Here is a 57,671-nt window from a genome sequence, read left to right as displayed (position 1 = left end):
GTTGAAAGCCACCTCAGTCTTGGCCGGATCAAGAATCTTGAAGACCTGCGTCTTATAGGTCTCTGCATTATCGAGAACCTGCTCGCGGGTCAGGGCCGGACGCGTGGCACTCTTGCCACTGGGATCGCCGATCATCCCGGTGAAGTCACCTATAAGAAAGATCACCTGATGCCCCAGTTCCTGGAACTGGCGCAGCTTATTAATAAGCACGGTATGGCCCAGGTGCAGATCCGGCGCAGTCGGATCGAAGCCAGCTTTAATACGAAGGGGCTGACCACGCTTGAGCTTTTCGATCAGCTCGGCTTCGACCAACAGTTCTTCCGCACCACGTTTGATCAGCGCTAGCTGCTCTTCAACCGACTTCATAACAGACCCGTAAGGCTCAGATTCAAAAGGGAACCAACCATACAAGATCAGGGAGTAAATACAAGTTTTGCCCTGCGTACGGACACCATTCCACTAGCCCGGCGTTCGCAGGCTTGCGTCACAGACGATTTGGTTATATTTTATACAGTTATTTCATCTTCATCATGTCAGTCATCTTTTCCAATTCATTTTTTCAAAGTCAAAAATTACCTATGATCACTGAACCGTCTAAAGCGCCACCGCTTTACCCGAAGACCCACCTGCTCGCCGCAAGTGGTATCGCCGCCCTTCTAAGCCTGGCACTCCTGGTATTCCCTTCCAGTGACGTAGAAGCCAAACGAACAACCTTGAGTCTCGACTTAGAGAGTCCGATTGAGCAACTGACACAAGATCAGGACGCTTCTGACGCACAACAAGCCACAAATGGCGCTGTTGAGTCGCCATTTGCGCAGATTGAAAACAGCACTGACGACACCAAGGGAACAGCCCAGGCGACTCCGGCTACCGCCCCAGAGGCAGCGAAGGGCCCGGAACACCGCGAAGTGATCGTTGCTAGAGGCGACACGCTGTCAACGCTGTTCGAAAAGGTCGGCCTCCCGGCGTCAACGGTTAATGAAGTGCTGGCCAGCGACAAGCAAGCCAAGCAGTTCACCCAGCTCAAACACGGCCAGAAGCTTGAATTCGAGCTGACTCACGACGGCCAACTGAACAACCTGCACAGCAGCATCAGCGACCTTGAAAGCATCACCCTGACTAAGGGAGCCAAAGGCTTCGCCTTCAATCGTATTACCACCAAACCCGTGGTGCGCTCCGCCTATATCCACGGAGTGATCAATAGTTCGTTGTCACAGTCCGCTGCTCGCGCCGGCCTGTCCCATAGCATGACAATGGACATGGCCAGCGTGTTTGGCTACGACATCGACTTCGCCCAGGATATTCGCAAGGGCGATGAGTTCGACGTGATCTACGAACAAAAGGTCGCCAACGGCAAGGTCGTCGGCACGGGCAACATCCTTTCGGCGCGGTTCACCAACCGCGGCAAGACCTATACCGCCGTGCGCTATACCAATAAACAAGGCAATAGCAGCTACTACACTGCCGACGGCAACAGTATGCGCAAGGCTTTTATCCGCACCCCGGTCGACTTCGCCCGTATTAGCTCGCGCTTCTCCATGGGCCGCAAGCATCCAGTTCTGAACAAAATCCGTGCCCACAAAGGTGTGGACTACGCGGCACCTCGCGGCACACCGATCAAGGCAGCCGGCGACGGCAAGGTGTTGCTGGCTGGTCGTCGCGGTGGCTACGGCAATGCCGTGATCATCCAGCACGGCAATACCTATCGCACGCTTTACGCCCACATGCAGGGCTTTGCCAAAGGCGTCAAGACTGGCGGTAACGTCAAACAAGGCCAGATAATCGGCTACATCGGCACCACTGGCCTGTCTACCGGCCCGCACTTGCATTATGAGTTTCAGGTCAACGGCACACATGTCGACCCACTGGGCCAGAAGCTGCCGATGGCCGATCCAATCGCCAAAGCAGAGCGCTCGCGCTTCCTGCAACAGAGCCAACCACTGATGGCACGCATGGACCAGGAACGGGCCACCATGCTGGCCTCGGCGAAGCGCTGAGCCATGCCGCTCTATATAGGCGTGATGTCCGGGACCAGCCTTGATGGCCTGGACATTGCGCTGATCGAGCAAGGCCCGGCGATCAGGTTGATCGCCACCCACTACATTCCAATGCCTGAATCCCTGCGCACCGAACTGCTTGGCCTTTGCGCCAGCGGCCCGGACGAAATTGCCCGCTCCGCCATTGCCCAACAGAACTGGGTAACGCTCGCGGCCCAAGGCATTCACGCATTACTGGAACAACAGAAACTCACTCCCCAGCACATTCGCGCGATCGGCAGCCACGGGCAGACCATTCGTCATGAACCCGCTCGCGGGTTTACGGTGCAGATCGGCAACCCTGCGCTGCTGACCGAATTGACCGGTATAACTGTCGTCAGTGACTTTCGCAGTCGCGATGTTGCAGCCGGCGGCCAAGGAGCGCCGTTGGTGCCTGCTTTTCATGAGGCGCTCTTCAGCGAGCACAGCGGCAACCGCGCGGTATTGAATGTGGGTGGCTTCAGCAACCTGAGCCTGATCGAGACAGGCAAGCCTGTTTCCGGATTTGACTGCGGCCCTGGCAATGTCTTGCTTGATGCCTGGATTCATCTGCAGCGAGGTGAGAACTTTGACCGCAACGGCCAATGGGCTGCCAGCGGAAACATTGAGCCTCTGCTGCTCAAGGCTTTACTGAGCGACCCATTCTTCCTGACACAAGGCCCGAAAAGTACCGGCCGCGAAGTGTTCAACCTTGGCTGGCTGGAACACCATCTCCGTCGACTACCCGAGTTCGCCGCTGAGGACGTTCAAGCCACACTGCTTGAACTGACCGCGCAGACCATCGTCGAGTCGCTGCGAGCCGCCCAACCCCGGACCGAAACCCTGCTGGTGTGCGGCGGCGGCGCCCACAACTGCGCACTGATGAGCCGCTTGCGCGCGCGACTACCCGATACACACGTCAGCAGCACCGCCACTTGCGGTGTAGATCCTGACTGGGTCGAAGCCATGGCCTTCGCCTGGCTGGCCCACTGTAGTCTTGAAGGCATCGCCGCCAACCGCCCAAGCGTCACAGGCGCCCGAGGGCTGCGAGTACTCGGCGCGATCTACCCTGCCTGAACCCCAGACAGCAAAACGCCGCTTGGCTCCATCAGAACCAAGCGGCGTTTTGCCCAATCCGCTAGCGATCAGATCGAGAACGAAGACCCACAACCACAAGTCGTGGTCGCATTCGGGTTCTTGATCACGAAACGTGAGCCTTCCAGACCTTCCTGGTAATCCACCTCGGCGCCTGCCAAGTACTGGAAGCTCATAGGGTCGACGACCAGGCTTACGCCCTCGCGCTCGACGATGGTGTCGTCATCGGCCACATCTTCATCGAAAGTGAAACCGTACTGAAACCCTGAACAACCGCCGCCCGTAACAAATACGCGCAGCTTCAAGCGATCATTACCCTCTTCATCGACCAGGCTCTTCACCTTGTGCGCAGCACCGTGGGTGAATTGCAAAGCCGTGGGGGTGAAGGATTCAACGCTCATGCTGATTATCTCCCGGCGTAGCGCCGCCATATGCGTGATGGCGGCCATTATCCGCTTCTCCTAGAAAAACGGTCAACTATTATGGGGGCCGCGGCAAGCTTCAAGCCATTAGCTCCAAGCTTGCGGCTTACAACTTGAAGCTTGCAGCTGCCTTAAGGCAGCATACCCGCGTGGGATAAGCCCAGCTTCTCATCCAGGCCAAACAGAATGTTCATGTTCTGCACCGCCTGCCCCGACGCGCCTTTGACCAGGTTATCAATGACTGACAGGACCACTACCAAATCACCATCCTGCGGGCGATGTACCGCGATACGACAAACGTTGGCTCCACGTACGCTGCGTGTTTCCGGATGGCTGCCCGCGGGCATCACATCGACGAACGGCTCGTTCGCGTAGCGCTTTTCAAACAGTGCTTGCAGGTCTACCGAGCGATCCACAACGGTCGCGTACAACGTGGAGTGAATCCCACGAATCATCGGAGTCAAATGCGGGACGAAAGTCAGAGCGACGTCCTTGCCAGCAGCACGACGCAAGCCTTGGCGAATTTCCGGTAAATGGCGATGCCCTTTGACCGCGTAGGCCTTCATGCTCTCCGACGTTTCAGAGTACAGCGAACCTACCGCAGCGCCACGACCAGCACCGCTGACGCCCGACTTGCAGTCAGCAATCAACCGCGAGACATCTGCCAAACCTGCTTCCAACAACGGCAGGAAGCCCAACTGCGTAGCGGTCGGATAGCAACCCGGCACAGCAATCAGACGCGCCTGCTTGATCTGCTCGCGATTGACTTCCGGCAGCCCATAAACGGCCTCTTCAAGCAGCTCTGGAGCACCGTGAGGCTGCCCGTACCACTTGGCCCACTCATCGGCATCCTGCAGACGGAAGTCCGCAGACAGATCGATAACCTTGGTGCCAGCGGCCAGCAACTCACCCGCCAGGGCATGGGCAACCCCATGGGGCGTGGCGAAAAACACCACATCGCAGGCGCCCAGGGCCTTGATGTCCGGAACACTGAACGCCAGACCGTCGTAGTGGCCTCGCAGGTTCGGGTACATATCGGCAACGGCCAGGCCGGCCTCGGATCGAGAAGTGATAACCACCACCTCAGCTTGCGGATGCTGAGCCAACAGACGCAGCAATTCGACACCGGTGTAACCCGTGCCGCCGACGATACCGACCTTGACCATAAACCTGCCCTCAACGAACCCACTGGAAAGCCGTCGATAATAGGGGCCGTATCGTTCTGCGACAACCGCCAAGGTGACGTACGCACGCTCTAACCTCTACTATCTCCAGTTACCGTGAACCTGGGAATAACTAAAAATGCTTTATCTATGGATCAAAGTCTTTCATATCGTCAGCATCGTCTGCTGGTTTGCCGGGCTGTTTTATCTACCCCGCCTGTTTGTCTACCACGCACAAAGCGAAGACACCGTCAGCAAGGAACGCTTCTGTGTCATGGAGCGCAAGCTGTACAAAGGCATCATGCTGCCGGCGATGATCGCCACGCTGGTATTCGGCATCTGGCTGATCAGCCTCAACCCCAGCGTATTCAGCCAAGGCGGCTGGATGCATGCCAAGCTGACCTTGGTAGTGATCTTGATCGGCTACCACCATATGTGCGGCGCACAGGTGAAACGTTTCGCCCGTGGCGAAAACACCCGCAGCCATGTCTTTTATCGCTGGTTCAATGAAGTGCCAGTTCTGATATTGCTGGCTATTGTAATTTTAGTCGTCGTAAAGCCGTTCTAACTTCTAATCAGCCGCACTTAATCCGGGGTACCTCCAATGTCGCTGCCCGCTTTGCTTGAACAACGTCTGCGCCTGCCCGTGGTGGCTGCGCCGATGTTCCTGATTTCCAACCCGCAACTGGTATTGGCCTGCTGTCGTAACGGTGTAGTCGGGAGCTTCCCGGCGCTCAACCAACGGGAAAGCAGCGGCTTCAAGGCCTGGCTGGAAGAAATCGAAGCAGGCTTGGCGCTGTTGGAAAACCCGGCGCCCTATGCAGTCAATCTGATCGTGCACAACAGCAACCCGCGCCTTGAAGCCGACTTGGCGATTTGCGTCGAGCACAAGGTGCCGATCATCATCACCAGCCTGGGCGCGGTGAAAGAGTTGGTGGACGCCGTGCATAGCTACGGCGGCCTGGTATTCCATGATGTCACCACCCGGCGCCACGCGGAAAAAGCCGCAGAGGCCGGTGTTGATGGCCTTATCGCCGTCGCGGCCGGCGCCGGTGGCCATGCCGGCACCTGGAGCCCCTTCTCGCTGATTGCCGAAATACGCCAATTTTTCGATAAAACCTTGTTGCTGGCCGGTTGCCTGAACCACGGGCACGAGATCCTCGCTGCGCAGTTGCTCGGTGCAGACCTGGCCTATTTCGGCACCCGATTTATCGGCACCACCGAAAGCCATGCCCCGGATGCTTATAAAGAGATGCTGCTCACATCGCGCGCTGCCGACATCGTGCACACTCCTGCCGTCTCGGGCGTGCCGGCGAGCTTTATGCGCCAAAGCCTGGAAAACGCCGGCTTCGACCTCGCCGCGCTACAAGGCAAGGGCGAAGTCAATTTCGGCTCAAAACTCAAGCCATTGAGTGACGAGGCCAAGGCCTGGAAGACCGTATGGTCCGCCGGCCAGGGCGTCGGTGAGATTGATGATCTACCCAGCGTCGATGAACTCATTGCCCGCCTGGATGCCGAATACCGCAAGGCGCTTGAGCACGCAGCACAACTACCAAAACGTTGGCCGCGCTGATCTAGCGGCAGTGTATCGCCTGCTGATTGAGGCAGGCGCTTCACACCCCCGCAACACCCACCTCATTCAAGTGACAAGGATGCCCGCATGAGCGACAACCGTTTCAAGATCGTGTTTGATGGCGCACTGTTGACGGGTGTCGAAGTCACCACAGCCAAGCTGAACCTCGCCGACCTGTTCAAAAGTGATGTCGAAGCCATCGAGAAGCTGTTTACCGGACGCCTTGTTACCCTCAAGCGCGACCTTACTCAAGCTGACGCCCAAACCTACCTTGAAGCACTGACCAAGACTGGCATTGATGCACGCATCGAAGCCGAACAACCGATAGCCTTCAGCCTGGCCGAGACTCACGAGACCGACTCCAGCAGCTCAACCAACTACAGCCGCCCAGCCGCATCACCTTACGCGCCGCCACGAGCCGCCGTAGGTGAAAACCTGCCAGAGTTCGCCACCCTAAAAGTCTTTACCGTCAATGGACGTATTGGCCGGTTGCGCTTCCTGGCCTGGACCCTGGTGCTGACGCTGGCGATGCTCGCCGTGACCGGCGTGGCCTTAACCATAGGTTTGGGTATCGCTGCGGCGTCTTCGACAGCGGCTATCGTCATTGGCACCCTGGTGGGGATCGCTTTTGGTGTCGCGTTTATCTGGGTCAGCGTGCAGATTACCGTGCAGCGCTTGCATGACCTGGGCTGGTCCGGCTGGCTGTGGTTCCTCAACCTGGTTCCCTTCGTGGGCAGTGTTTTCCCTATTCTACTAATGGTGTTGCCGGGCAATACCGGCGCCAACCAATATGGCGCACCGCCACAGCCCAACAGTACTTCGGTCAAAGTGCTCTCTGTTCTATGGCTGGCGCTGATTCCGTTGATCTTCGTCGCACTGTTGATACCCGGCCTGAGCGGCATGCTGGATGAATTTGAAGGCACCGTGGATAGCACCTACGAAAGCAGCTCCATGGCCACGGATGAAGACGCCGATCAAAGCGTCATCGTTGAGCAAGACGATGTGCAGAGTGCTGACGACGCAGCCGAACCTGTAGACTCTCCTGAAGAATGAAGAAACGCCCGACGCCTGTGATGCCTTTGTCTCAGGCTAGGCGGCGTTGCGATGGAGAAACGCATGACCCGTTACGCTCTGATCACCGGTGCCTCCAGCGGCATCGGCCTGGCCTTGGCCGAAGCATTGGCCCGCCGTGGCCGCAGCTTGATTCTGGTGGCCCGCCAGCGTGATCAGTTGGAAAGTATCGCAATCGAGTTGACTCAACGCTTTGGCGTCGAAGTGCTGTTCCGTGCCTGCGACCTTGGCGAGCCCTTGCGCCTGTCCGGGTTTCTGCTGGAGCTTGAAGAAGGCGAGCGACAGATCGATTTGCTGGTCAACTGCGCCGGCATCGGCACGTGTGGCCCGTTCCTGGCCCAGGACTGGATGACCGAACAAGATCTGTTGGAGGTCAATATCCTGGCCCTGACCCGACTCTGCCATGCCTTGGGCAACTCAATGGCCCTGCAGGGTGGCGGACAAATCCTCAACGTCGCCTCAGTCGCCGCGTTCCAACCCGGCCCGTGGATGAGCAGCTACTACGCCAGCAAAGCCTATGTGTTGCACTTTTCCGAAGGCCTGCGGGAAGAACTGAAGACCTGCGCAGTAAAAGTCTCGGTGCTCTGCCCCGGCCCCACGCGAACCGCGTTTTTCCGTACCGCGCAACTGGATACCGTCAAATTGGACAACAGCCAACAGCTAATGAGTCCGGAAGAGGTCGCGCTGTATACCGTACGCGCACTCGAAAAAAACAAAGCCATCATCATCCCCGGTCGTCAGAATCGCTGGCGGGCATTCAGCCCTCGCTTGAGCCCACGCTGGCTGACTCGCAAAATCGCCGGTGCCATCAATAAGGCCTACTGCCCGCGCTGACCGCAATCGACACACGCAAAGGGCTGGGCGCATGCAGATCGCCTGAGTACACTCAGCCTGCACTTTCACTACGGAGAAACAGCTGTGGATACTCTGTTCACCAAGATCATCAACAGAGAAATACCCGCGAATATCATCTACGAGGATGACCAGGTCCTGGCCTTCCACGACATCGCTCCAGCGGCACCGGTGCATTTTCTCGTAATTCCGAAAAAACCGATCCGCACCCTTAACGACCTCACCGAGGAAGATAAGGCACTGGCCGGACATATTTTGTTCACCGCCCAGCGCTTGGCCGTGGAGCTGGGCTGCGAAGACGGTTTCCGCGTGGTGATGAACTGTAACCCGATGGGTGGGCAAACCGTTTACCACATCCATATGCATGTACTGGGTCAGCGTCAGATGAATTGGCCGCCGGGCTGAGTGACCGCTCGTCCGAGTCGCAGCCGCTGGCTGCGACCTTACAGCTTTGACCCAACGCAAACGCTTCCCCCCTCTATTTGCGGTAAACTGGCCGCCGAGATTCTTCCCGGAGGTCAGCATGACTACCCAACGTCACTACTCGCCGATTGACCGTCTGTTGCTGCAAGCCGATACGGCAATGCGCACGTTGTTGCCGTTCAGCGGCCAACCGTACCGCCCCTCGCCCGCCATCGTGCAACCCGAAGCGCAAATGAGCGAGACCGACACTCGCCATGTCGCGGGCCTGATGCGCATCAACCATACCGGCGAAGTCTGTGCCCAGGCGCTGTACCAGGGCCAGGCCCTGACCGCCAAGCTGCCGCAAATACGCGCCGCCATGGAGCATGCTGCCGAGGAAGAAATCGACCACCTAGCCTGGTGCGAGCAACGTATTCGCCAACTGGGTAGCCACCCGAGCGTGTTGAACCCGCTGTTTTATGGTTTGTCGTTTGGCATCGGCGCCGTTGCCGGGCTGATCAGCGACAAGGTTAGCCTCGGTTTTGTGGCGGCCACTGAGCATCAGGTCTGCAAGCACCTCAATGAGCACCTCGAGCAACTGCCACCCGAAGACGAGAAGTCCCGGGCGATTCTTGAGCAGATGCGTATTGACGAAGAACACCATGCCGAAAGTGCGCTGGATGCTGGAGGCTTCCGTTTTCCGGCACCGGTGAAGTTCGGTATGAGCCTGCTGGCCAAGGTAATGACCAAGAGTACTTACCGCATCTGATAATTCGCGTCTAAACAATGCAGAAAGGGCGCTTTTTAAGCGCCCTTCTTTTTGCCAGGTTGAAATAGGTGTAACCCTATTTCAGGACTAAACACCAATCTATCGATCAGCCCAGCTCAATGATCTCGTAATCATGAGTAATGGCCACACCAGCCGCACCCAGCATGATCGAGGCCGAGCAATACTTTTCAGCCGACAGCTCAATGGCACGCTTGACCTGGGCTTCTTTCAGCGCCCGGCCCTTGACCACGAAGTGCATATGGATCTTGGTAAACACCTTGGGGTCTTCGGTGGCGCGCTCCGCCTCAAGAAAAGCCTCACAGCTTTCCACCGCCTGGCGGGACTTCTTCAGGATGCTGACCACATCGAAATTGCTGCAACCGCCGACACCCAACAAGAGCATTTCCATAGGCCGTACGCCCAGGTTGCGACCGCCAGCTTCGGGAGGGCCGTCCATGACCACGACATGGCCACTGCCCGACTCACCGAGGAACATCGCTTCGCCCGCCCATTGGATGCGTGCCTTCATCGCCCAGACTCCACTGCTAAAAAAGGGTCGCCAGCTTAGCACAGGGCCTTGGAGCGGCAGTGTTTCCCATGAAAACGATCAACTGCAGGGTTTGATAGTTAAATTCCCTAATCGAGTCAGAATGTGTCTGTTAAGCTGGCGCCAAATCAATGGCGCATTGCCATCCAATGGATGTTTGCACAGCCATTGATAGCGCTCGATAAAAAATACAAGTCCGACCACACCGTGCAGTCTTTTCGGGATACAACCATGGTTGCTATTACTCCCACACCCAAAATCAAGAACCTCGACAAACTGTTGATGCATTGTCAGCGTCGGCGCTATCCGGCCAAGCACAACATCATCTGTGCAGGGGAGCGCTCGGAAACGCTGTTCTTCATCATCAAAGGCTCTGTCACCATCCTGATCGAGGATGACGATGGCCGTGAAATGATCATCGCCTACCTTAATATCGGTGATTTCTTTGGTGAACTGGGGCTGTTTGAACAAGCAGGAAAAGAACAGGAGCGCAGCGCCTGGGTGCGGGCCAAGATCGAGTGCGAAGTAGCAGAGATCAGCTATACGAAATTTCGCGAATTGGCCCAGCAAGATCCGGACATCCTGTACGCCCTGAGTGGCCAGATCGCCCAGCGCTTGCGTGATACGACCCGTAAGGTCGGTGACCTGGCATTCTTTGATGTCACGGGTAGAGTGGCGCGCTGCTTATTGGAACTGTGCAAACAACCTGACGCGATGACCCACCCAGACGGCATGCAAATCAAAGTCACTCGGCAGGAGATCGGACGTATCGTCGGTTGTTCACGGGAGATGGTCGGTCGGGTGCTCAAGGATCTGGAAGAGCGCAACCTGGTTCATGTCAAAGGCAAGACCATGGTGGTGTTCGGTACCCGCTAAACCGGCAGGAACTGACCGAGCATTTTCCGGTACAACGCGTCGAGCCGACTAATTGCATCGGGGGCGGGGAAAGCTTCGTGCAAGGCAATATGGCTTTCGGCGCGCACACGCTGCTCCAACCCACAGGCTTCGTTGAAGCGGTTGACCGCCGCGATCAACGCATCGCGGTCGTTATCCAACAGCAACGCGCCATGCACCAAGCCTACCGGACGACCACCGCTTTGCCGCCAGCGCTGTGCGGTGCCGACCATTTTGCGGCCGTCGAGATTGACATTGTAGCGCCCGTCGCAAAAAGCCCCGTCGATTTCACCCACCGATGCATCGCCACCCAACTCGATGAGCAGGTCGCAGATAGGCTGGCACAAGCGTTGATACCCGGTTTCGATTCGGCCTTGGTCACCTTCGCTGCGAGGCGGAGCGTAGACCAGTGCAATATTGACGGTGGCCGCCGATTGCGGCACCGGTTCACCGCCTGTCTCGCGCAGCAAGACAGGCCAACCGTGGGCCGCCGAGACTTGGCTGGCGACTTCAAATGCGGGGAGTCGACTCAGCCGACGAGGCATGACCAACGCTTGGTCATTGGGCTGCCAAAACAGCAGCCCAAAGGACTGCTCGCCCGCGCAAACGGCGGCCAGCAAATCCTGTTCAGCCGCAAGGCCCGCCTCGACCGTCATTGCAATGGGCTTGATCATCATCAATCCAGCGTCGAGCCGCTGATTGCCACACCACGTTCAGGAAAGAACAAACGCTGCAGTTCAGCTCCCGGATTTTCGGCACGCATGAAGGTTTCGCCCACCAGGAACGAATACACGCCGCTGATTTCCATCAATTCAACATCTGCTCGGTTGACGATGCCACTCTCGGTGATCACCAGGCGATCGCGAGGAATGCGCGGCAGCAGGTCGAGGGTGTTTTCCAGACTGACTTCGAATGTGTGCAGGTTGCGATTGTTAACCCCCACCAGCGGTGTATCGAGGGTTTTCAGCGCACGCTCCAGTTCGTCACCGTCGTGAACTTCCACCAGTACATCCAGGCCTACGCTTTTGGCCACGGCGGCCAGCTCTGCCATCTTCACGTCATCCAATGCGGAGACGATCAACAGCACGCAATCGGCGCCCAGCGCGCGGGCTTCAATGATTTGATACGGGTCGACCATGAAGTCCTTGCGGATCACCGGTAGCGTGCAGGCTGCCCGCGCTTGCTGGAGGTAAAGATCACAGCCCTGGAAATAGTCGATATCGGTCAACACGGAGAGGCATGTCGCACCGCCCTTTTCGTAACTCTTGGCGATGTCTTCAGGAATGAAGATCTCGCGAATCACCCCTTTGCTCGGCGAAGCCTTTTTGATTTCAGCAATGACGGCCGGCTGCCTGGCCTTGGCCTGCTTGATCAGGGCATCGGCGAAGCCGCGTGGTGCATCGGCGCTTTTCGCCAAGCCTTCCAGCTCGGCCAGGCTGATACGGGCACGGCGCTCGGCCACCTCTTCTGCCTTGCGAGCCAGGATATTTTCCAGAACGGTCGGAACACTCATCCTTCATTCTCCATCTTGAACACGGCCGTGAATGCCCCCAGTTCTTCGAGCTTCTCGCGAGCCAGGCCCGTGTGCAAAGCATCATGAGCCAAGGCGACGCCTTCCTTAAGACTATAGGCGTGGTCGGCCGCGTAAAGTGCCGCGCCGGCATTCAGGATGATCATTTCCGCAGCCTTCTGGCCATTTTCGGTTTTTCGGCGGCCCAAGGCATCGCGAATCAACTCAAGGGAGGCGGCCGGGCTTTCCACCGCCAGGCCGTGCAAGCTCTGGCTCTTCATGCCCAAGTCTTCAGGTTCGACCCAATATTCGGTGACCTGATCATTCTTCAGCTCTGCCACAAAGGTCGGCGCCGCCAGGCTAAATTCGTCCAGGCCATCCTTGGAGTGCACCACCAGCACATGTTTGCTGCCCATGCGTTGCAAGACTTCGACCAGTGGCCGGCACAGCGCCTGACTGAACACACCAACCACCTGATGTTTCACGCCAGCCGGATTCGTAAGCGGGCCGAGCATGTTGAACAGGGTGCGCAAGCCGAGGTCCTTGCGCGGACCGGCAGCGTACTTCATCGCCCCATGATGGGACTGAGCGAACATGAAGCCAATGCCGACATTATCGATGCAGCGCGCCACTTGCACCGGCGTCAGGTTCAGGTAGATCCCTGCGGCTTCCAGCAAATCGGCGCTGCCGCTTTTGCCTGATACGGCGCGGTTACCGTGCTTGGCCACGGTGCAGCCGGCAGCCGCCACGACAAAAGAAGCAGCTGTCGACACATTGAAAATATTCGCTCCGTCGCCACCGGTGCCGACCACGTCGACCACGCCGTCGAGGGTTTTGAGTTCGACCTTGTCCGCCAACTCACGCATGACCGAGACGGCGCCGACGATTTCGTCGATGCTCTCGCTCTTCATGCGCATGGCCATCATAAAGGCGCCGATCTGCGCATCGGTGCATTGACCGGTCATGATTTCGCGCATGACATCGCTCATCTCGGCAGTGCTCAGGTCCAGATGGCCGACGATACGGCTCAGGGCAGTCTTGATATCCATGAAAAGTCCTTAGCGCGTGCCGCCGCGTTGCTTGAGAAAGTTGGCGAACAGCTCATAGCCCTGCTCGGTCAGAATCGATTCAGGGTGAAATTGCACCCCTTCGACATTCAATGTCTTGTGACGCAGGCCCATGATCTCGTCGACCGAGCCGTCTTCCAACTGAGTCCAGGCGGTCAGTTCAAGGCATTCCGGCAGGGTCTCGCGCTTGACCACCAACGAGTGGTAGCGAGTAACCGTCACCGGCAGCTTCAAGCCGTGAAATACACCTTGGTCATTATGGAACACCGGGCTGGTCTTGCCATGCATCACATGGCGGGCGCGAACCACGTCGCCGCCGAATGCCTGGCCGATGGACTGATGGCCCAGGCACACACCGAGAATCGGTAATTTTCCGGCAAAAAACTTGATAGCTTCCAGGGATATCCCTGCTTCGGTCGGGGTACACGGACCTGGGGAAACCACGATGCGCTCAGGATTCAGCGCGGCGATTTCGGCCACGGTCAGTTCGTCGTTGCGCACCACCTTGACCTCGGCGCCGAGCTCGCCGAGGTATTGCACAACGTTGTAAGTAAAGGAGTCGTAGTTATCGATCATCAGCAACATGGGGGAAACCTCTTGAATTCTTAGCCCTGCGGGGTCTGTTCAGCCAACGCCACTGCGCGGAACATCGCCCGGCGCTTGTTCAAGGTTTCTTCCCACTCAAGGGCTGGTACCGAGTCGGCAACAATGCCGCCACCCGCCTGCACATGCAGCTCCCCGTCCTTGATCACCGCAGTGCGGATCGCAATGGCGGTGTCCATGTTGCCGTTCCAGGCGAAGTAGCCCACCGCGCCGCCATAGACACCGCGCTTGACTGGCTCCAGCTCATCGATGATTTCCATCGCGCGAATCTTTGGTGCGCCGGACAAAGTGCCGGCCGGCAGAATCGCTCGCAAGGCGTCCATCGCCGTCAGCCCGGACTTCAGCTCGCCAGTAACGTTGGAGACAATGTGCATCACGTTGGAATAACGCTCGATGACCATCTTCTCAGTGAGTTTCACCGAACCGATTTCCGAGACTCGCCCAGTGTCGTTACGCCCCAGGTCGATCAGCATCAAGTGCTCGGCAATTTCCTTGTCGTCGGACAGCAGGTCTTGCTCCAGCGCCAGGTCCGCCTCTTCGGTCGCACCGCGAGGACGGGTACCGGCAATCGGGCGCACGGTGATCAGATTGTCTTCGACACGCACCAGCACTTCCGGCGAACTGCCCACGACATGGAAGTCACCAAAGTTGAAGAAGTACATGTACGGCGTCGGGTTGAAGCAGCGCAGCGCCCGATAGAGATCAATGGGTGCGGCCTTGAAGTCGATGGACATTCGCTGCGACGGCACCACTTGCATGCAGTCGCCGGCGAGGATGTATTCCTTGATGGTATCGACTGCGCGCTCGTAGTCATCCTGAGTAAAGCTGGAGCGGAACACCGGGTCGGCGGCCGGCGGACGGCTTAGGTCCAGGCCGCGACGCGGGGTGATCGGCTGGCGCAGTTTTTCCAGCAAGGCTTCCAGGCTGGCCTGGCCTTGCTCGAACGCGCCATCCTGGGAGGGATCGGCCAGCACAATCGCGTGCATCTTGCCGGCAAGGTTGTCGAAAACGACTACCGCGTCGGAGACCATCAACAGAATGTCCGGCACGCCCAGCGGGTCAGGATTCGGGCATTTGCCCAGGCGTTTTTCCACGTAGCGCACGCAGTCGTAGCCGAAGTAGCCCACTAGGCCGCCGTTGAAGCGCGGCAGGCCGGCAATGGTCGGTACGTTATAGCGGGCCTTGAAGACTTCGACGAAGGTCAGCGGGTCTTCCACATCATGGCTTTCGATCTCGACGCCATCACAGGTGATGCTGACGTGATGGTCGTGAACCCGCAGTACCGTGCGGCACGGTAGACCAATGATCGAATAACGCCCCCACTTCTCGCCGCCCTGCACCGATTCCAGCAAATAGGAATTGGGCTCGTCGGCCAGTTTCAGGTAGATCGACAGCGGGGTGTCGAAGTCGGCCAGGGTTTCGCAGGCCAGGGGGATACGGTTGTAGCCGGCAGCGGCCAAACGCAGGAATTCTTCGCGGATCATGAGGTGCCTCGTGGCATGAGGGTCTAACGGTCAGGTGTGCAAACGTGCCGCAGCGCGGCCAGGATCAGTCAGGCGCGCCAACGCCAGCGGGCCAGAGCCTTGATGACTTTCATCCAGAGTTTGCGAGTGACCACCACGATGGGATTTCCAGAAGGGGATGGAACAGCGTCGGCCAACGTTATCTCAGCGCCAGCTCCCAAGCAACCCGGGATTAGCAGTCGCAGGTCGTCAATCACCAGCGTTGGTGACTCTTCGGCGATCGGCCGGCCGTGGTTATAGCCGTAACTCAAGGCCACGCACTGGACCCCTGCCGCTTTCGCCGCCAACACATCGCTGCGCGAATCGCCGACAAACAACGACTGGGAGGCCGGGATATTGGCCATTTTCATCACGAAGAACAGCGCCGCCGGGTCGGGTTTCTTCTGCGGCAGGGTATCGCCACCGATGATCCAGCGAAAATAGCGACCGATCTTCATCTGGTCCAACAACGGCGCGACAAAGCGCTCCGGCTTGTTGGTAATCAACGCCATTTCCACGCCCTGCTTGTGCAGCCACTTGAGGGTGTCACGCACGCCGGGATAGACCACGGTCAGTTCGTAGCCGTCTTCATAAGCGGCGTTGAACAGTTGCAAGGCATGCTCGGCCTCGACGTCATCCACACCTTGCGCGTCGATATGGTTGGCCAGGGCCCGGCGTACCAACATCTGCACGCCGTTGCCGACCCACTCCCGCACCGAGTCGATACCGGCCGGCGCACGTCCGAGCTTGAGCAGCATGTTATCCACGGCAGCCGCCAAGTCCGGGACCGAGTCGACCAACGTCCCGTCCAGATCGAACATCACCAACCGCGGCAGCGTGCCGGGGAACAACTGCTCAAAGCCGCTCATGGACGCGCCAGCGCCAGTTCTGCGCGCATTTTAGCGATCACTTCCTGATAGTCCGGCGCGTTGAAAATCGCCGAGCCTGCGACAAAGGTATCGGCACCGGCAACAGCGATTTCGCGGATATTGTTGACGTTGACGCCACCGTCGATTTCCAGACGGATATCACGACCTGAGGCATCGATCAGCGCGCGGGCTTCGCGCAGCTTGTCGAGGGTGCCGGGAATGAACTTCTGCCCGCCAAAGCCTGGGTTGACGCTCATCAGCAGGATCATGTCGACCTTGTCCATCACGTACTTGAGCACGTCCAGCGGCGTCGCCGGGTTGAACACCAGGCCGGCCTTGCAGCCGCCTTCGCGGATCAGTTGCAGGGAGCGGTCGACGTGCAGCGTAGCTTCCGGATGGAAGGTGATGTAGGTCGCGCCGGCGTCGATGAAGTCACCGATAATGCGGTCCACTGGGCTGACCATCAAGTGCGCATCAATAGGCGCGGTTACGCCGTACTTGCGCAGGGCGGCGCAGACCATCGGACCAATGGTCAGGTTCGGCACATAGTGGTTATCCATGACATCGAAGTGAACGAAGTCGGCACCGGCGGCCAGCACGTTGTCCACTTCCTCGCCCAGGCGGGCGAAGTCGGCGGAAAGAATCGATGGAGCAATAACGAAGGGCTGCATGACGCACCTTTTTGAGCTAAATCACGATGGCGCGCATTGTATACCGCATGCTTTGTTGCGCGCACCGTGACCTGACTCAATGGCTAGTACGCAGCGCGGTAGATTTTCTCTATATCCGCGGCGCTGAGCTTGCGCGGATTGTTGCGCATCAGTCGCTCTATGCCCGCAGCCTCCACAGCCATGGCCGGGATAGCCTCTTCGGGAACACCGAAACTGCGTAAACCTGACGGGATCTCCACGGCGGCGCACAGCCGTGTCATGGCGTCGACGGCCTGGTCGGCGGCATCGTTGACACTCAACCCCGTGACATTCACCCCCATGGCCTGGGCGATATCCCGCATGCGTTCGACGCAGGCCACCTTGTTCCAGTGCATGACATAGGGCAGCAACAAGGCATTGCTGACCCCATGGGAGATATTGAAGCGCCCGCCCAACGGATACGCCAGGGCATGCACCGCGCCCACACCGGCATTACCGAAGGCCATGCCGGCCATCAGGCTAGCGGTGGCCATGTCATCACGGGCTTGGAGATTGGCCGGGTTGGCGTAGGCCTTGGGCAAGGCATTGACGATCAATTTGATCGCGCCAATGGCTAGGGCATCGGTGATCTGCGAGGCATTCAGCGACAGGTAGGACTCGATGGCATGCACCAGCGCATCGACGCCACTGGCGGCGGTGACGCTGCGCGGGCAGGTCAAGGTCATCTGCGGGCTGATCAGCGCTACGTCCGGCAACAGGAAATCGCTGACGATACCTTTTTTCAATTGGGCGACCTTGTCCGACAGAATCGCCACATTGGTCACCTCCGAACCGGTGCCGGCGGTGGTGGGAATCGCGATCAGCGGCGGGCCCTTGCGGGGCACCTGGTCGACACCGAACAGATCCTCCAGGGCGCCATGATAGCCAGCATAGGCGGCGACGCTCTTGGCGATGTCGATGGCACTGCCGCCGCCCACGCCAATCAAGCCGTCATGCCCGCCTTCGCGGTAGACCTGCATGCAGTCTTCGACGATGGCAATTTCCGGGTCGGGCATCACGCGGTCGAAAATTTCGTAGGGCCGATCACCCAAATGCGCCAACGCCAACTGCACGGTGCCGGACTTGACCAGTGCCGCGTCGGTGACGATCAGCGGGTTGTCGACATCCAGTCTTGTCAGCTCGGCGGCCAACTGTTCGATGGCACCTGGTCCGGTGAGCAGTTTGTGGGCGATCTTGAATGAGGAGGTACTCATGTGCGCGGCCTCTTAGAAGTGGGGGCTGGCACAAGGATAGCTCGGGATTGAGGGTTGTCTGCCATTCAGGGGCTGAATGGCAGGTTTAGCCTTCAGACTTGTGCGGTACGCAGCTTTTCACTGCGCCCGCGCAACCACTCCAGGGTCAGCAACAGCACAACCGAGAATGCAATCAGCAAGGTCGCCGCAGCGGCGATGGTCGGGCTGAGGTTTTCACGGATACCACTGAACATCTGCCGGGGCAAAGTTGCCTGTTCGGGACCTGCGAGGAACAGTGTCACCACCACTTCATCGAACGAAGTGGCGAAGGCAAACAGCGCACCGGAGATCACCCCAGGAGCAATCAGCGGCAAGGTCACCCGCCGAAATGCCGTCACCGGCGAAGCTCCCAGACTGGCTGCCGCACGCACCAGATTATGGTTGAAGCCTTGCAAGGTCGCCGACACGGTAATGATCACAAATGGCACGCCCAACACCGCATGCACCACGATCAGCGAAAAGAAGCTGTTGCCCAGGCCCAACGGCGCAAAGAACAGGTAGCTGGCCACACCGATAATCACCACCGGCACCACCATCGGTGAAATCACCAACGCCATCACCAGCGCCTTGCCGGGGAAATGGCCACGGGTCAGGCCAATCGCCGCCAGGGTGCCGAAGACCATGGCCAGCAAGGTCGCCGCCGGGGCGACGATGATGCTGTTCTTTAACGCACGCATCCATTCCGCCGAGGCGAAAAAGTCCTCGTACCAGTGCAGCGAGAACCCTTGCAGCGGGTACACCAGGAAACTCCCGGAATTGAACGACAGCGGAATGATCACCAGCACCGGCAAAATCAGGAACAACAGGATCAGGCCGCAGAGAATCCGCAAGCTGTAGAACCAGACCCGCTCAACGGGTGACATGTAAGGGCTCAGCATCTCAAGGTCTCCTCAGCTCAGGCGCAGGCGGCTGGCGCCCACCAGCCAGTTGTAGATCAAGTACAGCACCACGGTGGCCAGCAGCAACAATCCGCCCAATGCCGTGGCCATGCCCCAGTTAATGCTGGTGTTGGTGTAGAAAGCCACAAAGTAGCTGACCATCTGGTCGTTCGGGCTGCCCAGCAACGCCGGGGTGATGTAGTAACCAATTGCCAGAATGAACACCAACAGGCAGCCCGCACCGACGCCCGCGTAGGTCTGCGGAAAGTACACCCGCCAGAAGCTGGCAAACGGATGACAGCCCAGGGAAATCGCCGCGCGCATATAGGTCGGCGAAATCCCCTTCATCACGCTGTAGATCGGCAAAATCATGAACGGCAGCAGGATATGCACCATGGAGATGTAGACCCCCAGCCGGTTGAATACCAACTCCAGGGGCTTGTCGATGATGCCCATGCTCATCAGCGCGCCATTGATCAGCCCACCCGATTGCAACAGCACAATCCACGCCGCCACTCGCACCAGCACCGACGTCCAGAACGGCAGCAGCACCAGGATCATCAGCAGGTTGCTTTGCCGAGCCGGCAAGTTGGCCAACAGGTAGGCCAGGGGATAGGCCAGCACTAGGCAAAACACGGTAATCACCAGGCCCATCCAGAAGGTCCGGGCGAAGATGTCGAGGTAAATCGCCTGGTCCGGTGTGGCCGGGGCGACTTCGCCGAGGTCGTCAATACGGTGATCGACGGCCGCCAGCAGGTAGTAAGGCGTTAAGCTGCTGGTATTGCGGCGGATCGCCTGCCAGTACGCCGGGTCGCCCCAACGCTCGTCGAGGTTTTCCAGCGCTTCTTTATAAGAGGCAGGCACTTGGGTAAACGGCAGCGCCCGCGCGGTTTTGGTCAGCAGACTGCGGTAGCCGGCCAATTCCATGTTCAGACGTTTGGACAAATCGCCCAGGGTCTGGTTTTTCCGGGCTTCGCCCAGGTCCTCGGTGAGGGCCTGATACACAGGCTCGCCGGGCAAGCCACGCCCGTCCCACGCGGTCACCGCAACAACGGTGCGCGGCAGGCCGCCCACCACTTCCGGGTTGCCAACGCTTTTGTAGAGCAGCGCGACGATCGGCACCAGGAACACCAGCAACAAAAACAGCACCAGCGGCGCAATCAAGGCTTGGGCCTTCCAGCGGTTAAGCCGCTCGGCACGCGCCAGGCGCTGCTTCAAGGTGGGGGTGGAGACCTCGTTCGAGGGAACGGCGATGGCCATGGCAAACTCCGGATCTTAAAGATGGACTGCCCCCTGTAGGAGCGAGCTTGCTCGCGAAGAACGTGAAGGCGGCGCGTTTAACCTGGCAGCACGCGTTATCGTTAACGTCCATCGCGAGCAAGCTCGCTCCTACAGGGGCAAGCGGTGTAGCTTGGTTACTTGGCCGCCCAGGAATTGAAGCGCTGCTCCAGTTGCTCACCGTTATCCGCCCAGAAGCTGACGTCGATCTGCACCTGGTTGGCGATGTTTTCCGGGGTGGTCGGCATATCCTTGAGCACATCTTTAGCCAGCAGCGGTACCGCCAGAGTGTTGGCCGGACCGTAGGCGATGTTTTCCGAATAGGTTTTCTGCTGCTGTGGCGCGACCGAGAAGGCGATGAATTTCTTCGCTGCTTCAGCACGATCCTTAGCCAGGCCTTTTGGAATCGCCCAAGCGTCGAAGTCGTAGATGCCGCCGTTCCACACCACTTTCAGATTGCTTTCTTTCTGCACGGCGGCGATCCGACCGTTGTAGGCCGAGCTCATGACCACATCGCCCGAGGCCAGGTACTGCGGCGGTTGTGCGCCGGCTTCCCACCACTGGATCGACGGTTTGAGTTCGTCGAGCTTCTTGAATGCCCGGTCCTGACCGTCTTTGCCGGCCAGCACTTTGTAAACGTCTTTAGGCGCTACGCCGTCCGCCATCAAAGCGAACTCCAGGGTGTACTTGGCACCCTTGCGCAAGCCACGCTTGCCGGGGAATTTCTTGGTGTCCCAGAAATCCACCCAACCGGTAGGAGCGGTTTTCAGCTTGTCGGCGTTGTACGCCATGACCGTCGACCACACGAAGAAACCTACGCCGCACGGCTGAATCGCACCCTTGACGAAATCTTCAGCCTTGCCAAACAGCGCCGGATCCAGCGGTTCGAACATGTCTTCGTCACAGCCACGGGACAGCTCCGGCGACTCGACTTCCACCAGGTCCCAGGACACGCTCTTGGTGTCGACCATAGCTTTGACCTTGGCCATTTCACCGTTGTATTCACCGGCGATGATCTTACCGTTGCCCGCGCTTTCCCACGGAGCGTAGAAGGCCTTGACCTGCGCCGCCTTGTTCGCGCCGCCGAAGGACACGACCGTCAGGTCCGTGCCTGCCATGGCCTGTGTCGCGCCTATCAAGCCAAGGGCCAGAGCACTGAATTTAAGGGATTTCAACATTGTTGTTCTCTCCACGTGCAGGGTTGGGTGAAGCCAAGGGGGCGATCAATTCGCCTCTAGAAGTGGGTCGAGTGCGCGAACGTGCTCGACTTGCCAGCCAATCGGTACCACGTCGCCGACCGTCAACGCCGTGTCCAGCTCGGCGATCGGTTGTTTCACAAAAAAATCGCTCTTGCCGCAGACTTCCAGGCGCACCCGCACGTGGTCGCCCAAGTAGATGAATTCCGCCACACGCCCGGAAAAGCGGTTGACGCAGCTTTCGCTGGAGCCATTGAGGTTTACCCGCTCCGGGCGCACCGACAGGGTCACCGGGCCGCCGATCTGGCCGACATTCACCGCCAGCGCCTCGACCTTCTCGCCCCGCGCCAGCTCGACTACGCATCGGTCGCCGCTGTGGCTATGCAAGCGGCCATTAAGACGGTTGTTCTCGCCAATGAAGTTGGCGACGAAGGTGTTTTTCGGCTCTTCATACAAGGTGCGCGGAGCAGCGACCTGCTGGATCTCACCCTGGTGGAACACCGCCACACGGTCGGACATGGTCAGCGCTTCGCCCTGATCGTGGGTCACGTAGACCACAGTCACGCCGAGGCGCTGGTGCAGGTGTTTGATCTCCATCTGCATGTGTTCGCGCAGTTGCTTGTCGAGGGCACCGAGGGGCTCATCCATCAACACCAACTGCGGTTCAAATACCAGCGCCCGGGCCAGGGCTACCCGCTGCTGCTGGCCGCCGGAGAGTTGCGCCGGGTAGCGCTGGGCGAAGGCATCGAGCTGGACCATGCTCAATACGCGCTTTACCCGCTCGCTGATATCGGTCTTACTCAAGCCCCGGACCGACAGCGGAAACGCCAGGTTTTCGGAGACCGTCATGTGGGGGAACAAGGCGTAGTTCTGGAACACCATGCCGATGTCACGCTTGTGTGGCGGCACGTTATTGATAGAGCGCCCGGCCAGCTGAATTTCGCCCGCGGTCGGCGTTTCGAAACCGGCGAGCATCATCAGGCTGGTGGTCTTGCCCGAACCGGACGGCCCGAGCAGGGTGAGGAATTCGCCCTTGCGAATCTCCAGGTTGAGGTCTTTGACGATCAGGTTCTCGCCATCGTAGCTCTTCTGTACGCCACGAAAGCTGACCAGCACATCATTTGAATCCACCTCGCTCATACCCACACCTTTTCGTTTTGGACTGCCGTGAAACAAGCGTAGTCCAGGCGCAAGCCCCCGAAAATCGGGGTGCAGGAGAGATTGGTATCAGCATCTTGGAAGGTTCGGGGTAGGGATCGCCCTACACGGATGGCGGGCACTGGACAGTGCAGTCATGAGCATCAAGCTGCAAGCCTTAAGAATGGGCTTGGCGACGTTTTTCGGGGTGTCGCAAATAGATATGACTCTATAGAAGCTTGTGCTCCATCGCGTACTTCACCAGTTCTGCCAGGGAGGTGATGTTGAGTTTCTGCATCAACCGCGCCTTGTGGGTACTGATAGTCTTGCTGCTCAAGGCCAGTTGCTGGGCGATGTCGTTGACGTTGGCGCCCTGAGCCAGGCGCTCGAACACCGAGAACTCCCGCTCCGACAGCAGCGAATGCAAGGGCCGGGCGTCGGTGAGGCCGACTTCGAAGACCATGCGGTCCGCCAGGTCCGGGTCGATGTAACGCCCGCCGGCCGCCACTTTGCGGATCGCCGTCAGCAGCAGCGCCGGGTCACTGTCCTTGGTGGCATAACCGGCGGCACCCACCTTCAGCGCACGAGCGGCCATTTGCGCTTCGTCGTGCATGGACAGCACCAGGATGGCGGGAGGATTGTTCAGGGCGCGTATCCGCGGGATGGCTTCCAGGCCGTTGACGCCGGGCATAGAGATGTCCAACAGCACTACCTCGCACGGCACGTGGCGCAAGGTTTCCAGCAGTTGCTCACCATTACTCGCCTCGCCTACCACCAGCAGGTCCTTGGCCAAGCCGATCAATTGCTTGATGCCTTCACGAACAATGGCGTGGTCTTCGGCTACCAGTACGCGGATCACGGGGTTTTCCTCTTTTTGTGGTTATGAATCAAGCGGTACCGTGACACTCAGGGTCGTGCCCTCCCCCAACTGACTGTCGAGGGTCAACTGACCGCCCATGATCAATACTCGCTCACGCATGCCGACCAGGCCAAACGACACCGGGCGCCCTGGCGCAGGCATAAAACCTGCACCGTCATCGCTGATGGTCAGCCGCAGACTGGCACCTTCCACCGCCAGGGTCAGTTCGACAGTATGCGCCTGGGCATGGCGCATCACATTAGTCAGCGCCTCCTGCAGGATCCGGAACAGGCCAATGGCCTTGGCGTCGCTGAGCGCCGGCAGGTTGTCCGGCACTTGCACCAGGCAAGGAATCTGCGTGCGGGCTTCAAAACGCCGGGCCTGCCACTCAATAGCTGAGGCAATCCCGGCGTCGAGAATCGGCGGACGCAACGCGGTGGCGACATCCCGTACCAGTTGAAAGAGCTGGGCAATCAGGCGCTTCATGCTGTTCAAGCGCTCATGCAAGCCTGGGTCAAGCTGTGCATAGGCCAGTTCGCACATCGAAGTTTCCAGCTTGAGCACCGTAAGCATTTGCCCCAGTTCGTCATGCACTTCGCGGGCGATGCGCGCCTTTTCTTCCTCGCGCACGGTTTCCAGGTGAGCTGACAATTCACGCAATTGTGCCCGGGAGGCGTCCAGTTCCAACTCGATGCGCTTGCTCTCGCTGATATCCCAGACAATTCCGTCCCACACCACAACGCCCTCCTCCAGGCGCCGGGTGACGGCCTTGATTTCGGCCCAACGCTGCTCACCCTGGCGGGTGAGGATGCGACCTTGCCACGACCAATTGCTTTCGGTGTCGATGGCCTGGTCCTGAGTGCGGTGGTAACTGGCGCGGTCGTCCGGGTGTACCAGGCTGCGTATGCCGACATCGCGATGACGGAGCACCGCCGGGGCATAGCCCACCAGGCTTTCACTCCCTTCGCTGATATAGGCAAATTCGATAGCGGCGCTCAACGGCAGCCGCTCCAGCCGAAACACCAATCCCGGCACATTGGCGGCAATCCCTTGCAGGCGCGCTTCACTTTCCTGCAACGCGGCCAGGGCCCGACGACGCTCGGTGACATCATTGAGGTAAACCACCAGGTATTCGCCGCCGGCAAACCGCAGGAAGCTCAAGGAGACATCCGTGGGCAACACACTGCCGTCAGCCCGTAGGCAATCGGTGGCAAAACTTTGCGGCCCGTCTTCACTGGCCCGGGCGCGTTTCCATAGGTTCAGCCAGCGGTCCATGGTCAGCTTGGGCTCGAAATCAATCAGCGGGCGCTCGATCAGCGCACCGGGGGCGTAGCCGAGCATGGTTTCTGCCGCCACGTTGGCGTAGCGCACATGGCTGTCCCAATTGACCCAGAGGATGCCGACAGTGCTCTGATCGATGGAAAACTGCGTCAGGCGCAACGCTTCGGCACCGGCGGCGCGAGCGGCGCTTTCTTCCCGAGTCGCCAGCAGGTCCTGCTCCAAACCGCGCTGCTGACGACGCTGCCACAATGCCACCGCCAGGCAGGCCAGCAACAGGATGCCCAGCAGCAGGCTCAGGTTCTGCCAGAAACCGGGGGATTCGGTCAAGCGCGGGTATTTGGGCTGCAACCAGCGGGCATGCAACTGGTCCAGGTCCCGAGCAGGAATCGCCCGCAGGGCGCTTTCCATGATCTCGGCAAGCTCGGGCCAATCACGTCGGGTTGCCACCCGCAGCAGTTGCGGCAGGCCGATATCGCCTACCACCGCGAGCCCGGCGAACTCAGGTTCCACAGACAAGCGACTGAGCTGCGCTTCATCGATTACCGCATAGCGGGCTTGCTGGCTCAGCAGCAATTGCAGGGCCTGGCGCTCCAGGGGCACACCTTGCAGGTTTAGGCTGGGGTAATTGCTGCGCAGGTAATCGGCGACAGTACTGGGCATGCGCACCGCCACCCGGGATTGCTCATCGAGCTTTTCCAGATCCACGGTGCCGCCGCCATCGCGGATGCCGACGACGCGCTGGGGAACCCGCATATAGGGGTCGGAAAACTGCCACAGACGCAGACCGGTCGGGGTTTGCAGCAGGCCGGGGGCAAGATCGACCTCGCCGTCGCGTACCGCCGCGTCCAACTGTTCCTGATTGGGGAAGTTGCGCCAGGTCAGCTCTATATTCAGCGCCTTGGCCAACCACTGCATCAGCTCGACATTGGCCCCGGATAAACGCTGCAAGCGCCGGTCGTATTGCGCATAGGGCGCCTGCAAGACCAGCCCGACCCGCAGCTCCGGGTGCTGGGCCAGCCATTCACGCTGCTCGACACTGAGTACCGCCTGCGGCACGACAGGCACCGGCACAGCGCCCGCCATCAAGGGAAAGCACAGACAGCCGATAACCAGCAGACAGCGAAAAATCATGATTCACATCTCACATCACTGACAAATACTGACCAACCCATTAGGCTGCCGGAATCACTTCTGGCCTGGAATCAACGATGCCCCTTCCCCACCGTTCGGCACTGCCAGCATTGTGCCTGTCGCTGCTGTTTACCAGCGCCTTTTGTGTCCAGGCCGCTGATACCCAACCACCGGCTGCAGAAAAACCGGCCGAGCGCCAGCCATTGCCCGAGCGTAGCCAGGAAGACGCCGAGGCGCTTGAGAGGACAGTCCCGTCCCAGGAACAGCAACAATTGCAGGCCGGCAGCGATACGTTCCTCGCCCTGTGGAAACCTGCCAACAGCGCCGAACCTGAGGGCGTGGTCATTATTGTCCCTGGCGCTGGGGAAAGTGCTGACTGGCCTCAAGTAATCGGCCCTTTGCGGCAAAAATTGCCAGACGCCGCCTGGGGCAGTCTCAGTTTGTCACTGCCAGACCTGAGCCTGGCCACCACTCCACCGCGGGTAATCGAAGCCCCCAAGGCTGCCGTGGACACCAGCAGCAAAGATGCCAGCACCGTAGCACCCAAGCCGATCGAACAGGCTGCCAGCGCCGAAGCCGAGGGCACCGACCCGGCCGTCGTCCCAGGCGTAGATGAGCAGGACAAGACCGACGCCACGCGAATCTTTGCCCGCATCGATGCCGCCGTTGCCTTCGCCCAGACGCAAAATGCCCGCAGCGTGGTGCTATTGGGGCACGGCACGGGCGCCTGGTGGGCGGCTCGCTATCTGAGTGAAAAACAACCGCCTCAGGTCCAGAAATTCATCATGGTGGCGGCGCAGACGCCGCTCGCAGGCGCTCCGGACCTGCAACAACTGGCGCCAACGCTGAAACTGGCCACCGCCGACTTTTTCTATCAAGACAACGCCCAGGCACGCAAAAATGCCCTGGAACGAGCCCAGGCGAGCAAGCGTTTGAAGAATGACAACTACAAACAGGTGTCGTTGAAGGCCCTTCCCGGCAACAACCAGGCCGGGCAGGAGCAGTTGTATCGGCGGATTCGTGGCTGGTTAAGCCCGCAGAACACCGGGAGTTGATCGCCAGCAGCTACCTGAAATCCCGCTGCTCACGAATCAACGCATAGGCGTTATGCAGTTCACGAGTCCTTTCGGTCGCCTCACGCACCTGCGCCAGGCTGGCACCACTCCCGGCAATTTTGTCCGGGTGATGACGACTGAGTAGCCGCCGATAAGCCCGTTTGATCACCGACGGTTCAGTGGTCGCCGTCACCCCGAGAATCCGCAACGCTTCCTGATAAGCATTGCCACGGCTGGCCAACGGTTTGCGCTCAGGTTCGTAATCAGCCGCCAGTGCCTGAGTCTGCTGCGGCGTCCAGCCCAACCACTTGCCCCATAACCCGATCAGCTCGCGCTCGGCAGTGCTGGCCTTGCCATCCGCCCAGACCATCCGCCAACAGGCGCGCAACACACCTTCCGCCGCATGGGGCTGGGCCTTGAGCAGGCGCAGATAACTGCGCACGCGGTCAGAGCCGGACTTGCCACGGTTGAACGCAGCAATGGCCCGGCGCTGGGCCGACTCGGTCATACTCAGCGAACGCATCTCCTGACGGGCCTGCTGGATATGCCCGTCCACCACCCGGCCATTGCTCTTGGCCAGGCGGCCGAGCAGTACAAACAGCAATTCATCGTTGCGCAGCGCCGGACGCCCGCCCAGTCGCTCGCGCAATTGCGCCCAACTGTGCAGTTGCAAACGTCGGTCCATCGCCTGACCCAACAGCGCGCCCAGCATGGCCCCCGGAATGCTGGCGATGGCAAAGCCCGCCCCGGCTCCAATCAGAGTCCCTGGCCACAGCATCTTACTGCCCCGCTGTCAGCAGGTTTTCGACTTGCGCCAGGCGCTCCAGCGTCCCGACATCGATCCAGCGTCCTTCCATGTGTTCCCCCGTCACCAAACCTTGAGCCATCGCCGCGCGCAACAACGGCGCCAGCTTGAAGGCGCCAGCGCTGCAACCCGCGAAAAGCTCGGGGTGCAGCACTGAAATGCCACTGAAGGTCAGGTTATCGGCACCGGGCGCGGCATCATGAAGCGAACCGTCCTTGAGGTAGAAGTCGCCACCACTGGGGTGATGCGCCGGGTTATCGACCATCACCAAGTGGGCCAGCCCCTTGAGCGGCTGATTCAGGCCGGCGAAGTCGTAGTCAGTCCAGATATCACCATTGACCACCAGGAACGCCTCGTCACCCAGAAGCGGTAATGCCTGGAAAATCCCGCCACCCGTTTCCAGCGGCTCGCCTTCGGCGGAGTACTGGATTCGCACGCCATACTGCGAACCGTCGCCCAGATAGCCCTCGACCTGCTGACCGAGCCAGGCGTGGTTGATGACGATGTCGGTAAAGCCGGCTTTCGCCAGCGCCTCAAGGTGATACTCGATCAGGCGCTTGCCACCCGCCTGGATCAGCGGCTTGGGGGTATGCAAAGTCAGCGGACGCATCCGCTCACCTTTGCCGGCAGCCAGGATCATGGCCTTCATACAACGGCCTCGGCGGGTTGGCGCAGGCTCGCCAACAGTTCGCCCAGGTCGTTCAACTCCGCACGATCCGCAAGCACCGCTTCTATGTAGGCAAAGAAGCGCGGCACATCGGCCAGGTAGCGCGGCTTGCCGTCACGATGGCAGATACGCGCGAAGATACCGATCACCTTGAGGTGGCGCTGCACACCCATCAGGTCGCTGGCCCGCAAGAAATCTTCAAAGTCTTCTTGTACAGGGATGCCCAATTGGCCAGCGCGCTGCCAATAGCCACGCTGCCATTCCTGCACGCGAGCCTGGGGCCAACTGAGGAACGCGTCCTTGAACAAGCAGGTGATGTCATAGGTCACCGGGCCGTAGACTGCATCCTGGAAATCCAGCACACCGGGGTTCGGCTCACTGATCATCAGGTTGCGCGGCATGTAGTCGCGATGCACCAGCACCTTGGGCTGAGCCAAGGCACTGTCGATCAGCAATGTGCTGACCCGCTGCCACAGGTCCAGTTGATGAGCATCGAACTCAATGCCCAGGTGCCGGCGCACATACCACTCGGGGAACAGTTCCAGCTCCCGGCGCAACAGCGCAACGTCATAGCTGGGCAACCCGGCGTCCATTGGCAACTGCTGGAAAGCCAGCAACGCGTCGATGGCATCAGCGAACAATTGATCGGCATTTTCGCCGTCCATGACATCCAGATACGTTTTTCTGCCCAGGTCATTGAGCAAAAGAAAGCCGCGAGGCAGATCTTCTGCATAAATTTGTGGGACGTTTATCCCCGATTTCGCCAGCATTTGAGCGATATCGACGAAAGGTTTGCAGTTTTCCTGGGGGGGGGGCGCGTCCATGACGACAAAACTGCGGCCCTCGCCTTCCCAACGGAAATAGCGTCTGAAACTCGCGTCGCTGCTGGCCGCAGTCAACGTGGCCGGGGGTACGACACCCCAGCCTTGAGCGGTAAAAAGTGAAGGTAGCTGCTCATCAAGCCAGACTTTCAGGTGTTGCAAACGTAGATCTTGCTCGGGCATTACAAGGGTCTCCGACGGCGCTAGCCGTCAAGCGGGTCATGCTTTATTATCACGCATCTTTTTCAGACCATCGAGAGGCGTGCGGCCCACACCGCGGGCAGATGGCACGCAGGAAGCCCGGACTAATAAGATGGCATTGAAATCCCCCGCGTTTCGTAGAAAATTTCCGTTGCTGGTAACCGGCAGTCTGCTGGCCATGCAACCCTTCGCCACCTCATTCGTGGTCGCCGCGGAACAGTATGACTGCTCAGTCTCTGCTTCGGGTGCCTGGGATTGCGCGCCGAAAACCAGCGCCGCCCCATTACCACCGCGCCCGGTGCATGACGGCAGTGCCGTCAGCTCGGCCAACGGCACGCCGCAAGGCGAGACTGCTGGCGCTGAAACCGTGCCGCAGACCAAGCTGGTCACCGAATCCAAAGGCCGTGGCCTGCGTTCGCGCAGCGCCGACTACAGCCACCTGGATTGGGTCCCTCGCGAGAAGCTCACCGCCGCTCAACTGGCCGAAACCGGTCCTTATTGCGCCGGTTCCTATGTCGAGCCGCTTCGTCCTGGCATGAACGACAAGACGGACAAGAGCGACGCGCCGACCTTCATCGGTGCCAAGGTCTCTCGTTATGAGCAGGAACAACAAGTCGCGACCTTGGCCGGTGACGTTGTCATGCGCCAAGGCAGCATGCAGGTCGAAGCCGAAGAGGCCAGCCTGTATCAGGCCGAGAACCGTGGCGAGCTGAACGGCAATGTCCGTTTGCGCGACAATGGCGCCCTGATCGTCGGCGACCATGCCCAGGTCCAACTGGACACCGGTGCCGCACAAGTCGACAACGCCGAATACGTGATGCACAAATCACGCATCCGCGGTAGCGCGCTGTACGCCAAGCGTGCCGAGAACGCGATCATCCGTCTCAAGGACGGTACGTACACCACCTGCGAGCCAGACAGCAACGCCTGGCAGCTCAAGGGCAACAACATCACGTTGAACCCGGCCACCGGTTTCGGTACGGCGACAAACGCGACGTTGCGGATCAAGAACATTCCGATCCTGTACACGCCGTACATCTATTTCCCAATTGATGATCGTCGTCAATCCGGCTTCCTGCCGCCGAGCTTTAGCACCGGCAGTGAAACGGGCTTTACCCTGAATACGCCGTATTACTTCAACCTGGCACCGAACTACGATGCCACGTTGTACCCGCAATACATGACCAAGCGCGGCATGTTGATGGAAGGCGAATTCCGCTACCTCACCAAGTCCAGCGAAGGACAGTTCGGCGGCGCGTACCTCAACGACGACAACGATGAGCGCAGCAAGCAATCCGATTACGAAAAAACCCGCTGGATGCTTAATTGGCAGCACAAGGGTGGCCTGGATTCGCGCGTAATGACTGAAGTCGATTACACCGACATCAGCGATCCGTACTACTTCCAGGATCTGAAGACTGACCAGATTGGCGTTGAGTCCCAGGACTTTATCAACCAGCAGGGTGCCGTCAACTATCGTGGCGACAACTACACTGCCCGGTTGAATCTCCAGGCTTACAAGCTGGCGACGATTTCCCAAATTACTCCGTATAACCGCTTGCCACAGATCACCTTCAATGGTGCGCTGCCGTACCATCCGGGCGGGTTGAATTTTGCCTATGAAACCGAAGCTGTACGCTTTGATCGGGATCTTGAGACGGGGTCGTTTACTGATGAGAACGGCCTCGTATCGCCTCGTCTAGATACCTACGTGACAGGGTTGACCCGCGCCAACGGCACCCGTTTGAGCGGCGCGCCGAGCGTCGAGTATCCGATGAATTGGACGTATGGTTTCATCACGCCGAAGCTTAAATACGTTTACACCAAGTACGACCTCGACCTCGACAGCACTGGCAAGAATCAGCTTATTGCAGCCAAAAATGCGGCGGGAGCGGGTTACACCGGCAGCACATTCAAAAGCTCCCAGGACCGAGCTGTTCCTATCGCAAGCGTCGATAGCGGTCTGTACTTCGACCGCAGCACACAGTGGTTCGGTAAAAACTACAACCAAACCTTGGAACCTCGCCTTTTCTATCTCTACGTTCCTGAGAAAGACCAGAACGATGTCCCCATATTCGACACCGGCGAAACCACGTTCAATTACGCCTCTTTGTTCCGTGACAACCGATTCGTCGGTGGCGACCGCATCGGTGACGAAAACAAGCTATCGCTTGGCATCACCAACCGCTGGATCGAAGAAAACGGCTTTGAACGTCAACGTATTTCTGTCGGCCAAGCCTTGTACTTCAAGGACCGTGAAGTCCAACTGCCAGGCATCCTGGCCGCCGACCGCGCGGACGCACAGTCGAATGTTTCGCCTATCGCCCTTGACTACGAGTTCCGCTTCAACCGCGACTGGCGCGCCACCGCCGACTATAACTGGGACACCGAAAGCCATAGCGCACGCTCCGGCAGCGCGATGTTCCACTACCAGCCGGAAGACAACCCGAACAAGGTCGTCAACGTTGGTTATCGCTATCGCAACGACCAGGTTGTCTACAACCAGCTGACCGGTAAATGGCAGTTCGGTGGCGACTACAGTGTTCCATCGGACACTGCAAACTACGTGAAGGATTACTACAAAATCCAGCAACACGACTTCTCGATGATGTGGCCGATCATTCCCCAGTGGAACCTGATCACCCGCTGGCAGTATGACTATGCACGCAACCGTACCCTGGAAGCTTTCGGTGGTTTCGAGTACGACAACTGCTGCTGGAAACTGCGCGTGATCAACCGTTATTGGGTTTCCAACGACGAATACAGCCAGATCGCCCCGCTCAACGAAAAAGGCGACCACGGCCTCTTCCTCCAAATTGTCCTGAAGGGACTCGGCGGCCTCACTGGCGCCAAGGTAGAGAGCTTCCTCGACAAAGGCATCCAAGGTTATCGTGAACGTGAAGATCAAGCTTTCTGATTGTCTGCGCCCGCTGATGCTGGGCGCGCTGTTCCTGGGTACTGCAGCTGCACACGCTGCAGTTCAACCGCTGGACAAGGTAGTGGCCATCGTCGATAGCGACGTGATCATGCAGAGCCAACTGGACCAACGGGTCAAGGAAGTTCAGCAAACCATCGCCAAGCGTGGCGGTGGCGTGCCGCCTACCAGCGTCCTGGACCAGCAGGTTCTGGAACGCCTGATCGTCGAAAACCTGCAATTGCAGATCGGCGACCGTTCCGGCATTCGTATCACCGACGAAGAGTTGAACCAGGCCGTCGGCACCATCGCTCAACGCAACAACATGAGCATTGATCAGTTCCGCGCCGCACTGGCTCACGACGGTCTGTCGTATGAAGATGCCCGTGACCAGATTCGCCGCGAAATGATCATCAGCCGTGTGCGTCAGCGCCGTGTGGCCGAGCGGGTCCAGGTCTCCGAGCAGGAAGTGAAGAACTTCCTGGCCTCGGACCTGGGCAAGATGCAGCTCTCTGAAGAACTGCACCTGGCTAATATCCTGATCCCGACGCCGGACAGTGCCAACGCTGAACAGCTCAACGCAGCGGCGGCAAAAACCCAGGCTATCTATGACCGGCTCAAGCAAGGCGCTGACTTTGCTCAGATGGCTATTGCCCAGTCCGGTAGCGACAACGCCCTCGAAGGCGGTGACATGGGCTGGCGTAAAGCCGCTCAACTGCCACCTCCGTTCGATCGCGAGCTGAGCACCATGGAAATCGGCGGCATCACCCAGCCCGCTCGTACTCCTGGCGGCTTCATCATCCTCAAGTTGCTGGAAAAGCGCGGCGGCGAGACTCAGGTACGGGACGAAGTACATGTTCGTCACATCCTGATCAAACCAAGCGAAATTCGTAGCGAAGCAGAGACCAAGGCCCTGGCCCAGAAGCTCTACGAGCGCATTACCAGCGGCGAAGACTTTGCCACCCTGGCCAAAAGCTACTCGGAAGACCCAGGCTCTGCCCTCAACGGCGGCGACCTGAACTGGATCGACCCGAAGGCACTGGTGCCCGAGTTCCAGGCAGTGATGGCCGAGACTCCGCAAGGCGTACTGTCCAAGCCATTCAAGACCCAATACGGCTGGCACGTCCTGGAAGTCCTTGGCCGTCGCGCCACTGACAGCACCGCCCAGGCCCGCGAGCAACAAGCCTTGACCGTACTGCGAAACCGCAAATACGACGAAGAGCTGCAAACCTGGTTGCGTCAGATCCGTGACGAAGCCTACGTGGAAAACAAGCTTCCTGGCGCCGATCAAACAGGCACCGACCAGGCCGCACAGTGAAACCCCAGCGTTTCGCGTTGACACCCGGCGAGCCGGCTGGCATTGGTCCTGACCTTTGCCTGCTGCTCGCCTCGCAGCCCCAGCCATACCCTCTGATTGCCATTACCAGCCGCGACCTGCTCCTTGAGCGGGCCGCGCAACTGGGGGTGGCTGTCGACTTGCTATTGGTGGCACCCGGCAACTGGCCAGACCTTCCGGCGCCTGCCAACAGCCTGTATGTGTGGGACACTCCGCTGCAGGCCAAGGTCGTTGCCGGGCAACTGGACACAGCCAATGCGTCATTCGTCCTGGAGACGCTGACCCGCGCTGGACAAGGGTGCGTGGATGGAGACTTCGCCGGGATGATCACCGCCCCGGTGCACAAGGGCGTGATCAACGATTCCGGCATCGCCTTTTCCGGCCATACCGAATTCCTCGCCGAACTGACCCACACCGCACAAGTAGTGATGATGCTGGCGACCCGTGGCCTGCGAGTAGCCTTGGTGACCACTCACCTGCCCCTGCGGGAGGTTGCCGACGCCATCACCCCTGAACGCCTGGAACGTGTGACGCGCATCCTGCACGCTGACCTGCAACAAAAATTCGGCATTGCCCAACCGCGTATCCTGGTATGTGGCCTCAACCCCCATGCCGGTGAAGGCGGCCACCTGGGCCATGAAGAAATCGACATCATCGAACCGACATTAGAGCGCCTGCGTAAAGAAGGCATGGACCTACGTGGCCCACTGCCTGCCGACACTCTGTTCACCCCCAAATATCTGGAGCACTGCGACGCAGTGCTGGCGATGTACCATGACCAGGGGCTGCCCGTGCTGAAATACAAAGGCTTCGGCGCCGCAGTCAACGTGACACTGGGCCTGCCGATCATCCGTACTTCCGTCGACCATGGCACCGCCCTGGACCTGGCCGGCAGCGGCAAGATCGATACCGGCAGCCTGCATGTGGCCCTGGAAACCGCCTATCAGATGGCCGAGACCCGTATATGACTGAGCATTACCAACACCGGGCGCGCAAGCGCTTCGGGCAAAACTTCTTGCACGACGCTGGCGTGATCGACCGCATCCTGCGTTCCATCCACGCCAAGCCCGAAGACCGTCTGCTGGAAATCGGCCCGGGCCAGGGTGCGCTGACCAAAGGCCTGCTCAACAGTGGCGGCCAACTGGACGTGGTTGAACTGGACAAGGACCTGATTCCGATCCTCAACCAGCTATTCGCCAGCCAACCCAACTTCCACCTGCACCAAGGCGATGCACTGAAGTTCGACTTCACCAGCCTGAATGCGGCGCCCAACAGCCTGCGGGTTGTGGGCAACCTGCCATACAACATATCCACACCGCTGATTTTTCACCTGCTGAACAACGCAGGCCTGATCCGCGACATGCACTTCATGCTGCAAAAGGAAGTGGTCGAGCGTCTGGCCGCAGGCCCTGGCGGTGGTGATTGGGGTCGCCTGTCGATCATGGTTCAGTACCATTGCCGGGTTGAGCATCTATTTAACGTCGGTCCAGGCGCGTTCAATCCGCCACCGAAGGTCGACTCGGCCATCGTGCGCCTGGTGCCTCACGCGGTGCTGCCGCACCCGGCCAAGGATCACAAGCTGCTGGAACGCGTCGTGCGCGAAGCCTTCAACCAGCGCCGCAAGACCCTGCGTAACACCCTCAAGGCCTTGCTCAGCAACGACGAAATCGAAGCCGCCGGCGTCGACGGCAGCCTGCGCCCAGAGCAACTGGACCTGGCAGCATTCGTGCGCCTGGCTGACCAACTCGCCATTCAGCCTGCGCCAGCCGCCGACTGAACCTGAGCCTCACCCGCACCACCTGTGCACAGCCAGACACCATGTCTGGCCTAGTGCCTGTCACTTGGCCTAGACTGACCGGCATCCGTTGTCCCCCCGATTTTGCTTTTAAGGCCTCTTGCATGTCCGATCCTCGTTATCAGATCGACGTCAGCGTCGTCACCCGCTTCCTGGCGGAACAATCGCAACCCGACCAAAACCGCTTCGCGTTTGCCTACACCGTAACGGTGCAGAACAACGGTGAGCTCCCGGCCAAGTTGCTGTCACGTCACTGGGTCATCACCGACGGTGACGGTCAGGTCGAGGAAGTGCGTGGCGCCGGCGTCGTGGGCCAGCAACCGCTTATCGCCCCGGGCAAGAGCCATACCTACAGCAGCGGCACGGTGATGACATCCCGCGTTGGCAACATGCAAGGTAGCTATCAGATGCTCTGCGACGATGGCAAGCACTTCGACGCCATCATCGCCCCCTTCCGCCTGGCGGTGCCCGGGGCCCTACACTGATGGCAACCTATGCCATCGGCGACCTGCAAGGCTGCCTGGAACCGCTCAAGTGCCTGCTTGAGCGCGTGGACTTCAAGCCGACACGGGATCGCCTGTGGCTGGTGGGCGACCTGGTCAACCGTGGCCCGCAATCCCTTGAGACCCTGCGCTTCCTTTATGGCATGCGCGATTCGCTGGTGTGCGTACTGGGCAACCATGACCTGCACCTGCTGGCCGCCGGCAATAACATCGAGCGCCTGAAAAAGGGCGACACCCTGCGGGAAATTCTTGAAGCGCCAGATTGCGTCGAATTGCTCGACTGGCTGCGCCAGCAAAAGCTCATGCATTACGACGAAGAGCGCAACATAGCGATGGTCCATGCAGGTATTCCTCCTCAATGGACGCTGAAAAAGGCCCTCAAGTGCGCCGCTGAAGTCGAAGAAGCCCTGGGTGACGACAACCTGTTCACGCCCTACCTGGATGGCATGTACGGCAATGAACCGGTGAAGTGGGACAACGATCTCACCGGGGTCGCACGCCTGCGGGTCATCACCAACTACTTCACGCGCATGCGTTTCTGCACCGCCGAAGGCAAACTTGATCTCAAGAGCAAGGAAGGCGCCGACACCGCGCTGCCCGGCTATAAACCCTGGTTCGCCCACAAGGAACGCAAGACCCGTGAAACGAAGATCATCTTCGGTCACTGGGCAGCCCTTGAAGGCAAGTGCAACGAGCCTGGCGTATTCGCCCTCGACACCGGCTGCGTCTGGGGCGGCGCCATGACCCTGATGAACATCGACACCGGCGAGCGCCTGAGCTGCCAGTGCGACGCTCAGGGCCATAACCACCCCCCTATTCCCGAACAATTACAGGCCATCGCAAAGCGCTAGACGGCACTTTCATCCAGACCCAAGGAGCCCGCCATGAGCGAATTCAAACGTATCCCTCCCGAACAAGCCCAGGCCCTGCGTGAGCAAGGCGCTGTCGTTGTCGACATCCGCGACCAGCCCACCTATGCCGCGAGCCATATCAGTGGTGCCAAGCATCTGGACAATCATTCGATTGCCGACTTCATCCGCGCCGCCGACCTCGACGCGCCAGTGATCGTGTCGTGCTACCACGGCAATTCCAGCCAGAGCGCAGCTGCCTATCTGGTTAGCCAGGGCTTCAGCGATGTCTACAGCCTGGACGGCGGCTTTGAACTGTGGCGTACGACCTATCCGGCAGAAATTGCCTCTGGCGACTCGCAATAATTTTTTTCACACCCCGCTATCCCCCGTGACGCTTGGGCTCGCGCCGTTTCTGACAAACGGCGCACCCAAACTAATTACGCATCCCGCCTTGACCTCCCGTATTCCGAACTATCCTTAAGCGCAGGCCATCCAAAACAGGGGAGAGCCGGTACACCGGCGTGCGGGTCATCGGTAGCGTTTCAGGGTGTTCTGGGGGGAAAACGGCCATTGGCAAGAACCAATGACTGCCAGCATCGACTGATTGATCCGGCGTCGGCTCCACGTATCGAGCGAGGTGACGACGTCATGAGTATTTTTAGCCACTTCCAACAACGCTTCGAGTCCACACGCCAGGAAGAGCTCTCGCTTCAGGAGTACCTCAATCTGTGCAAAAGCGACCGTAGCGCCTACGCGTCTGCAGCCGAACGCCTGCTGCTGGCGATCGGTGAGCCGGAGTTGCAGGACACCTCAGCCAATTCGCGATTGTCGCGAATATTCTCCAACAAGGTGATCCGCCGCTACCCGGCCTTTGAAGACTTCCACGGAATGGAAGAATGCATTGACCAGATCGTCTCCTATTTCCGCCATGCCGCCCAAGGTCTGGAAGAGAAGAAACAGATCCTCTACCTGCTCGGTCCGGTCGGCGGCGGTAAATCATCCCTGGCCGAGAAGCTCAAACAACTGATCGAGAAGGTGCCCTTCTACGCCATCAAGGGCTCCCCGGTGTTCGAGTCGCCATTGGGGCTGTTCAACGCCACAGAAGATGGCGCGATTCTCGAAGAAGACTTCGGCATTCCAAGGCGCTACCTCAACACCATCATGTCGCCATGGGCCACCAAGCGCCTGGCCGAATTCGGCGGCGATATCAGCCAGTTCCAGGTGGTCAAGCTCTACCCTTCGGTCCTCAACCAGATCGCCGTGGCCAAGACCGAACCCGGAGACGAGAACAACCAGGACATCTCGGCGCTGGTGGGTAAGGTCGATATCCGCAAACTGGAAGAATTCCCACAGAACGACGCCGACGCCTACAGCTACTCGGGTGCGCTGTGCCGGGCCAACCAGGGCCTGATGGAGTTCGTGGAGATGTTCAAGGCACCGATCAAGGTGCTACATCCACTGCTCACCGCCACCCAGGAAGGCAACTACAACAGCACCGAGGGCCTGGGGGCGATTCCGTTTACCGGGATCCTGCTGGCCCACTCCAACGAATCGGAATGGCACACCTTCCGCAACAACAAGAACAACGAAGCCTTCATCGACCGGATCTATATCGTCAAGGTGCCGTACTGCCTGCGGGTCAGCGATGAAATCAAGATTTACGACAAGTTGCTGTTCAACAGCTCCCTGGCCAAGGCCCATTGCGCCCCTGACACCTTGAAAATGCTTGCCCAGTTCACCGTGCTGTCGCGTCTCAAGGAGCCGGAAAACTCCAACATTTACTCAAAAATGCGGGTGTATGACGGGGAAAACCTCAAGGACACCGATCCCAAGGCCAAGTCGATCCAGGAATACCGCGATACCGCGGGCGTTGATGAGGGCATGAACGGCCTTTCAACACGTTTTGCCTTCAAAATCCTCTCCAAGGTCTTCAACTTCGACCCGCACGAAATTGCTGCCAACCCAGTGCATCTGCTCTACGTGCTGGAACAACAGATCGAACAGGAGCAATTCCAGGCCGAAATCCGCGAGCGCTACCTGCGCTTCCTGAAAGAGTATCTGGCACCGCGCTATATCGAGTTTATTGGCAAGGAAATCCAGACCGCATACCTGGAGTCCTACAGCGAGTACGGCCAGAACATCTTCGACCGCTACGTGCTTTACGCCGACTTCTGGATACAGGATCAGGAATACCGCGACCCGGAAACCGGCGAAATCCTCAACCGCGTGGCCCTCAACGAGGAGCTGGAAAAGATCGAAAAACCGGCTGGCATCAGCAATCCGAAAGATTTTCGCAACGAAATCGTCAACTTCGTTCTGCGCGCCCGCGCCAACAACAACGGCAAGAACCCTACCTGGCTCAGCTACGAGAAGCTGCGGGTGGTTATCGAGAAGAAAATGTTCTCCAACACCGAGGATCTGCTGCCGGTCATCAGCTTCAATGCCAAGGCCAGCAAGGAGGATCAGCAAAAACACAACGACTTCGTTACACGAATGGTCGAGCGTGGCTACACCGACAAACAGGTACGACTGCTCTCCGAGTGGTATCTGCGGGTCAGAAAATCGCAGTGAGGCAGCGACAAGCGACAAGTTGCAGGCACCAGACGCGCCGACTGGCGCGGCTGGAGACGCGGCAACCGACCGCTTGTCTTTAAGCTTCCAGCTTGCGGCTTGAAGCTTGTAACTTGAAGCTGCCCGGAGGGCTCCCCATGAGCTATGTGATCGACCGACGTCTCAATGGCAAGAACAAGAGCACGGTAAACCGCCAGCGTTTCCTGCGGCGTTACCGTGATCACATCAAAAAGGCCGTCGAAGAGGCTGTCAGCCGCCGTTCCATTACCGACATGGAGCATGGCGAACAGATCAGCATTCCCGGACGGGATATCGATGAGCCGGTGCTGCACCATGGCCGGGGCGGCAAACAGACCGTCGTCCACCCAGGCAACAAGGAATTCACCAGCGGCGAACACATCCAGCGCCCACAGGGCGGTGCTGGAGGCAAAGGCCCAGGCAAGGCCGGCAACTCCGGCGAGGGCATGGATGAATTCGTGTTCCAGATTACCCAGGAAGAGTTCCTCGAATTCATGTTCGAGGACCTGGAACTCCCCAACCTGGTCAAGCGCAACCTGACCGGTACCGACACCTTCAAGACCGTGCGCGCCGGGATCAGCAACGAAGGCAATCCGTCACGGATCAACATCATCCGCACCTTGCGCTCGGCCCATGCCCGGCGTATCGCGCTGTCTGGCAGCAGCCGGGCAAAACTGCGGGATGCCAAGACCGAACTGGAACGCTTGAAGCGCGAAGAGCCAGACAACTTCGGCGATATCCAGAAAATCGAGGCGGAAATAGCCAAACTCAGCGCACGGATTCATCGCGTGCCGTTCCTCGACACCTTCGACCTGAAGTACAACCTCCTCGTCAAGCAGCCCAATCCCAGCTCCAAAGCCGTGATGTTCTGCCTGATGGACGTCTCCGGCTCCATGACCCAGGCGACCAAGGACATCGCCAAGCGCTTCTTCATCCTGCTGTATCTGTTCCTCAAGCGTAACTACGACAAGATTGACGTGGTGTTCATACGCCATCACACCAGCGCTCGTGAGGTCGACGAAGAAGAGTTCTTCTACTCACGGGAAACCGGCGGCACCATCGTTTCCAGCGCCTTGAAGCTGATGCAAGAGATCATGGCCGAACGCTATCCATCCAACGAATGGAACATCTACGCCGCCCAGGCCTCCGACGGTGACAACTGGAACGACGACTCGCCGATCTGCCGCGACATCCTGATCAACCAGATCATGCCGTTTGTGCAGTACTACACTTACGTCGAGATTACTCCCCGCGAACACCAGGCCCTGTGGTTCGAATACGAGCGGATCAGCGAAGCCTTCTCTGACACCTTCGCCCAGCAACAATTGATCTCGGCCGGTGATATCTATCCGGTCTTCCGTGAACTCTTCCAGCGCAGGTTAGTGACATGACCGCCAAAGAGCATAAGCGCCAACCCATTTCCACGGGGTCCGAATGGACCTTCGAACTGATCCAGGCCTACGACCGGGAAATCAGCCGCATCGCGTCCGGTTACGCCCTGGACACCTATCCCAACCAGATTGAAGTGATCACCGCCGAACAAATGATGGACGCCTACGCTTCGGTGGGCATGCCCCTGGGCTACCACCATTGGTCCTACGGCAAGCACTTCCTTAGCACCGAAAAGTCCTACACACGCGGCCAGATGGGCCTGGCCTACGAGATCGTCATCAACTCCGACCCCTGCATTGCCTACCTGATGGAAGAAAACACCATCTGCATGCAGGCGCTGGTGGTCGCGCACGCGTGCTATGGCCACAACAGCTTCTTCAAGGGCAACTACCTGTTCCGCACCTGGACCGATGCCAGCTCGATCATTGATTACCTGGTGTTCGCCAAGCAGTACATCATGCAGTGTGAGGAACGCCACGGTATCGATGCAGTGGAAGACCTGCTGGACTCCTGCCACGCCCTGATGAATTACGGGGTCGATCGCTACAAACGGCCTTATCCAATTTCCGCCGAGGAGGAACGGCTGCGCCAGAAGGATCGCGAAGAGCATTTGCAAAAACAGATCAACGATCTGTGGCGCACCATTCCTAAGCGCGCCGACAAGAACAGTGACAAGGACAATGCGCGTTTCCCCGTCGAACCTCAGGAAAATATCCTGTACTTCATCGAAAAACATGCTCCATTGCTGGAGCCCTGGCAGCGAGAAATTGTGCGGATCGTGCGCAAGATTGCCCAGTACTTTTATCCACAGCGCCAGACCCAAGTGATGAACGAAGGCTGGGCGACGTTCTGGCACTACACGCTGATGAACGACCTGTACGACGAAGGACTGGTCACCGACGGCTTCATGATGGAGTTCCTGACCTCCCACACCAGCGTCGTATTTCAGCCCGGCTTCGACAGCCCGCACTACAACGGCATCAACCCTTACGCCCTGGGCTTTGCCATGTACCGGGATATTCGCCGCATCTGCGAACACCCAACCGAGGAGGACCGGCGCTGGTTCCCAGACATTGCCGGCAGCGATTGGCTGTCCACCCTCAAGTTCGCCATGAGCAGTTTCAAGGACGAGAGCTTCATCCTGCAGTACCTGTCGCCACAGGTAATTCGCGACCTCAAGCTATTCAGCATTCTCGACGATGACCTCAAGGACGACCTGCTGGTCCCGGCCATCCATGACGAGCCTGGCTACCGCACCATCCGCGAAACCCTGGCCGCGCAGTACAACCTGGGCAACCGAGAGCCCAACGTGCAGATCTACAGCATCGACGTACGCGGTGATCGCTCGCTGACCTTGCGCCACCAGCAACACGACCGAAAACCCCTTGGTGAGTCCACAGACGAAGTCCTCAAGCACCTGCATCGCCTGTGGGGGTTCGATATCCATCTGGAAACCCTGCAAGGCGACCAGATCATGAAAACCCACCATGTGCCACCCCGCCACGAACACGGCGATAACGATTACGGCCGCCTGGACCTGGCCGTTGTCCACCTTTGAAACAGCAAAGCCTCCATTGGCGAGGCACAGGCGTTATCCTGTGCCGCTAATGGAGGCTTTTTCATGCAAATCTACAAAGTCGGCGGTGCGGTCCGTGATCGTTTGCTGGGCATTCCCGTTACCGATATCGATCGCGTCGTGGTTGGTGCGACCACCGAAGAAATGCTCGCCCAGGGCTTTCGTCCGGTAGGTGCAGACTTCCCGGTATTCCTGCATCCCAGGACAGGCGAGGAATACGCCCTCGCCCGCACCGAGCGTAAAAGCGGCCGCGGCTATGGCGGATTTGTCTTTCATGCCAGCCCCGACGTCACCCTGGAAGAAGACCTGATCCGTCGCGACCTGACAATCAATGCCATGGCCGAAGATGACGATGGAAATCTGACCGACCCCTATCATGGCCAGCGCGATTTGAAAGCCCGCGTTCTACGCCACGTTTCCCCCGCGTTCGCCGAAGATCCCCTCAGGGTTCTGCGTGTCGCCCGTTTTTGCGCGCGCTATGCCAGCCTGGGATTTACCGTCGCCCCGGAAACCCTGGACCTGATGCGCCAACTCAGTGATAGCGGCGAATTGGAAGCATTGACACCGGAACGTAGCTGGAAGGAAATTTCCAGGGCGCTGATGGAAGATCAGCCACAGGTATTTATCCAGGTACTGCGAGACTGCGGCGCGCTGAAAACCCTGATGCCGGAAGTCGACGCCCTGTTCGGCGTGCCGCAACCCGAAGCTCACCATCCCGAGATTGATACTGGCGCGCACACCTTGAGCGTGCTGGAACAGGCCGCGCGCCACGGGCAACCCTTGACCGTGCGCTGGGCGTGCCTGCTGCACGATCTGGGCAAGGGCCTGACGCCTGTGGATAAGTTACCGAAGCATATTGCTCACGAGCAAAGGGGCTTGCGGCTTATCAAGGCGGTCAATGAGCGCTTCAAGGTGCCCAGAGATTGCCAGGAACTGGCGCTACTGGTGGGTGAATACCATACCCATGGTCACCGAGCACTGGAGTTGCGGGCCTCGACATTGCTGGAGTTGCTGCAAAGCTTTGACGTTTATCGCCGCCCGCAACGCTTTGAAGAGTTTGTCGTGGCGTGCGAAATGGATGCCCGAGGCCGCAAGGGGCTGGAGGAAAGAAGTTATCCACAGGCTGATTATTTGCGCGGAGCTGCGCTAGCGGCACGCGGTGTTGCCGTTGCGCCATTGCTGGAGCAAGGCTTCAAAGGGCCAGAGTTGGGTGAGGCGCTCAAGCGTGAACGACTCAAGGCATTGAAGGCCTACAAAGAACAACATCTCCTGTAGCGAAGGCCTACCTACAAGAGTGCGTCCGGCGTCAGTTGCTGCGTGTGCCACTCAAACGCGACTGGCGCCAATACCTGGTCGATTTGTGCATCGCGCCACAATGAGGCAAACGTCTTGCCGGCTTCAGGATGCACCCGATCCGGCGCCATCAACGACAGCGGCCAGAGCACAAAGGCATTTTTCAGGATTTCTGCCCGAGGCAAAATCAAACCATCGAAGTTACCCACCAGGTCGCCATACAGCAGCACGTCGATATCCAGGGGCAAGCCCTTGCGATCCGGGGCGTAGCGGCCATTGTCAGCCTCGATGAATTTCAGCCGGCGATCCAATTCCATCAACGGCAAATCGGTATACGCCGACACCACCAGATTGAAAAACGGACCGCTCTTGATGCCCACTGGCTGACTCTCGAACACCGCAGAACAGCGCACGCCGGTCAGAAAACTCGCCAGCGCATCAAGGCCTGCGCACAGATGGGACTCGCGCTCGATATTGCTGCCAAGACCAAGGTAAATCTGAGTTAGCGGCATCCGCGCTCGATCTCCACACCCACGCCCTTGGCTGCCGGAACGGCGCCGGGCTTGGTCAGTTTCAGGTGCAGCCAGGGAATCTGGAATTCACTCATCAATACTTCGGCCAGGCGCTCGGCGAAGGTTTCCACCAATTGGAACTGTGCCTGCCCGGCAAAGGCCTGGATGCGTGCGGACACACTGGCATAGTCGAGCGCCAGGGTCAGGTCATCGCCGGCCGCCGCCGGACGATTGTCCCACGCGAAGCTGAGGTCCAGGCGCAGGCACTGCCTGATACCTCGCTCCCAGTCGTAAGCCCCGATCACGGTGTCGACTTCCAGGCCCTCGATAAACACTCTGTCCAAGCACTCTTCTCCACAGCACGACAAGGGCGCAATGCCCCGTTAGAATCAGGGCGTCCTCGCCCGGAATAGTTAGCATGTTTTGGTTACTGGCGACTCTCGCCTACCTGCTTGGCTCTCTGTCCTTTGCCATTTTGCTCAGCCGCCTGACGGGAAATCCCGATCCGCGAATGAGTGGCTCGGGCAATGCCGGTGCCACCAACATGTTACGCCTGGCCGGCAAGAAACTCGCCGTCCTGACGCTGCTCGGTGATGTCTGCAAAGGCCTCCTGCCAGTACTGATCGCCGATCTCGCCGGTCTTTCCCTGCAACAACAAGCCTGGGTAGGCGTCTGCGCCGTCCTTGGTCATCTGCTCCCACTGTACTTTCGCTTTCGCGGTGGCAAGGGTGTCGCCACGGCGGCCGGTATGCTGCTGGGGATCTACCCACCAGCAGCGTTGCTGGCTATCGGCGCCTGGTTGCTGACGTTCTACCTGACCCGTACCAGCTCCCTGGCGGCATTGATCGCCACACCTCTGACCTTACCGTTGCTGGCCTGGCAGGAACCGGCAGCGCTGATGCCAATGAGCGTGCTGACGCTGCTGATCGTCTGGCGCCACCGGGGCAATTTACGCGACCTGTTTGCCGGGCGCGAACGGCATTTTTAAATACGCCCGATGAACCCCGCTCACGTTCTCCCACTACAGCGGCGACAACTGCTCCATGGGCCAGCGCGCCTGCACGCTGATCGCCAGGCTTTCATGCTGTCCGGCTTGCAGGCGCTGACAACCGGCATAGGCGATCATCGCGCCGTTGTCGGTGCAGAACTCAGGGCGGGCGTAGAACACATCACCCTTCATGTCGCCGAGCATTTTTTCCAGCGAAGTGCGCAAGGCCTTGTTAGCGCTGACGCCCCCTGCGATCACCAGGCGTTTCATGCCCGATTGTTTCAGGGCGCGCTTGCACTTGATGGTCAAAGTTTCCACCACCGCCTGCTGGAACGCCAGCGAGATGTCGCAACGGGCTTGCTCACTGTCGTCCCCGGCGCTGACGCTCTGCTGCCAGGTGTTCAACGCGGAGGTTTTCAAGCCACTGAAGCTGAACATGAGACCGGGGCGATCGCACATCGGGCGCGGGAAGGTGTAGCGGCCAGCGACGCCTTTCTCGGCGAGGTGGGCGATTTCCGGGCCACCCGGATAATTGAGCCCCATCATCTTCGCGGTCTTGTCGAACGCTTCGCCGGCGGCGTCGTCCAGGGACTCGCCCAACAGCGTGTATTGGCCGATTCCGTCGACCTGAACCAGCTGCGTATGGCCGCCCGAAACCAACAAAGCGACGAACGGGAACTGCGGCGGCGTTTTTTCCAGCATGGGCGCCAGTAAATGGCCCTCCATATGGTGCACACCAAGGGCTGGAATGCCCCAGGCAAAAGCCAGCGCCTGGGCGCAAGAAGCCCCAACCAGCAGGGCTCCAACCAATCCGGGGCCAGCGGTGTAGGCAATGGCATCGATCTCGGCTGGCACGCAGCCGGCCTCGTCCAACACCTGGCGGATCAACGGCAGCATGCGCTTGACGTGGTCACGGCTGGCCAGCTCCGGCACCACGCCGCCATAGGCGCGATGCAGGTCGATCTGACTGAACAGCGCATCGGCCAAGAGCCCGCGTTCACTGTCGTAAAGTGCGACACCGGTCTCATCGCAGGAGGTTTCTAATCCCAGTACTAGCATGGGTTTGCGCCTTGTAGAGGCTGAATTCGAAGGCGCGCATAATAGTCGCCACTCCCCCTCCCGACTAGCGGTTTTCGATCAGAGGCTTTGCATTCCGGGCAATGAGGGGTTAACATCCGCAACCCTTAAAAACCGACGACCTCAGCCGCGAATTTTTTGCGACGAGAACGTTGATTCCCGGTAATGAAAGAAGGTAGCTCTGGATGCCAGCCGTCAAAGTAAAAGAGAACGAACCCTTCGACGTAGCTCTGCGTCGTTTCAAGCGCTCCTGCGAAAAAGCCGGTGTTCTGGCTGAAGTTCGTAGCCGCGAATTTTATGAGAAGCCAACTTCTGAGCGTAAGCGTAAAGCAGCAGCCGCTGTTAAGCGTCACGCCAAGAAAGTTCAGCGCGAGCAGCGCCGCGCCGTTCGTCTGTACTAATACACAGACGTTCGTAGCAAGCTTCTGCCAAGCCCGGCCCTCAGCCGGGCTGTTGGCATTTGCGGATATCGCTTGATGCTTCACCGTCGACGCCGCACACGCGACCGAGACACTGCTTCACACGTCAGGACTGGCTCTTTTGCCAGCGGTGCGCGTCTCTTCTGACGAGCCTAACAAGGCTACTGACGAGCACACTCATTCTATAAACAGGCGATCAACAGGTCGACTGTGCCCACCGATGAGCTTCCGAGGCCCGCCATTGGCCGAGACCGGACTCCAGGGCAATACTTTCAATAACGTCGAAGACTGATTGGAACTAACGTCAGTGAATGTTCGGCAGATACACTTCCTGACAGCCCAAGCAGACGATTGATGATCGAGCCGCACGACGCGCGCGCCTCGAACACTTCGACCACCCTTCGGGGCCTCATTGACATGCAGTGATGACGAGAACGCCATGGCCGGGCTCATTCCCCAGAGCTTTATTGACGACCTTCTGAACCGCACCGACATCGTCGATGTTGTCAGCTCGCGCCTGCAAATGAAAAAGGCCGGCAAGAACTACACCGCCTGCTGCCCATTCCATAAAGAAAAGACCCCATCGTTCAGCGTCAGTCCCGACAAGCAGTTCTACTACTGCTTCGGCTGCGGCGCTGGCGGCAATGCCCTCGGCTTCATCATGGACCACGATAACCTGGACTTCCCCCAGGCGGTCGAGGAACTGGCGAAAGCCGCCGGCATGGAAATCCCCCGCGAAGAAAGTGGCCGACCACATAAACCACGGCAACCCACTGATTCGCCGCTGTACCCACTGCTCACCGCCGCTGCCGATTTCTACCGCCAGGCGCTGAAAAGCCACCCGCAGCGCAAAGCGGCCGTCGATTACCTCAAGGGCCGCGGCCTGACCGGGGAAATCGCCCGCGACTTCGGTCTCGGCTTCGCCCCGCCAGGCTGGGACAACCTGTACAAACACCTGAGCAGCGACACCCTGCAGCAGAAAGCCATGATCGACGCCGGCCTGCTGGTGGAAAATGCCGAGACTGGCAAGCGCTATGACCGTTTCCGTGATCGGGTGATGTTCCCGATCCGCGACAGTCGCGGCCGGATCATCGCCTTCGGCGGCCGGGTACTGGGGGACGACAAACCCAAATACCTGAACTCACCGGAAACCCCGGTATTTCACAAGGGCCAAGAGCTCTACGGCCTATTCGAAGCACGCAAGAACAACCGCAACCTCGATGAAATTATCGTGGTTGAAGGCTATATGGACGTTATCGCCCTGGCCCAGCAAGGTCTGCGCAATGCGGTAGCCACTCTTGGCACCGCCACCAGCGAAGAGCATTTGAAGCGACTGTTCCGCGTAGTGCCCAACGTGCTGTTTTGCTTCGACGGCGACAAGGCTGGCAGAAACGCCGCCTGGCGCGCGCTTGAAGCAACGTTGCCGAGCCTGCAGGACGGCCGTCGTGCGCGCTTTCTGTTTCTGCCCGAAGGCGAAGACCCGGACACCCTGGTCCGCTCCGAAGGCACCGACGCCTTCCGTGCACGCATCAATCAACACGCACAACCGCTGGCCGATTATTTTTTCCAGCAACTGACCGAAGAGTCCGATCCGCGCTCCCTCGAAGGCAAGGCCCATATGGTCACCCTTGCGGCGCCGCTGATCGACAAGGTTCCAGGTGCAAACCTGCGAACCCTGATGCGACAGCGACTGCTGGAAATCACCGGCTTGAGCGGCGAAGCGGTCAGCCAGCTGGTGCATAGCGCACCTCAAGACGCACCGCCCGCCTACGATCCCGGTATCGATTACGACGCCATGCCAGATTTCGCCGACTACCACCAGCCTCAGGAGGCGTACGCGCCCCAGCAGGAGTGGACGCCAAAGAAACCGGGGGTAGGCGGCAAGAAATGGGACAAGAAACCCTGGGATAAAAACGGCAAGCGTGGTGGTAGTCGTGACGAACCTCGCGCACCACGCGTCCCAGCTGCTGTAGAACCGCCCACGATGGCAGCCCTGCGTACCCTTTTGCACTATCCGCAACTGGCGCAAAAGGTCGAAGACGCTGGGCATTTCGCAGCCGAGGACCACACCAATACGCAACTGTTGGTGGCACTGCTCGAAGCGGTACAAAAGAATCCTAAGCTAAACTCATTCCAGTTGATTGCACGCTGGCACGGCACCGAACAGGGCCGCTTGCTCAAGGCATTGGCGGAAAAGGAATGGCTGATTGATGGCGACAACCTTGAACAACAGTTTTTCGACACCATTACTAGCTTGTCAGCTCGTCAACGCGAGCGAAATTTGGAACAACTTCTTCGCAAAGCACGTCAGAGTGAATTGACTGCCGAAGAGAAAAATCAACTGCGCGACCTTTTAAGTCGCAATGTTTCCGCATCAAACCCGACCTCAGCTGGCGCGTGAGGTCATAGCTCGGGTATAATCCTCGGCTTGTTTTTTGCCCGCCAAGACCTTCAGTGGATAGGGTGTTATGTCCGGAAAATCGCAACAGCAGTCTCGTATCAAAGAGTTGATCACCCTGGGTCGTGAGCAGAAGTATCTGACTTACGCAGAGGTCAACGACCACCTGCCTGAGGATATTTCAGATCCAGAGCAGGTGGAAGACATCATCCGCATGATTAATGACATGGGGATCCCCGTACACGAGAGTGCTCCGGATGCGGACGCCCTTATGTTGGCCGACTCCGATACCGACGAGGCAGCCGCTGAAGAAGCAGCTGCCGCGTTGGCAGCGGTCGAGACCGACATCGGTCGTACGACTGACCCTGTGCGCATGTATATGCGCGAAATGGGTACGGTAGAGCTGCTGACACGCGAAGGCGAAATTGAAATCGCCAAGCGTATCGAAGAGGGCATTCGTGAAGTGATGGGCGCAATCGCGCACTTCCCAGGCACGGTTGACCACATTCTCTCCGAGTACACTCGCGTCACCACCGAAGGTGGCCGCCTGTCCGACGTCCTGAGCGGTTATATCGACCCGGACGACGGCATTGCGCCACCTGCGGCTGAAGTTCCGCCGCCTGTCGATCCGAAAACCGCGAAAGCGGACGACGATACCGACGAAGAAGAAGCTGAAGCCAGCACCGACGACGACGAAGAAGTCGAAAGCGGTCCGGATCCGGTCGTTGCGGCACAGCGCTTTGGCGCTGTCTCCGACCAGATGGAACTGGCTCGCAAGGCCCTGAAGAAGCACGGCCGTGGCAGCAAGCAGGCAACCGCCGAACTGCTGGCCCTGGCTGAACTCTTCATGCCGATCAAACTGGTGCCGAAGCAGTTCGAAGGCCTGGTTGCACGGGTTCGTGGCGCCCTTGAGCGTCTACGTGCACAAGAGCGCGCCATCATGCAGCTCTGTGTCCGTGATGCGCGCATGCCGCGTACCGACTTCCTGCGCCAGTTCCCGGGCAACGAAGTTGACGAAAGCTGGACCGATGCGCTGGCCAAGGGCAAAAGCAAATATGCTGAAGCTATTGGTCGCTTCCAGGCCGACATTCTTCGTTGCCAGCATAAGCTGATCGCACTGCAGACCGAAACCGGTCTGACGATTGCCGAGATCAAGGACATCAACCGTCGCATGTCGATCGGTGAGGCCAAGGCCCGCCGCGCGAAGAAAGAGATGGTTGAAGCGAACTTGCGTCTGGTGATCTCCATCGCCAAGAAGTACACCAACCGTGGCCTGCAATTCCTCGATCTGATTCAGGAAGGCAACATCGGTTTGATGAAAGCGGTGGACAAGTTCGAATACCGTCGCGGCTACAAGTTCTCGACTTATGCCACCTGGTGGATCCGTCAGGCGATCACTCGCTCGATCGCCGACCAGGCCCGCACCATCCGTATTCCGGTGCACATGATCGAGACCATCAACAAGCTCAACCGTATTTCCCGGCAGATGTTGCAGGAAATGGGTCGTGAACCGACCCCGGAAGAGCTGGGCGAACGCATGGAAATGCCTGAGGATAAAATCCGCAAGGTATTGAAGATTGCTAAAGAGCCGATCTCCATGGAAACCCCGATCGGTGATGACGAAGACTCCCACCTGGGTGACTTCATCGAAGACTCGACCATGCAGTCGCCAATCGATGTCGCCACTGTTGAGAGCCTTAAAGAAGCGACTCGCGACGTACTGTCCGGCCTCACTGCCCGTGAAGCCAAGGTACTGCGCATGCGTTTCGGCATCGACATGAATACCGACCACACCCTTGAGGAAGTCGGTAAACAGTTCGACGTGACCCGTGAGCGGATTCGCCAGATCGAAGCCAAGGCGCTGCGCAAGCTGCGCCACCCGACGAGAAGCGAGCATTTGCGCTCCTTCCTCGACGAGTGATTACAAAACCCCCGGCCTTGGCCGGGGGTTTTGCTTTCTACAGATTAAATCTGCCCGCCTCCCTCCCCCGAAATGCCCGTCTACACTCGAAACATTCCCCGTGCCATAACGAGATCGTTATGCCCAGATTGCCGACCGTGCTACTGCTGTCGCTGCTGGCCTGGACCGCAACGGCTGGCGCGTTGACTCTCACTGATCAAGAGCGTGGCTGGTTGGCGGACCACCCTGAGTTACGCCTGGGCGTTGATGCATCGTGGCCACCGTTTGAATACCGTGATGAAGAAGGTCGCTACCAGGGATTGGCCGCCGACTATGTACGGCTGATCCAGGATCGCCTGGCGATCAAGATCAAACTGATCGAGCCAGCAAACTGGAGTGCGGTACTGGAACAAGCCAAGAACAATCAGCTCGATCTGCTACCGGGCATCATGTCGACCCCGGAACGCCAGAGCTTTTTGTCATTTACCCGGCCCTACCTCGACTTCCCCATCGTAATCCTCGCCCATGAAGGCGGCGCCCAACCTCGCTCCCTCAAAGACCTATACGGTCTGAAGATCGCCGTTGTGGAAAACTACGCGCCCCACGAATTGCTGCGCACCCACCATCCCGACCTCAACCTGGTAGCCATGCCCAACGTCAGCTCAACGCTGCAGGCCCTGGCCACCGATGAAGTCGACGCAGTGGTAGGCGACCTGGCTTCCAGCGTCTGGAGCCTGCGTCAGCTCAAGCTCGACGGCCTGTATGTGAGCGGTGAGACACCCTATCGCTATCAACTGGCGATGGGCGTACCGCAGGATAACAAGGTGCTGATCAGCATTCTGGACAAAGTCCTGGCCGACCTCCGCCCGAACGAAATTGACGCCATCCAGCAACACTGGGTCGGTAACGTCATCGATCATCGAGCCTTCTGGACCGATCTGCTGCTGTATGGACTGCCCGCCGTACTACTATTAAGCACCGTGCTGGCCATTGTCATTCGGATCAACCGCCGGCTCAGTTCGGAAATTTCGCGCAGGGTGGCCCTGGAGCAAGAGCTGCGCAGCAGCGAATACCATTACCGTGGCCTGGTAGAAAGCCTCTCCGCCATCGCTTGGGAAGCCGACATCAACGATTTCACCTACAGCTATGTGTCGCCCCATGCCGAAGAGCTGCTGGGCTATCCCCAAGCGAACTGGCTGACCCCCAGCTTCTGGCGCACCATCATTCATCCCGCCGACCTGACCCGTGCAGAAACCTTCTGCTACCGCGAAACCCGTGCCAATCGCGACCATAGCCTTGACTACCGGGTCATTACTGCCGATGGTCGTTGCCTGTGGGTGCGGAACATTGTCAGCCTGATCGAGCATGGTCATGAACCAGTGATGCGCGGTTTGATGATCGACATCAGCGAGGCCAAGCACACCGAGGAAGCCTTGCGGCTTTCGGAGCAAAAATTTGCCTCGGTGTTCCAGCAGTGCCCAGACATCCTGGTCATTGCCCGGCTGTCGGATGGCTGCTTGCTGGAGGTCAACAAAGCCTTTGAGGATCAAATCGGTCTCAGCGCCGCAGAAGTGGTCGGCAAAACCGCCACCGAGCTGAATATCTGGGGCATTCAAGGCGTCGGCCCCAACCTGCTGAAACAGCTGCAGTCCGCCAGCATTCGCAACCTGGAAATGCCCTTTTTGCGCAGCAACGGCCAAGCATTTACCGGACTGATCTCTGCGGAACCCTTTCAACTAGAGACTACCGAAGCCATTGTGGTGGTGGTTCGCGATATCACCCAACTGAAGGAAACCCAGCAGCAACTGCAGACCTCCGAGGAGAAATTCGCCAAAGCCTTCCACGCGTCACCCGACGGATTGTTACTGACTCGCCTACAGGACGGCCTGCTGCTTGAAGTCAACGAAGGGTTCAGCCGCATCACTGGCTTCAACCGCGCGATGTCACTGGATCAATCAACGCTGGACCTGGGCATCTGGGTGGACCTGAACGAACGCAAGCACATGCTCGAACTGTTGCAACGGGACGGCCTGGTCCTCGATTTCGTTTGCCACATCCGGCGCAATGACGGCCAGGTCCGCCTGTGCGAAGTATCCAGCCGTCCGCTGCCCATCGGCGACGAAGACTGCATGCTGACCATCGCCCGAGACATCACCGAACGTCAGCTAATGCAGGAAAAACTGCAACAGGCCGCGACAGTTTTCGAGAGCACTGCCGAAGGCGTACTGATCACCGATATCCGGCAAAACATCAGCGCCGTCAACCGTGCGTTCAGCGAAATCACCGGCTACAGCGAAACCGAAGCGCTGGGCCATACCCCACGCCTGCTTGCCTCAGGCCTGCATGACAGCGCTTTCTACGCAGCCATGTGGCACCAGTTGACCGCCCACGGCCACTGGCAGGGCGAGATTTCCAATCGCCGCAAGAACGGCGAGCTTTATCCTAGTTGGCTAACCATCAGTGCCGTGCGTAACCGCGACCAGTTGATCACCCACTTTGTTGCGGTGTTCGCCGACATCTCCAGCCTCAAACACGCCCAGGCGCGGCTCGACTATCAGGCCCATCACGACCCACTGACCGGTCTGCCTAACCGCACGCTGTTTGAAAGTCGCCTGCAGGCCGCCCTCAACAATCAACAGGAAACCGGCAGCCAGGGCGCCGTACTGTTTCTCGACCTCGACCGCTTCAAGCACATCAACGACAGCCTCGGCCATCCGATCGGCGACCTGCTGCTCAAGGACATCGCCATTCGCCTCAAGGACCAGTTGCGCGACATCGACACCGTCGCCCGCCTGGGCGGCGACGAATTCATCATCCTGCTTCCAGGCCTGCAACAAGCCAGCGACGCCGAGCACCTGGCCAATAAACTGCTGGCCTGCTTCATCCCGCCATTCCAGGCCGGCGAACACGAGTTCTTTATCAGCGCCAGTATCGGCACCAGCCTCTATCCCCAGGACGGCATTGACGTCGCCACCCTGGTAAAAAACGCCGACGCCGCCATGTACCGCTCCAAGGCCAAGGGCCGCAACCGGGTCGAGAGCTACACCCGAGACCTCACCGCCCAGGCCAACGAGCGAGTGGCGCTGGAACACGAACTGCGTCGGGCAATCGAACGGGACGAATTGTTCCTTTACTACCAGCCGCAGCTAAGCCTGAGTACTCAACAACTGATCGGCGCCGAAGCGCTGCTTCGCTGGCGTCACCCCACCTTCGGCGACGTACCGCCCGAGCACTTCATTGCCCTGGCCGAAGAGAACGGCATGATCCTGCAAATTGGCGACTGGGTACTGGAACAGGCCTGCCAGCAAATGCACGCCTGGAAAGAGGCCTACGAGGACTTCGGCCCGCTTTCTGTCAACCTCGCTGGCGCCCAACTGCGTCACCCCAACCTACTGGCACGCATCGAACAACTGCTGCGGGACAACCGCCTGGAACCGGGCTGCCTGCAACTGGAAATCACCGAAAACTTCATCATGAGCCAGGCCGAAGAAGCCCTGGAGGTATTGCATCAACTCAAGCGCCTCGGCGTGCAACTGGCCATCGATGACTTCGGCACCGGCTATTCATCCCTCAGCTACCTGAAACGCCTGCCCCTGGACTTCCTGAAGATCGATCAATCCTTCGTCCGCGGCCTGCCCGACGACACCCACGACGTGGCCATAGTCCGAGCCATCATCGCCCTGGGCCACAGCATGCAATTCACCATCATCGCCGAAGGCGTAGAAACCCCCGCCCAACAAGCCTTCCTCGCCGCCGAAGGCTGCGAACAGATGCAAGGCTACATCGTCAGCCTGCCCCTGCCCGCCGACGTATTCGCCGCCACATTCCTTCGCATGAACCTTTCGGATTTTTCGGATAGCACAGCAGAGAAACCATCGCTATAATCCGCGACCTACTGAGGGCCTATAGCTCAGTTGGTTAGAGCAGGGGACTCATAATCCCTTGGTCGTAGGTTCGAGTCCTACTGGGCCCACCAAATTGAAAGCCGCGCATTGCGCGGCTTTTTCGTATCCGTCGTAAAAATGCTAGACCAGCCCCGTAGTCCAAAGGTACAAATTCAGGACGCCCCTCGCTTGGGATAAGGTGCAACACAACACTCTGAAAAACACTTGGCGCAACGGCCGCGGATGGCGGCGGGCTTGCACGGCGACCTCAGGGAGCTCTTAGCCTGGCTGATGACTGCCTAGCGCTGATGTAGTGTATTAACGTCACCTTTGCCTGCGGTTTCGCGCAGGTACTCTCCCATCGAGTCATCGAGCGCCTGCAACCAGCGCGTGTGGTGCGGGACCGCAGCCGTACCGGTGATCACCGAACGATAGGATTTGTCGCGATAACCCATGATGTCGTGCTTCTTGTCAGCCTTCCACTTGAGGAAAATCCGATTCACTGCGTCGATATCGAAGCTTGGATAGTCGGTCTGCCCAATCAGGTGTTTGATGTAGCTGCCCTGAAATTCGTACATGGAGGCAGTGGACTCCAGGCTTTCTTCCTCGGCACGCCAGCGAGCGCTGTCGGCCTTCATGGCTGCCTGTTCGGGTAGGGTAATACGACCGAGCATATAGTCGCGGGCAAACCAGGCCTGGGCATCGAACAGGTTGAAGCTGTACCAAAGGTCCTGCATGCCGAGGTAGATCAATTGCGGGTTGTCCTCCCATATCACCCCTTGATAGAGCTCTGTGGGCCAGAGACGGTTAGCCGTCTGGAGTGTCAGTTCCTCAGACAGGAAGGGGAAGTGGTGCTTGTAGCCTGTGCAGAGAATAATCGCGTCCACCCGCTTGCTCGATCCGTCGACGAAATACGCCAAGTCGCCGTCTACCTTGCTCAGTTGCGGACGTTCCTCCCAGTTCTTTGGCCACTTGTAGCCCATCGGCTGCGTGCGATAAGCGCTGGTTATCGAGCGCGCGCCGTACTTGTAGCACTGCGAGCCTATGTCTTCAGCAGAGTAGCTGCTTCCCACGATTAACAGATCCTTGCCCTTGAGCTCCGTTGCTTCGCGAAAATCGTGGGCGTGCAGGATTCGCCCCGAGAAACGGTCGAAGCCCTCGAAAGCAGGCACGTTTGGCGTCGAGAAATGTCCGCTGGCCACGACCACAAAGTCGAATACCTGTGTCACGTTTTGCTGGAGGCTGTAGTCGTGGGCGGTGACGGTAAATTGCCGCGTAGCCTTGTCGAAGCTGACGTGCTTGACCGCAGTATTGAAGCGAATGTAATCGCGCACACCGGCCTTGCTCACCCGGCCCTGGATGTAATCCCAAAGCACCTCACGGGGCGGGTAAGAGGAAATCGGTCGACCGAAATGCTCATCGAAGCTGTAATCGGCGAACTCCAGGCATTCTTTCGGACCGTTGGACCATAGGTAACGGTACATGCTCCCATGGACCGGCTCGCCGTGCTCATCTAGCCCGGTGCGCCAGGTGTAGTTCCACATTCCGCCCCAGTCGGCCTGCTTCTCGAAGCAAACCACTTCCGGCATGGGGGCGCCTTTGGCATGTGCGGATTGAAAGGCGCGCAGTTGCGCCAGGCCGGAAGGACCGGCACCGATAATAGCGACACGAATAGACATAGGAGTCCCTCAACAGATTAAACGCGGCAAAAATAAAACACCCAACCCCAGACGGCTAAAGCCGCAGGCAACGGGAGAAAGAGTTCAGGCGTTAAGCTGCAGGTGGAGGGAACGAGCGCTTGCGTTTAAGAGCCACCAGGACGTCATGTGGCAGAATTGGCTGGTATTGAAACCGTCCCGAGAGCAGAGCAATCGCAGAAGGAAAAGCGGTGAGCGGAGGGGATTTCTGGTTAGGCCCATACCCATCACTGCGGGGCGCAGGACGGGGGGCTGAAAAGCGAAAGATACGTGTGTTCTCATGCATGGGGGCTGATTTAGCCTCTTTTCGTTATGAATGCTTTTTAGCTATAAGGGATAAATACGATGATTACAAGGATAAGACAGAGGCCTGCATTCCCATCGTGCCCCTCAGCTCACCAACGCATCAACAACGCCTTGCGCCGTGATCAGCAACTGCCCATCGTCTCTGAACGCCCCAATCACCTGTAACCCCACCGGCAACTCCCCTTCCCCACGCGTCACCGGCAGATTCACCTGCGGCAACCCAAACGCGCCCCAGAACTTGATGAAGTCAGAAGGGCCCGTGGTCTCCAGCCCCACCGGCGCCAGAGTCCCGCAGGAAACACTCAACATCGCATCAAACGGCTGACAGATCTGCGCGAGCTGCGGAGCCAGTTGTGCCAGGCGGGCCTTGGCTGCCGATTCCTGCTCCCAGCTCGTAGCTTTCGCGCGGTTGATCATGGCCAGTGTCGAATCACTGAGCAATTCAGGATGGGCCTGAAACTCCTTGGCCAATGACCGAGCGCCCTCGCAATCGTTGATCAGTTGGTGATCGTCGAATACTCCATCGAACGCCGTGGGTGGACGAGCCCCATGAAAGACAGGACACCGTTTCCCCCTTACGATAAGGGATAGGCAAACGGTTATGTTTATGACTAATAGCAACGACAAGAGTGGGGA

The 57,671-nt window shown here is 58.9% G+C and carries 51 protein-coding genes, 1 tRNA gene and 1 pseudogene (1 of these 53 running past the window's edge); 27 read left to right on the top strand and 26 right to left on the bottom strand.

Translation table 11 applies throughout. The features are described from left to right. Window positions 1-366 carry the start of a tyrosine--tRNA ligase gene (gene tyrS, locus ACZRKZ_RS25820; RefSeq protein WP_463983120.1) on the bottom strand. The gene continues 834 nt to the left of window position 1, outside the view, so the window shows 366 of its 1,200 coding nt (coding positions 1-366); it begins with the start codon at window positions 364-366; the stop codon falls past the left edge of the window. A 212-nt stretch (window positions 367-578) separates the two neighbouring features. On the opposite strand from tyrS, the gene ACZRKZ_RS25815 reads away from it, so the two are divergent. Next, a complete protein-coding gene (locus ACZRKZ_RS25815; RefSeq protein ID WP_463983119.1) occupies window positions 579-1,997 on the top strand; it encodes a peptidoglycan DD-metalloendopeptidase family protein in 1,419 nt (472 codons plus the stop codon). Window positions 1,998-2,000: 3 nt separating this feature from the next. After that, window positions 2,001-3,092, top strand: a complete 1,092-nt coding sequence (locus ACZRKZ_RS25810) for an anhydro-N-acetylmuramic acid kinase (protein ID WP_463983118.1) — start codon at window positions 2,001-2,003, stop codon at window positions 3,090-3,092. Window positions 3,093-3,160: 68 nt separating this feature from the next. Here ACZRKZ_RS25810 and erpA read toward each other — a convergent pair whose 3' ends face one another. Together erpA and argC are read right to left on the bottom strand one after the other, a co-directional pair. Beyond that, the gene (gene erpA / locus ACZRKZ_RS25805) at window positions 3,161-3,511 is read right to left on the bottom strand and encodes an iron-sulfur cluster insertion protein ErpA (RefSeq protein ID WP_003176443.1); all 351 of its coding nucleotides are present in this window, start codon (window positions 3,509-3,511) and stop codon (window positions 3,161-3,163) included. A gap of 152 nt (window positions 3,512-3,663) precedes the next feature. Then, the gene (gene argC, locus ACZRKZ_RS25800; protein ID WP_463983117.1) at window positions 3,664-4,698 is read right to left on the bottom strand and encodes an N-acetyl-gamma-glutamyl-phosphate reductase; all 1,035 of its coding nucleotides are present in this window, start codon (window positions 4,696-4,698) and stop codon (window positions 3,664-3,666) included. Between the two features lie 136 nt (window positions 4,699-4,834). On the opposite strand from argC, the gene hemJ reads away from it, so the two are divergent. From hemJ to coq7, 6 genes are all read left to right on the top strand, one after another. Then, window positions 4,835-5,263 (top strand): protoporphyrinogen oxidase HemJ, encoded by a 429-nt coding sequence (gene hemJ / locus ACZRKZ_RS25795; RefSeq protein WP_463967914.1) that lies wholly within the window; start codon window positions 4,835-4,837, stop codon window positions 5,261-5,263. 36 nt (window positions 5,264-5,299) lie between these two features. Then, window positions 5,300-6,268, top strand: a complete 969-nt coding sequence (locus ACZRKZ_RS25790) for an NAD(P)H-dependent flavin oxidoreductase (protein WP_463967913.1) — start codon at window positions 5,300-5,302, stop codon at window positions 6,266-6,268. Between the two features lie 87 nt (window positions 6,269-6,355). After that, the gene (locus ACZRKZ_RS25785; RefSeq protein WP_463983116.1) at window positions 6,356-7,321 is read left to right on the top strand and encodes a DUF805 domain-containing protein; all 966 of its coding nucleotides are present in this window, start codon (window positions 6,356-6,358) and stop codon (window positions 7,319-7,321) included. Window positions 7,322-7,384: 63 nt separating this feature from the next. After that, entirely contained in the window at window positions 7,385-8,173 is a 789-nt protein-coding gene (locus tag ACZRKZ_RS25780; protein ID WP_463983115.1) for an SDR family NAD(P)-dependent oxidoreductase, read from the top strand. Window positions 8,174-8,257: 84 nt separating this feature from the next. Further along, window positions 8,258-8,596, top strand: coding sequence for a histidine triad nucleotide-binding protein (locus ACZRKZ_RS25775; protein ID WP_463983114.1), 339 nt, complete (start codon window positions 8,258-8,260; stop codon window positions 8,594-8,596). A gap of 118 nt (window positions 8,597-8,714) precedes the next feature. Continuing rightward, on the top strand, window positions 8,715-9,362 hold the full coding sequence (gene coq7 / locus ACZRKZ_RS25770) for a 2-polyprenyl-3-methyl-6-methoxy-1,4-benzoquinone monooxygenase (protein WP_463983113.1): 648 nt from the start codon (window positions 8,715-8,717) through the stop codon (window positions 9,360-9,362). A gap of 106 nt (window positions 9,363-9,468) precedes the next feature. On the opposite strand, the gene ACZRKZ_RS25765 is transcribed toward coq7, so the two are convergent. Continuing rightward, window positions 9,469-9,891, bottom strand: a complete 423-nt coding sequence (locus ACZRKZ_RS25765; RefSeq protein WP_005792019.1) for an OsmC family protein — start codon at window positions 9,889-9,891, stop codon at window positions 9,469-9,471. Between the two features lie 249 nt (window positions 9,892-10,140). Here ACZRKZ_RS25765 and crp point away from each other — a divergent pair, with 249 nt between their 5' ends. Continuing rightward, window positions 10,141-10,785, top strand: coding sequence for a cAMP-activated global transcriptional regulator CRP (crp, locus tag ACZRKZ_RS25760; protein WP_149414408.1), 645 nt, complete (start codon window positions 10,141-10,143; stop codon window positions 10,783-10,785). On the opposite strand, the gene ACZRKZ_RS25755 is transcribed toward crp, so the two are convergent. From ACZRKZ_RS25755 to ACZRKZ_RS25690, 14 genes are all read right to left on the bottom strand, one after another. Beyond that, on the bottom strand, window positions 10,782-11,477 hold the full coding sequence (locus ACZRKZ_RS25755; protein WP_463967909.1) for a lipoate--protein ligase family protein: 696 nt from the start codon (window positions 11,475-11,477) through the stop codon (window positions 10,782-10,784). The genes crp and ACZRKZ_RS25755 overlap by 4 nt on opposite strands. A 2-nt stretch (window positions 11,478-11,479) precedes the next feature. After that, window positions 11,480-12,316, bottom strand: coding sequence for an indole-3-glycerol phosphate synthase TrpC (trpC, locus tag ACZRKZ_RS25750; RefSeq protein WP_463983112.1), 837 nt, complete (start codon window positions 12,314-12,316; stop codon window positions 11,480-11,482). Beyond that, a complete protein-coding gene (gene trpD, locus ACZRKZ_RS25745; RefSeq protein ID WP_463967907.1) occupies window positions 12,313-13,362 on the bottom strand; it encodes an anthranilate phosphoribosyltransferase in 1,050 nt (349 codons plus the stop codon). The genes trpC and trpD overlap by 4 nt, the downstream gene beginning before the upstream one ends. Window positions 13,363-13,371: 9 nt before the next feature. After that, window positions 13,372-13,965 carry an aminodeoxychorismate/anthranilate synthase component II gene (locus ACZRKZ_RS25740; RefSeq protein ID WP_463983111.1) on the bottom strand — a complete coding sequence of 198 codons (594 nt, stop codon included), beginning with the start codon at window positions 13,963-13,965 and terminating at the stop codon, window positions 13,372-13,374. A 20-nt stretch (window positions 13,966-13,985) separates the two neighbouring features. Further along, a complete protein-coding gene (trpE, locus tag ACZRKZ_RS25735) occupies window positions 13,986-15,467 on the bottom strand; it encodes an anthranilate synthase component I (protein ID WP_463983110.1) in 1,482 nt (493 codons plus the stop codon). A 68-nt stretch (window positions 15,468-15,535) separates the two neighbouring features. Continuing rightward, on the bottom strand, window positions 15,536-16,354 hold the full coding sequence (locus tag ACZRKZ_RS25730; RefSeq protein ID WP_463967904.1) for a phosphoglycolate phosphatase: 819 nt from the start codon (window positions 16,352-16,354) through the stop codon (window positions 15,536-15,538). Further along, entirely contained in the window at window positions 16,351-17,025 is a 675-nt protein-coding gene (gene rpe / locus ACZRKZ_RS25725; protein WP_463967903.1) for a ribulose-phosphate 3-epimerase, read from the bottom strand. Before rpe ends, ACZRKZ_RS25730 begins: the two co-directional genes overlap by 4 nt. 83 nt (window positions 17,026-17,108) lie before the next feature. Further along, a complete protein-coding gene (locus tag ACZRKZ_RS25720; RefSeq protein ID WP_463983109.1) occupies window positions 17,109-18,257 on the bottom strand; it encodes an iron-containing alcohol dehydrogenase in 1,149 nt (382 codons plus the stop codon). A gap of 92 nt (window positions 18,258-18,349) precedes the next feature. Next, the gene (locus ACZRKZ_RS25715; RefSeq protein WP_463983108.1) at window positions 18,350-19,174 is read right to left on the bottom strand and encodes an ABC transporter permease; all 825 of its coding nucleotides are present in this window, start codon (window positions 19,172-19,174) and stop codon (window positions 18,350-18,352) included. A 12-nt stretch (window positions 19,175-19,186) separates the two neighbouring features. Further along, window positions 19,187-20,434, bottom strand: a complete 1,248-nt coding sequence (locus tag ACZRKZ_RS25710) for an ABC transporter permease (protein ID WP_463983107.1) — start codon at window positions 20,432-20,434, stop codon at window positions 19,187-19,189. Window positions 20,435-20,589: 155 nt separating this feature from the next. Then, window positions 20,590-21,630 (bottom strand): ABC transporter substrate-binding protein, encoded by a 1,041-nt coding sequence (locus ACZRKZ_RS25705; protein ID WP_350614387.1) that lies wholly within the window; start codon window positions 21,628-21,630, stop codon window positions 20,590-20,592. Between the two features lie 45 nt (window positions 21,631-21,675). Next, on the bottom strand, window positions 21,676-22,788 hold the full coding sequence (locus tag ACZRKZ_RS25700) for an ABC transporter ATP-binding protein (protein ID WP_463983106.1): 1,113 nt from the start codon (window positions 22,786-22,788) through the stop codon (window positions 21,676-21,678). A 226-nt stretch (window positions 22,789-23,014) separates the two neighbouring features. Then, a complete protein-coding gene (locus ACZRKZ_RS25695) occupies window positions 23,015-23,644 on the bottom strand; it encodes a response regulator (RefSeq protein WP_133102265.1) in 630 nt (209 codons plus the stop codon). A gap of 21 nt (window positions 23,645-23,665) precedes the next feature. Beyond that, the gene (locus tag ACZRKZ_RS25690; RefSeq protein WP_463983105.1) at window positions 23,666-26,056 is read right to left on the bottom strand and encodes a PAS domain-containing sensor histidine kinase; all 2,391 of its coding nucleotides are present in this window, start codon (window positions 26,054-26,056) and stop codon (window positions 23,666-23,668) included. Between the two features lie 77 nt (window positions 26,057-26,133). Between ACZRKZ_RS25690 and ACZRKZ_RS25685 the strand changes: the two genes are divergently transcribed. Next, window positions 26,134-27,111: an alpha/beta hydrolase family protein gene (locus tag ACZRKZ_RS25685; protein ID WP_463983104.1), complete on the top strand. Its 978-nt coding sequence runs from the start codon at window positions 26,134-26,136 to the stop codon at window positions 27,109-27,111. A 10-nt stretch (window positions 27,112-27,121) separates the two neighbouring features. On the opposite strand, the gene ACZRKZ_RS25680 is transcribed toward ACZRKZ_RS25685, so the two are convergent. From ACZRKZ_RS25680 to ACZRKZ_RS25670, 3 genes are read right to left on the bottom strand one after another with little or no spacing between them, the layout of a single operon-like run. Beyond that, the gene (locus ACZRKZ_RS25680) at window positions 27,122-27,889 is read right to left on the bottom strand and encodes a TerB family tellurite resistance protein (protein WP_463967896.1); all 768 of its coding nucleotides are present in this window, start codon (window positions 27,887-27,889) and stop codon (window positions 27,122-27,124) included. 1 nt (window position 27,890) lies between these two features. Beyond that, a complete protein-coding gene (murU, locus tag ACZRKZ_RS25675) occupies window positions 27,891-28,565 on the bottom strand; it encodes an N-acetylmuramate alpha-1-phosphate uridylyltransferase MurU (protein WP_463967895.1) in 675 nt (224 codons plus the stop codon). Beyond that, entirely contained in the window at window positions 28,562-29,587 is a 1,026-nt protein-coding gene (locus tag ACZRKZ_RS25670; RefSeq protein WP_463983103.1) for an aminoglycoside phosphotransferase family protein, read from the bottom strand. Before ACZRKZ_RS25670 ends, murU begins: the two co-directional genes overlap by 4 nt. 130 nt (window positions 29,588-29,717) lie before the next feature. On the opposite strand from ACZRKZ_RS25670, the gene ACZRKZ_RS25665 reads away from it, so the two are divergent. The 11 genes from ACZRKZ_RS25665 to ACZRKZ_RS25615 all read left to right on the top strand — a co-directional run bounded on the left by ACZRKZ_RS25665 (window position 29,718) and on the right by ACZRKZ_RS25615 (window position 43,836). After that, the gene (locus ACZRKZ_RS25665; protein WP_463983102.1) at window positions 29,718-32,522 is read left to right on the top strand and encodes an LPS-assembly protein LptD; all 2,805 of its coding nucleotides are present in this window, start codon (window positions 29,718-29,720) and stop codon (window positions 32,520-32,522) included. Next, on the top strand, window positions 32,503-33,837 hold the full coding sequence (locus tag ACZRKZ_RS25660) for a peptidylprolyl isomerase (protein WP_463983101.1): 1,335 nt from the start codon (window positions 32,503-32,505) through the stop codon (window positions 33,835-33,837). The genes ACZRKZ_RS25665 and ACZRKZ_RS25660 overlap by 20 nt, the downstream gene beginning before the upstream one ends. Continuing rightward, on the top strand, window positions 33,834-34,823 hold the full coding sequence (gene pdxA, locus ACZRKZ_RS25655; RefSeq protein ID WP_463983100.1) for a 4-hydroxythreonine-4-phosphate dehydrogenase PdxA: 990 nt from the start codon (window positions 33,834-33,836) through the stop codon (window positions 34,821-34,823). Before ACZRKZ_RS25660 ends, pdxA begins: the two co-directional genes overlap by 4 nt. Beyond that, window positions 34,820-35,632: a 16S rRNA (adenine(1518)-N(6)/adenine(1519)-N(6))-dimethyltransferase RsmA gene (gene rsmA, locus ACZRKZ_RS25650; RefSeq protein ID WP_149414388.1), complete on the top strand. Its 813-nt coding sequence runs from the start codon at window positions 34,820-34,822 to the stop codon at window positions 35,630-35,632. The genes pdxA and rsmA overlap by 4 nt, the downstream gene beginning before the upstream one ends. A gap of 122 nt (window positions 35,633-35,754) precedes the next feature. Further along, window positions 35,755-36,135, top strand: coding sequence for a Co2+/Mg2+ efflux protein ApaG (apaG, locus tag ACZRKZ_RS25645; RefSeq protein WP_133102275.1), 381 nt, complete (start codon window positions 35,755-35,757; stop codon window positions 36,133-36,135). Next, window positions 36,135-37,004, top strand: coding sequence for a symmetrical bis(5'-nucleosyl)-tetraphosphatase (locus tag ACZRKZ_RS25640; RefSeq protein ID WP_463983099.1), 870 nt, complete (start codon window positions 36,135-36,137; stop codon window positions 37,002-37,004). The genes apaG and ACZRKZ_RS25640 overlap by 1 nt, the downstream gene beginning before the upstream one ends. 33 nt (window positions 37,005-37,037) lie before the next feature. Next, window positions 37,038-37,367 (top strand): thiosulfate sulfurtransferase GlpE, encoded by a 330-nt coding sequence (gene glpE / locus ACZRKZ_RS25635; RefSeq protein ID WP_149414385.1) that lies wholly within the window; start codon window positions 37,038-37,040, stop codon window positions 37,365-37,367. 285 nt (window positions 37,368-37,652) lie between these two features. After that, the gene (locus tag ACZRKZ_RS25630; RefSeq protein WP_133102277.1) at window positions 37,653-39,575 is read left to right on the top strand and encodes a PrkA family serine protein kinase; all 1,923 of its coding nucleotides are present in this window, start codon (window positions 37,653-37,655) and stop codon (window positions 39,573-39,575) included. Window positions 39,576-39,712: 137 nt separating this feature from the next. Beyond that, the gene (locus ACZRKZ_RS25625) at window positions 39,713-40,984 is read left to right on the top strand and encodes a YeaH/YhbH family protein (protein WP_463983098.1); all 1,272 of its coding nucleotides are present in this window, start codon (window positions 39,713-39,715) and stop codon (window positions 40,982-40,984) included. Next, window positions 40,981-42,543 carry a SpoVR family protein gene (locus ACZRKZ_RS25620; protein WP_149414383.1) on the top strand — a complete coding sequence of 521 codons (1,563 nt, stop codon included), beginning with the start codon at window positions 40,981-40,983 and terminating at the stop codon, window positions 42,541-42,543. Before ACZRKZ_RS25625 ends, ACZRKZ_RS25620 begins: the two co-directional genes overlap by 4 nt. Window positions 42,544-42,606: 63 nt before the next feature. Further along, window positions 42,607-43,836 (top strand): multifunctional CCA addition/repair protein, encoded by a 1,230-nt coding sequence (locus ACZRKZ_RS25615; RefSeq protein WP_463983097.1) that lies wholly within the window; start codon window positions 42,607-42,609, stop codon window positions 43,834-43,836. A gap of 11 nt (window positions 43,837-43,847) precedes the next feature. Here ACZRKZ_RS25615 and folK read toward each other — a convergent pair whose 3' ends face one another. Next, entirely contained in the window at window positions 43,848-44,366 is a 519-nt protein-coding gene (gene folK / locus ACZRKZ_RS25610; protein WP_463967888.1) for a 2-amino-4-hydroxy-6-hydroxymethyldihydropteridine diphosphokinase, read from the bottom strand. Next, window positions 44,357-44,710 (bottom strand): dihydroneopterin aldolase, encoded by a 354-nt coding sequence (gene folB, locus ACZRKZ_RS25605; protein ID WP_463967887.1) that lies wholly within the window; start codon window positions 44,708-44,710, stop codon window positions 44,357-44,359. The genes folK and folB overlap by 10 nt, the downstream gene beginning before the upstream one ends. 74 nt (window positions 44,711-44,784) lie before the next feature. On the opposite strand from folB, the gene plsY reads away from it, so the two are divergent. Continuing rightward, window positions 44,785-45,354: a glycerol-3-phosphate 1-O-acyltransferase PlsY gene (gene plsY / locus ACZRKZ_RS25600; protein WP_350614374.1), complete on the top strand. Its 570-nt coding sequence runs from the start codon at window positions 44,785-44,787 to the stop codon at window positions 45,352-45,354. A gap of 33 nt (window positions 45,355-45,387) precedes the next feature. On the opposite strand, the gene tsaD is transcribed toward plsY, so the two are convergent. Further along, entirely contained in the window at window positions 45,388-46,413 is a 1,026-nt protein-coding gene (gene tsaD / locus ACZRKZ_RS25595) for a tRNA (adenosine(37)-N6)-threonylcarbamoyltransferase complex transferase subunit TsaD (protein ID WP_463967886.1), read from the bottom strand. Between the two features lie 203 nt (window positions 46,414-46,616). On the opposite strand from tsaD, the gene rpsU reads away from it, so the two are divergent. From rpsU to ACZRKZ_RS25570, 5 genes are all read left to right on the top strand, one after another. Continuing rightward, window positions 46,617-46,832, top strand: coding sequence for a 30S ribosomal protein S21 (gene rpsU / locus ACZRKZ_RS25590; protein ID WP_002551877.1), 216 nt, complete (start codon window positions 46,617-46,619; stop codon window positions 46,830-46,832). 457 nt (window positions 46,833-47,289) lie between these two features. Continuing rightward, complete coding sequence (dnaG, locus tag ACZRKZ_RS25585; protein ID WP_463983096.1) at window positions 47,290-49,251, top strand: DNA primase; 1,962 nt, start codon at window positions 47,290-47,292, stop codon at window positions 49,249-49,251. Window positions 49,252-49,318: 67 nt separating this feature from the next. Beyond that, the gene (gene rpoD, locus ACZRKZ_RS25580; RefSeq protein WP_463967884.1) at window positions 49,319-51,169 is read left to right on the top strand and encodes an RNA polymerase sigma factor RpoD; all 1,851 of its coding nucleotides are present in this window, start codon (window positions 49,319-49,321) and stop codon (window positions 51,167-51,169) included. Between the two features lie 119 nt (window positions 51,170-51,288). Continuing rightward, on the top strand, window positions 51,289-55,032 hold the full coding sequence (locus tag ACZRKZ_RS25575; protein WP_463983095.1) for an EAL domain-containing protein: 3,744 nt from the start codon (window positions 51,289-51,291) through the stop codon (window positions 55,030-55,032). Between the two features lie 15 nt (window positions 55,033-55,047). Next, window positions 55,048-55,124: transfer RNA gene (locus tag ACZRKZ_RS25570), tRNA-Ile, on the top strand. A 207-nt stretch (window positions 55,125-55,331) separates the two neighbouring features. On the opposite strand, the gene ACZRKZ_RS25565 is transcribed toward ACZRKZ_RS25570, so the two are convergent. Together ACZRKZ_RS25565 and ACZRKZ_RS25560 are read right to left on the bottom strand one after the other, a co-directional pair. Next, complete coding sequence (locus ACZRKZ_RS25565; RefSeq protein WP_463983094.1) at window positions 55,332-56,711, bottom strand: NAD(P)-binding domain-containing protein; 1,380 nt, start codon at window positions 56,709-56,711, stop codon at window positions 55,332-55,334. A gap of 408 nt (window positions 56,712-57,119) precedes the next feature. Next, window positions 57,120-57,572 (bottom strand): annotated as a pseudogene (locus ACZRKZ_RS25560) (amidase); the annotation flags it as partial. Window positions 57,573-57,671: the final 99 nt, after the last annotated feature.

This window comes from Pseudomonas sp. c313 (assembly GCF_055407145.1).
Note: the sequence above shows the minus strand (reverse complement) of the source record. Positions and strands in the feature narration are given on the sequence as shown.

Excerpts from the sequence above, each read along its gene's own strand:
- rpe (WP_463967903.1), bottom strand. The coding sequence starts at position 17,025 with ATGCAGCCCTTCGTTATTGCTCCATCGATTCTTTCCGCCGACTTCGCC.
- apaG (WP_133102275.1), top strand. The coding sequence starts at position 35,755 with ATGTCCGATCCTCGTTATCAGATCGACGTCAGCGTCGTCACCCGCTTC.
- ACZRKZ_RS25815 (WP_463983119.1), top strand. The coding sequence starts at position 579 with ATGATCACTGAACCGTCTAAAGCGCCACCGCTTTACCCGAAGACCCAC.
- ACZRKZ_RS25670 (WP_463983103.1), bottom strand. The coding sequence starts at position 29,587 with ATGCCCGAGCAAGATCTACGTTTGCAACACCTGAAAGTCTGGCTTGAT.
- tsaD (WP_463967886.1), bottom strand. The coding sequence starts at position 46,413 with ATGCTAGTACTGGGATTAGAAACCTCCTGCGATGAGACCGGTGTCGCA.
- ACZRKZ_RS25790 (WP_463967913.1), top strand. The coding sequence starts at position 5,300 with ATGTCGCTGCCCGCTTTGCTTGAACAACGTCTGCGCCTGCCCGTGGTG.
- crp (WP_149414408.1), top strand. The coding sequence starts at position 10,141 with ATGGTTGCTATTACTCCCACACCCAAAATCAAGAACCTCGACAAACTG.
- ACZRKZ_RS25730 (WP_463967904.1), bottom strand. The coding sequence starts at position 16,354 with ATGAGCGGCTTTGAGCAGTTGTTCCCCGGCACGCTGCCGCGGTTGGTG.
- ACZRKZ_RS25620 (WP_149414383.1), top strand. The coding sequence starts at position 40,981 with ATGACCGCCAAAGAGCATAAGCGCCAACCCATTTCCACGGGGTCCGAA.
- rsmA (WP_149414388.1), top strand. The coding sequence starts at position 34,820 with ATGACTGAGCATTACCAACACCGGGCGCGCAAGCGCTTCGGGCAAAAC.
- ACZRKZ_RS25810 (WP_463983118.1), top strand. The coding sequence starts at position 2,001 with ATGCCGCTCTATATAGGCGTGATGTCCGGGACCAGCCTTGATGGCCTG.
- ACZRKZ_RS25630 (WP_133102277.1), top strand. The coding sequence starts at position 37,653 with ATGAGTATTTTTAGCCACTTCCAACAACGCTTCGAGTCCACACGCCAG.
- ACZRKZ_RS25700 (WP_463983106.1), bottom strand. The coding sequence starts at position 22,788 with ATGAGCGAGGTGGATTCAAATGATGTGCTGGTCAGCTTTCGTGGCGTA.
- ACZRKZ_RS25575 (WP_463983095.1), top strand. The coding sequence starts at position 51,289 with ATGCCCAGATTGCCGACCGTGCTACTGCTGTCGCTGCTGGCCTGGACC.
- ACZRKZ_RS25705 (WP_350614387.1), bottom strand. The coding sequence starts at position 21,630 with ATGTTGAAATCCCTTAAATTCAGTGCTCTGGCCCTTGGCTTGATAGGC.
- ACZRKZ_RS25565 (WP_463983094.1), bottom strand. The coding sequence starts at position 56,711 with ATGTCTATTCGTGTCGCTATTATCGGTGCCGGTCCTTCCGGCCTGGCG.
- ACZRKZ_RS25710 (WP_463983107.1), bottom strand. The coding sequence starts at position 20,434 with ATGGCCATCGCCGTTCCCTCGAACGAGGTCTCCACCCCCACCTTGAAG.
- rpsU (WP_002551877.1), top strand. The coding sequence starts at position 46,617 with ATGCCAGCCGTCAAAGTAAAAGAGAACGAACCCTTCGACGTAGCTCTG.
- hemJ (WP_463967914.1), top strand. The coding sequence starts at position 4,835 with ATGCTTTATCTATGGATCAAAGTCTTTCATATCGTCAGCATCGTCTGC.
- trpD (WP_463967907.1), bottom strand. The coding sequence starts at position 13,362 with ATGGATATCAAGACTGCCCTGAGCCGTATCGTCGGCCATCTGGACCTG.
- ACZRKZ_RS25690 (WP_463983105.1), bottom strand. The coding sequence starts at position 26,056 with ATGATTTTTCGCTGTCTGCTGGTTATCGGCTGTCTGTGCTTTCCCTTG.
- glpE (WP_149414385.1), top strand. The coding sequence starts at position 37,038 with ATGAGCGAATTCAAACGTATCCCTCCCGAACAAGCCCAGGCCCTGCGT.
- ACZRKZ_RS25685 (WP_463983104.1), top strand. The coding sequence starts at position 26,134 with ATGCCCCTTCCCCACCGTTCGGCACTGCCAGCATTGTGCCTGTCGCTG.
- trpE (WP_463983110.1), bottom strand. The coding sequence starts at position 15,467 with ATGATCCGCGAAGAATTCCTGCGTTTGGCCGCTGCCGGCTACAACCGT.
- trpC (WP_463983112.1), bottom strand. The coding sequence starts at position 12,316 with ATGAGTGTTCCGACCGTTCTGGAAAATATCCTGGCTCGCAAGGCAGAA.
- dnaG (WP_463983096.1), top strand. The coding sequence starts at position 47,290 with ATGGCCGGGCTCATTCCCCAGAGCTTTATTGACGACCTTCTGAACCGC.
- ACZRKZ_RS25640 (WP_463983099.1), top strand. The coding sequence starts at position 36,135 with ATGGCAACCTATGCCATCGGCGACCTGCAAGGCTGCCTGGAACCGCTC.
- coq7 (WP_463983113.1), top strand. The coding sequence starts at position 8,715 with ATGACTACCCAACGTCACTACTCGCCGATTGACCGTCTGTTGCTGCAA.
- ACZRKZ_RS25615 (WP_463983097.1), top strand. The coding sequence starts at position 42,607 with ATGCAAATCTACAAAGTCGGCGGTGCGGTCCGTGATCGTTTGCTGGGC.
- argC (WP_463983117.1), bottom strand. The coding sequence starts at position 4,698 with ATGGTCAAGGTCGGTATCGTCGGCGGCACGGGTTACACCGGTGTCGAA.
- rpoD (WP_463967884.1), top strand. The coding sequence starts at position 49,319 with ATGTCCGGAAAATCGCAACAGCAGTCTCGTATCAAAGAGTTGATCACC.
- plsY (WP_350614374.1), top strand. The coding sequence starts at position 44,785 with ATGTTTTGGTTACTGGCGACTCTCGCCTACCTGCTTGGCTCTCTGTCC.
- ACZRKZ_RS25625 (WP_463983098.1), top strand. The coding sequence starts at position 39,713 with ATGAGCTATGTGATCGACCGACGTCTCAATGGCAAGAACAAGAGCACG.
- ACZRKZ_RS25755 (WP_463967909.1), bottom strand. The coding sequence starts at position 11,477 with ATGATCAAGCCCATTGCAATGACGGTCGAGGCGGGCCTTGCGGCTGAA.
- ACZRKZ_RS25780 (WP_463983115.1), top strand. The coding sequence starts at position 7,385 with ATGACCCGTTACGCTCTGATCACCGGTGCCTCCAGCGGCATCGGCCTG.
- ACZRKZ_RS25680 (WP_463967896.1), bottom strand. The coding sequence starts at position 27,889 with ATGCTGTGGCCAGGGACTCTGATTGGAGCCGGGGCGGGCTTTGCCATC.
- folK (WP_463967888.1), bottom strand. The coding sequence starts at position 44,366 with ATGCCGCTAACTCAGATTTACCTTGGTCTTGGCAGCAATATCGAGCGC.
- ACZRKZ_RS25765 (WP_005792019.1), bottom strand. The coding sequence starts at position 9,891 with ATGAAGGCACGCATCCAATGGGCGGGCGAAGCGATGTTCCTCGGTGAG.
- ACZRKZ_RS25715 (WP_463983108.1), bottom strand. The coding sequence starts at position 19,174 with ATGCTGAGCCCTTACATGTCACCCGTTGAGCGGGTCTGGTTCTACAGC.
- ACZRKZ_RS25785 (WP_463983116.1), top strand. The coding sequence starts at position 6,356 with ATGAGCGACAACCGTTTCAAGATCGTGTTTGATGGCGCACTGTTGACG.
- ACZRKZ_RS25740 (WP_463983111.1), bottom strand. The coding sequence starts at position 13,965 with ATGTTGCTGATGATCGATAACTACGACTCCTTTACTTACAACGTTGTG.
- ACZRKZ_RS25720 (WP_463983109.1), bottom strand. The coding sequence starts at position 18,257 with ATGAGTACCTCCTCATTCAAGATCGCCCACAAACTGCTCACCGGACCA.
- ACZRKZ_RS25665 (WP_463983102.1), top strand. The coding sequence starts at position 29,718 with ATGGCATTGAAATCCCCCGCGTTTCGTAGAAAATTTCCGTTGCTGGTA.
- erpA (WP_003176443.1), bottom strand. The coding sequence starts at position 3,511 with ATGAGCGTTGAATCCTTCACCCCCACGGCTTTGCAATTCACCCACGGT.
- murU (WP_463967895.1), bottom strand. The coding sequence starts at position 28,565 with ATGAAGGCCATGATCCTGGCTGCCGGCAAAGGTGAGCGGATGCGTCCG.